The sequence below is a fragment of the Paenarthrobacter sp. NPDC057355 genome, assembly GCF_042667405.1.
Lineage (GTDB): Bacteria > Actinomycetota > Actinomycetes > Actinomycetales > Micrococcaceae > Arthrobacter.
This window is the reverse complement of the sequence record NZ_JBHVAL010000021.1, coordinates 1-55,804: the sequence shown is the minus strand read 5'-3', so window position 1 is coordinate 55,804 and position 55,804 is coordinate 1. Positions and strand designations below refer to the sequence as shown.

General features: G+C 64.1%; 52 protein-coding genes (1 of these 52 cut by a window edge). 27 read left to right on the top strand and 25 right to left on the bottom strand.

What is annotated here, in order from left to right; translation table 11 throughout:
- The 4 genes from ACFUOZ_RS18690 to ACFUOZ_RS18675 all read left to right on the top strand — a co-directional run.
- A protein-coding gene (locus tag ACFUOZ_RS18690; protein ID WP_377550845.1) for a hypothetical protein crosses the window boundary here: on the top strand, positions 1-801 show its 3' portion. It extends 213 nt beyond the left edge of the window; only the last 801 of its 1,014 coding nucleotides appear in the window; the start codon falls outside the window, past its left edge; its stop codon occupies positions 799-801.
- Positions 798-1,640, top strand: a complete 843-nt coding sequence (locus ACFUOZ_RS18685; protein WP_377550843.1) for a hypothetical protein — start codon at positions 798-800, stop codon at positions 1,638-1,640. Before ACFUOZ_RS18690 ends, ACFUOZ_RS18685 begins: the two co-directional genes overlap by 4 nt.
- Before the next feature lie 46 nt (positions 1,641-1,686).
- A complete protein-coding gene (locus ACFUOZ_RS18680) occupies positions 1,687-2,310 on the top strand; it encodes a hypothetical protein (protein ID WP_377550841.1) in 624 nt (207 codons plus the stop codon).
- An 86-nt stretch (positions 2,311-2,396) separates the two neighbouring features.
- Entirely contained in the window at positions 2,397-2,996 is a 600-nt protein-coding gene (locus tag ACFUOZ_RS18675; protein WP_377550839.1) for a hypothetical protein, read from the top strand.
- 101 nt (positions 2,997-3,097) lie between these two features.
- Here the strand turns inward: ACFUOZ_RS18675 and ACFUOZ_RS18670 are convergent, their stop codons facing one another.
- From ACFUOZ_RS18670 to ACFUOZ_RS18660, 3 genes are read right to left on the bottom strand one after another with little or no spacing between them, the layout of a single operon-like run.
- Positions 3,098-3,673 carry a DUF3618 domain-containing protein gene (locus ACFUOZ_RS18670; protein WP_377550837.1) on the bottom strand — a complete coding sequence of 192 codons (576 nt, stop codon included), beginning with the start codon at positions 3,671-3,673 and terminating at the stop codon, positions 3,098-3,100.
- A complete protein-coding gene (locus ACFUOZ_RS18665; protein ID WP_262276802.1) occupies positions 3,670-4,101 on the bottom strand; it encodes a phage holin family protein in 432 nt (143 codons plus the stop codon). The genes ACFUOZ_RS18670 and ACFUOZ_RS18665 overlap by 4 nt, the downstream gene beginning before the upstream one ends.
- Positions 4,098-5,078: a hypothetical protein gene (locus ACFUOZ_RS18660; RefSeq protein ID WP_377550835.1), complete on the bottom strand. Its 981-nt coding sequence runs from the start codon at positions 5,076-5,078 to the stop codon at positions 4,098-4,100. Before ACFUOZ_RS18660 ends, ACFUOZ_RS18665 begins: the two co-directional genes overlap by 4 nt.
- A gap of 185 nt (positions 5,079-5,263) precedes the next feature.
- Between ACFUOZ_RS18660 and ACFUOZ_RS18655 the strand changes: the two genes are divergently transcribed.
- Positions 5,264-6,346 (top strand): aromatic acid exporter family protein, encoded by a 1,083-nt coding sequence (locus ACFUOZ_RS18655; RefSeq protein ID WP_377550833.1) that lies wholly within the window; start codon positions 5,264-5,266, stop codon positions 6,344-6,346.
- Positions 6,347-6,349: 3 nt separating this feature from the next.
- On the opposite strand, the gene ACFUOZ_RS18650 is transcribed toward ACFUOZ_RS18655, so the two are convergent.
- Positions 6,350-7,384 carry an NAD-dependent epimerase/dehydratase family protein gene (locus ACFUOZ_RS18650; RefSeq protein ID WP_377550831.1) on the bottom strand — a complete coding sequence of 345 codons (1,035 nt, stop codon included), beginning with the start codon at positions 7,382-7,384 and terminating at the stop codon, positions 6,350-6,352.
- Positions 7,385-7,394: 10 nt separating this feature from the next.
- Positions 7,395-8,936, bottom strand: coding sequence for a D-glycero-beta-D-manno-heptose 1-phosphate adenylyltransferase (rfaE2, locus tag ACFUOZ_RS18645; RefSeq protein ID WP_377550829.1), 1,542 nt, complete (start codon positions 8,934-8,936; stop codon positions 7,395-7,397).
- A 91-nt stretch (positions 8,937-9,027) separates the two neighbouring features.
- On the opposite strand from rfaE2, the gene ACFUOZ_RS18640 reads away from it, so the two are divergent.
- Entirely contained in the window at positions 9,028-10,194 is a 1,167-nt protein-coding gene (locus tag ACFUOZ_RS18640; protein WP_377550827.1) for a glycosyltransferase family 9 protein, read from the top strand.
- Here ACFUOZ_RS18640 and ACFUOZ_RS18635 read toward each other — a convergent pair.
- Genes ACFUOZ_RS18635 through ACFUOZ_RS18605 form a run of 7 tightly spaced genes read right to left on the bottom strand, consistent with a single transcriptional unit; the run spans position 10,163 to position 16,963 of the window.
- The gene (locus ACFUOZ_RS18635; RefSeq protein ID WP_144660030.1) at positions 10,163-10,858 is read right to left on the bottom strand and encodes an SDR family oxidoreductase; all 696 of its coding nucleotides are present in this window, start codon (positions 10,856-10,858) and stop codon (positions 10,163-10,165) included. The two genes, ACFUOZ_RS18640 and ACFUOZ_RS18635, sit on opposite strands and share 32 nt — an antisense overlap.
- A 29-nt stretch (positions 10,859-10,887) precedes the next feature.
- Positions 10,888-12,321 (bottom strand): PfkB family carbohydrate kinase, encoded by a 1,434-nt coding sequence (locus ACFUOZ_RS18630; protein ID WP_377550825.1) that lies wholly within the window; start codon positions 12,319-12,321, stop codon positions 10,888-10,890.
- Positions 12,318-13,013, bottom strand: coding sequence for an SIS domain-containing protein (locus ACFUOZ_RS18625; protein ID WP_377550823.1), 696 nt, complete (start codon positions 13,011-13,013; stop codon positions 12,318-12,320). The genes ACFUOZ_RS18630 and ACFUOZ_RS18625 overlap by 4 nt, the downstream gene beginning before the upstream one ends.
- Positions 13,010-14,278 (bottom strand): glycosyltransferase, encoded by a 1,269-nt coding sequence (locus tag ACFUOZ_RS18620; protein WP_377550821.1) that lies wholly within the window; start codon positions 14,276-14,278, stop codon positions 13,010-13,012. The genes ACFUOZ_RS18625 and ACFUOZ_RS18620 overlap by 4 nt, the downstream gene beginning before the upstream one ends.
- Positions 14,275-15,309, bottom strand: a complete 1,035-nt coding sequence (locus tag ACFUOZ_RS18615) for a glycosyltransferase (protein ID WP_377550819.1) — start codon at positions 15,307-15,309, stop codon at positions 14,275-14,277. Before ACFUOZ_RS18615 ends, ACFUOZ_RS18620 begins: the two co-directional genes overlap by 4 nt.
- Positions 15,306-16,394: a glycosyltransferase family 9 protein gene (locus ACFUOZ_RS18610; protein ID WP_377550817.1), complete on the bottom strand. Its 1,089-nt coding sequence runs from the start codon at positions 16,392-16,394 to the stop codon at positions 15,306-15,308. The genes ACFUOZ_RS18615 and ACFUOZ_RS18610 overlap by 4 nt, the downstream gene beginning before the upstream one ends.
- The gene (locus ACFUOZ_RS18605; RefSeq protein ID WP_377550815.1) at positions 16,391-16,963 is read right to left on the bottom strand and encodes a D-glycero-alpha-D-manno-heptose-1,7-bisphosphate 7-phosphatase; all 573 of its coding nucleotides are present in this window, start codon (positions 16,961-16,963) and stop codon (positions 16,391-16,393) included. Before ACFUOZ_RS18605 ends, ACFUOZ_RS18610 begins: the two co-directional genes overlap by 4 nt.
- 86 nt (positions 16,964-17,049) lie before the next feature.
- On the opposite strand from ACFUOZ_RS18605, the gene ACFUOZ_RS18600 reads away from it, so the two are divergent.
- Positions 17,050-18,012: a glycosyltransferase family 9 protein gene (locus tag ACFUOZ_RS18600; RefSeq protein WP_377550813.1), complete on the top strand. Its 963-nt coding sequence runs from the start codon at positions 17,050-17,052 to the stop codon at positions 18,010-18,012.
- A 1-nt stretch (position 18,013) separates the two neighbouring features.
- Here the strand turns inward: ACFUOZ_RS18600 and ACFUOZ_RS18595 are convergent, their stop codons facing one another.
- Positions 18,014-18,787: a sigma-70 family RNA polymerase sigma factor gene (locus ACFUOZ_RS18595; RefSeq protein WP_377550811.1), complete on the bottom strand. Its 774-nt coding sequence runs from the start codon at positions 18,785-18,787 to the stop codon at positions 18,014-18,016.
- A 139-nt stretch (positions 18,788-18,926) separates the two neighbouring features.
- On the opposite strand from ACFUOZ_RS18595, the gene ACFUOZ_RS18590 reads away from it, so the two are divergent.
- A complete protein-coding gene (locus tag ACFUOZ_RS18590; RefSeq protein WP_377550809.1) occupies positions 18,927-19,667 on the top strand; it encodes a GAF and ANTAR domain-containing protein in 741 nt (246 codons plus the stop codon).
- 3 nt (positions 19,668-19,670) lie between these two features.
- On the opposite strand, the gene ACFUOZ_RS18585 is transcribed toward ACFUOZ_RS18590, so the two are convergent.
- Positions 19,671-20,066 (bottom strand): DUF1761 domain-containing protein, encoded by a 396-nt coding sequence (locus tag ACFUOZ_RS18585; RefSeq protein ID WP_144660040.1) that lies wholly within the window; start codon positions 20,064-20,066, stop codon positions 19,671-19,673.
- A gap of 71 nt (positions 20,067-20,137) precedes the next feature.
- Positions 20,138-20,977, bottom strand: a complete 840-nt coding sequence (locus ACFUOZ_RS18580; RefSeq protein WP_377550807.1) for a DUF6597 domain-containing transcriptional factor — start codon at positions 20,975-20,977, stop codon at positions 20,138-20,140.
- 306 nt (positions 20,978-21,283) lie between these two features.
- Between ACFUOZ_RS18580 and ACFUOZ_RS18575 the strand changes: the two genes are divergently transcribed.
- Together ACFUOZ_RS18575 and ACFUOZ_RS18570 are read left to right on the top strand one after the other, a co-directional pair.
- A complete protein-coding gene (locus tag ACFUOZ_RS18575; protein ID WP_377550805.1) occupies positions 21,284-22,486 on the top strand; it encodes a hypothetical protein in 1,203 nt (400 codons plus the stop codon).
- A 61-nt stretch (positions 22,487-22,547) separates the two neighbouring features.
- The gene (locus ACFUOZ_RS18570; protein ID WP_377550803.1) at positions 22,548-23,744 is read left to right on the top strand and encodes a hypothetical protein; all 1,197 of its coding nucleotides are present in this window, start codon (positions 22,548-22,550) and stop codon (positions 23,742-23,744) included.
- A 54-nt stretch (positions 23,745-23,798) separates the two neighbouring features.
- Here the strand turns inward: ACFUOZ_RS18570 and ACFUOZ_RS18565 are convergent, their stop codons facing one another.
- Together ACFUOZ_RS18565 and helR are read right to left on the bottom strand one after the other, a co-directional pair.
- Complete coding sequence (locus ACFUOZ_RS18565; RefSeq protein WP_377550801.1) at positions 23,799-24,644, bottom strand: HAD family hydrolase; 846 nt, start codon at positions 24,642-24,644, stop codon at positions 23,799-23,801.
- Positions 24,645-24,725: 81 nt separating this feature from the next.
- Entirely contained in the window at positions 24,726-26,909 is a 2,184-nt protein-coding gene (gene helR / locus ACFUOZ_RS18560; protein ID WP_377550799.1) for an RNA polymerase recycling motor ATPase HelR, read from the bottom strand.
- 176 nt (positions 26,910-27,085) lie between these two features.
- Between helR and ACFUOZ_RS18555 the strand changes: the two genes are divergently transcribed.
- Positions 27,086-27,832, top strand: a complete 747-nt coding sequence (locus ACFUOZ_RS18555) for a class I SAM-dependent methyltransferase (RefSeq protein WP_377550797.1) — start codon at positions 27,086-27,088, stop codon at positions 27,830-27,832.
- A gap of 66 nt (positions 27,833-27,898) precedes the next feature.
- Here ACFUOZ_RS18555 and serS read toward each other — a convergent pair whose 3' ends face one another.
- On the bottom strand, positions 27,899-29,179 hold the full coding sequence (serS, locus tag ACFUOZ_RS18550) for a serine--tRNA ligase (RefSeq protein ID WP_377550795.1): 1,281 nt from the start codon (positions 29,177-29,179) through the stop codon (positions 27,899-27,901).
- 32 nt (positions 29,180-29,211) lie between these two features.
- Between serS and ACFUOZ_RS18545 the strand changes: the two genes are divergently transcribed.
- On the top strand, positions 29,212-30,273 hold the full coding sequence (locus ACFUOZ_RS18545; RefSeq protein WP_377550793.1) for a diacylglycerol/lipid kinase family protein: 1,062 nt from the start codon (positions 29,212-29,214) through the stop codon (positions 30,271-30,273).
- Between the two features lie 10 nt (positions 30,274-30,283).
- Here the strand turns inward: ACFUOZ_RS18545 and ACFUOZ_RS18540 are convergent, their stop codons facing one another.
- From ACFUOZ_RS18540 to ACFUOZ_RS18530, 3 genes are all read right to left on the bottom strand, one after another.
- The gene (locus ACFUOZ_RS18540) at positions 30,284-30,514 is read right to left on the bottom strand and encodes a hypothetical protein (protein WP_377550791.1); all 231 of its coding nucleotides are present in this window, start codon (positions 30,512-30,514) and stop codon (positions 30,284-30,286) included.
- Positions 30,515-30,620: 106 nt separating this feature from the next.
- Entirely contained in the window at positions 30,621-31,550 is a 930-nt protein-coding gene (gene pheA, locus ACFUOZ_RS18535) for a prephenate dehydratase (protein ID WP_377550789.1), read from the bottom strand.
- A 32-nt stretch (positions 31,551-31,582) separates the two neighbouring features.
- Positions 31,583-31,909 (bottom strand): rhodanese-like domain-containing protein, encoded by a 327-nt coding sequence (locus ACFUOZ_RS18530; RefSeq protein ID WP_377550787.1) that lies wholly within the window; start codon positions 31,907-31,909, stop codon positions 31,583-31,585.
- Positions 31,910-32,061: 152 nt separating this feature from the next.
- Between ACFUOZ_RS18530 and ACFUOZ_RS18525 the strand changes: the two genes are divergently transcribed.
- Genes ACFUOZ_RS18525 through ACFUOZ_RS18515 form a run of 3 tightly spaced genes read left to right on the top strand, consistent with a single transcriptional unit; the run spans position 32,062 to position 35,787 of the window.
- Positions 32,062-32,805 (top strand): Type 1 glutamine amidotransferase-like domain-containing protein, encoded by a 744-nt coding sequence (locus ACFUOZ_RS18525; protein WP_377550785.1) that lies wholly within the window; start codon positions 32,062-32,064, stop codon positions 32,803-32,805.
- Positions 32,806-32,812: 7 nt separating this feature from the next.
- Positions 32,813-34,246: an amidase gene (locus tag ACFUOZ_RS18520; protein ID WP_377550875.1), complete on the top strand. Its 1,434-nt coding sequence runs from the start codon at positions 32,813-32,815 to the stop codon at positions 34,244-34,246.
- Between the two features lie 41 nt (positions 34,247-34,287).
- Positions 34,288-35,787 carry a peptide MFS transporter gene (locus ACFUOZ_RS18515; protein ID WP_377550783.1) on the top strand — a complete coding sequence of 500 codons (1,500 nt, stop codon included), beginning with the start codon at positions 34,288-34,290 and terminating at the stop codon, positions 35,785-35,787.
- Positions 35,788-35,864: 77 nt separating this feature from the next.
- Here the strand turns inward: ACFUOZ_RS18515 and ACFUOZ_RS18510 are convergent, their stop codons facing one another.
- Entirely contained in the window at positions 35,865-36,503 is a 639-nt protein-coding gene (locus ACFUOZ_RS18510) for a DUF4190 domain-containing protein (protein WP_377550781.1), read from the bottom strand.
- 242 nt (positions 36,504-36,745) lie between these two features.
- Here ACFUOZ_RS18510 and pgm point away from each other — a divergent pair, with 242 nt between their 5' ends.
- The gene (pgm, locus tag ACFUOZ_RS18505) at positions 36,746-38,407 is read left to right on the top strand and encodes a phosphoglucomutase (alpha-D-glucose-1,6-bisphosphate-dependent) (protein ID WP_377550779.1); all 1,662 of its coding nucleotides are present in this window, start codon (positions 36,746-36,748) and stop codon (positions 38,405-38,407) included.
- Positions 38,408-38,552: 145 nt separating this feature from the next.
- Here the strand turns inward: pgm and ACFUOZ_RS18500 are convergent, their stop codons facing one another.
- Positions 38,553-39,158: a malonic semialdehyde reductase gene (locus tag ACFUOZ_RS18500; RefSeq protein ID WP_377550777.1), complete on the bottom strand. Its 606-nt coding sequence runs from the start codon at positions 39,156-39,158 to the stop codon at positions 38,553-38,555.
- Between the two features lie 205 nt (positions 39,159-39,363).
- On the opposite strand from ACFUOZ_RS18500, the gene opgC reads away from it, so the two are divergent.
- Positions 39,364-41,841, top strand: a complete 2,478-nt coding sequence (gene opgC / locus ACFUOZ_RS18495; protein ID WP_377550775.1) for an OpgC domain-containing protein — start codon at positions 39,364-39,366, stop codon at positions 41,839-41,841.
- A gap of 82 nt (positions 41,842-41,923) precedes the next feature.
- On the top strand, positions 41,924-43,276 hold the full coding sequence (locus ACFUOZ_RS18490) for a uracil-xanthine permease family protein (RefSeq protein ID WP_377550773.1): 1,353 nt from the start codon (positions 41,924-41,926) through the stop codon (positions 43,274-43,276).
- 24 nt (positions 43,277-43,300) lie between these two features.
- Here ACFUOZ_RS18490 and ACFUOZ_RS18485 read toward each other — a convergent pair whose 3' ends face one another.
- Together ACFUOZ_RS18485 and ACFUOZ_RS18480 are read right to left on the bottom strand one after the other, a co-directional pair.
- Positions 43,301-44,206, bottom strand: a complete 906-nt coding sequence (locus ACFUOZ_RS18485) for an aldose 1-epimerase family protein (protein ID WP_377550771.1) — start codon at positions 44,204-44,206, stop codon at positions 43,301-43,303.
- Complete coding sequence (locus tag ACFUOZ_RS18480; RefSeq protein WP_377550769.1) at positions 44,203-45,054, bottom strand: class II fructose-bisphosphate aldolase; 852 nt, start codon at positions 45,052-45,054, stop codon at positions 44,203-44,205. The genes ACFUOZ_RS18485 and ACFUOZ_RS18480 overlap by 4 nt, the downstream gene beginning before the upstream one ends.
- A gap of 133 nt (positions 45,055-45,187) precedes the next feature.
- Between ACFUOZ_RS18480 and ACFUOZ_RS18475 the strand changes: the two genes are divergently transcribed.
- The 9 genes from ACFUOZ_RS18475 to ACFUOZ_RS18435 all read left to right on the top strand — a co-directional run bounded on the left by ACFUOZ_RS18475 (position 45,188) and on the right by ACFUOZ_RS18435 (position 55,648).
- Positions 45,188-46,564: an L-fuculokinase gene (locus ACFUOZ_RS18475; RefSeq protein ID WP_377550767.1), complete on the top strand. Its 1,377-nt coding sequence runs from the start codon at positions 45,188-45,190 to the stop codon at positions 46,562-46,564.
- Positions 46,561-47,367 (top strand): DeoR/GlpR family DNA-binding transcription regulator, encoded by an 807-nt coding sequence (locus ACFUOZ_RS18470; RefSeq protein ID WP_377550765.1) that lies wholly within the window; start codon positions 46,561-46,563, stop codon positions 47,365-47,367. The genes ACFUOZ_RS18475 and ACFUOZ_RS18470 overlap by 4 nt, the downstream gene beginning before the upstream one ends.
- The gene (locus ACFUOZ_RS18465; RefSeq protein ID WP_377550763.1) at positions 47,364-48,335 is read left to right on the top strand and encodes a 1-phosphofructokinase family hexose kinase; all 972 of its coding nucleotides are present in this window, start codon (positions 47,364-47,366) and stop codon (positions 48,333-48,335) included. The genes ACFUOZ_RS18470 and ACFUOZ_RS18465 overlap by 4 nt, the downstream gene beginning before the upstream one ends.
- Positions 48,336-48,420: 85 nt before the next feature.
- Positions 48,421-49,497 (top strand): sugar ABC transporter substrate-binding protein, encoded by a 1,077-nt coding sequence (locus ACFUOZ_RS18460; RefSeq protein WP_377550761.1) that lies wholly within the window; start codon positions 48,421-48,423, stop codon positions 49,495-49,497.
- 13 nt (positions 49,498-49,510) lie between these two features.
- Entirely contained in the window at positions 49,511-51,055 is a 1,545-nt protein-coding gene (locus tag ACFUOZ_RS18455; protein WP_377550759.1) for a sugar ABC transporter ATP-binding protein, read from the top strand.
- A gap of 32 nt (positions 51,056-51,087) precedes the next feature.
- On the top strand, positions 51,088-52,215 hold the full coding sequence (locus ACFUOZ_RS18450) for an ABC transporter permease (protein WP_377550757.1): 1,128 nt from the start codon (positions 51,088-51,090) through the stop codon (positions 52,213-52,215).
- The gene (locus ACFUOZ_RS18445; protein WP_377550755.1) at positions 52,202-52,780 is read left to right on the top strand and encodes a gluconate 2-dehydrogenase subunit 3 family protein; all 579 of its coding nucleotides are present in this window, start codon (positions 52,202-52,204) and stop codon (positions 52,778-52,780) included. The genes ACFUOZ_RS18450 and ACFUOZ_RS18445 overlap by 14 nt, the downstream gene beginning before the upstream one ends.
- Entirely contained in the window at positions 52,773-54,470 is a 1,698-nt protein-coding gene (locus ACFUOZ_RS18440) for a GMC family oxidoreductase (protein ID WP_377550753.1), read from the top strand. Before ACFUOZ_RS18445 ends, ACFUOZ_RS18440 begins: the two co-directional genes overlap by 8 nt.
- An 89-nt stretch (positions 54,471-54,559) precedes the next feature.
- On the top strand, positions 54,560-55,648 hold the full coding sequence (locus ACFUOZ_RS18435; RefSeq protein WP_262276763.1) for a nitrilase-related carbon-nitrogen hydrolase: 1,089 nt from the start codon (positions 54,560-54,562) through the stop codon (positions 55,646-55,648).
- Positions 55,649-55,804: the final 156 nt, after the last annotated feature.

The following is a 55,804-nucleotide window of genomic DNA, read 5'->3' as shown; positions in this document are numbered from 1 at the left end:
GAAAACGCCAGCCAGCTGAAGAAGCACGCAAACCAGCAGGAGTTTGCCAGCCACAACGACGGATCGGGCTCGTCGGTTGGTGTGCTCAAGGACGTTTACGACACCGCGATGGGTGCCAAGGGTGTGGGCGCACCCCTGTGGACGGCGTTCAAGTACCTCCTGCCGGTCAAGGCGGACGAAGCCGGAAACATCATCCCCCGGCATCTGCGGTACGGCCAGACCAAGGAGATCCTGACCAACTGGCGCGCCGGCGGCACGGTGCTCCGGGACGGCATTACGGCCCTGCGGAACGGCGAAAAGGTCACCGACGTCATCACCGACCTCAAAGCCAACATCCCCTACAGCACCGCGTTCCAGGAGGCGAGCAAGTTCTCCAAGGGGCTCCGCATCGCCGGGGCTGTGGCTGCTCCGCTGAACATCGTGAGCGGCATTGGCGACATGATCAGCCCCGAGCACGACGGCTGGCGGGGAACCGGCGACCGCGTGGCAGGCGGCCTTTCCGTGGTGGGCGGCGTGGGCAGCATCATGCTCATGACCGCCGGCGGTGCCGCCCTCCTGGGACCCATCGGTGCGCCGATCGTCATCGGCGCCGGCCTGGTGGCAGGCGCCTGGGCCTTGGGCAACCTGGTGGCAGACAACTGGGATTCCATCACCAACTTTGCGCGCAACCCCGGCAGCTACATTGCCGACGGCGCCAAGGAGGTGGGCAATTTCGCCAAGGACGTAGGCAGTAAGGTGGCAGACGGAGTCAGTAACGCCGCCAAGTCGGTCGGAAACTTTGTCGGAGGGATATTCGGATGACAACGAGCACCATGAAATGGACCCAACGGGATGTTGAGGCTGCAGCCAAGGTTCTGGCATCGGCCAGCGCCGTTGGAGCGCCCCTGCCCACGCTGACCGACGAAGAAGTTGTGGCTTTGGACGGCGTCCAGCACGAACAGCTGGTGGCACTGCCCTGGCTTTCAACCCAGGACACCAACAAAGAAATCCTGTGCGCTGTTGCCCTGCGTGGCCTTCTCGCCAAGGAACTGGTGTACCCGGTGATCTTTGAAGGCGAAACCGAACCTTCCCGCCTGCACGCCACCGACGAAATCACCGGCGCCCTGACCCTGCGCCGCAGCGGCAAGAATGTGGTCTCCGTGGAACGCACGGTCTCCACCGGCAGGCGCTGGCTTTACGGTTACGTGCACGATGAAGGCGTCCTGCTCGAAGAAGTGGACGACGGCGGACTTCACGGCTTTACCGTCATCACGCGGGACCAGTTGGTGCCGCGCTTGGCCGAATTCGTGGACCCCGAGCAGGCGGCCGCCCGCGACACGGACCCGACGGTGTACAGCGAAGCGGAGTTTGAAGCCCATGCAGCCACTGCCTTGGCCGATACCCAGGCGGCCAGCAATGTGGTGGCTTTCAATTCCGACACCAACGAGTTCCCCACGGTGACCGTCTACACCGGGCCCTCGGGGGTCCACGTCCTGACGCCGCGCGTGGAAGGTTCGTCCGATTCCGGCCTGCCGGAGCAGAGTGAAGCTGTTTCCTTCGAGTTGAAGGAAACTTCGGCTGCTTCCCTGGCCCGGATCCTGGGTGGCTTGGCCGGACAGGGCGGGTCGGCCGGGCTGGGCGGTTCGGCCGGACAGGCCTAAGCATCCGCACCCAAGCCGCAACCCGCCGTCGAACCGAAAGCCCCTCATGAGCACTTCGAAGCCCAAGACCTCAACCGGCATGGTGGATCCCCTCAACGGCCGCCCCGTACGCCGCCACCCTGATACCGGCGCGTACTTCGTCAAAGCTTCGGGAGCTGCCCATTTCTGGGGCCGCGTACTGGATGCGATCGTGTTCCTGGTGGGCTACTTCATCCTGGCGGCCATGGCGGCGGTGCTGCGTGAGTCCATGATGAACAGCGGCTCGGCACTGGGATACAACGACGGGTTCTGGTTGGCCCTCTACATCGTCCTGTGGTTTGTTGGCCTGTACGCCTACGGCATGATCTGGGGGACGGCAGGCAGTGTTGGCGACGCCGCCGCAGGCATGCGCTCCGTACGGATCAAAAACGGCACGACGGCGGGAGCCTGGCTGGGCGGCTGGCGCGCCGTTTGCTGGAGCTTCTTCCCGTTCTTCGTGGTCATGGTCATTGCCTCGGCCCTCAGTGGCGGCGGAGATGACACGTGGGATCCGAAGTTTGCGGCCATGGACCGCCGTTCGGGCATCGCCAAGGGCCTGCAGCCCATCCCGGACCCCAAGGCTGTTGCGGCGGAGCAGGCCGCTGCGGCCCAACAGGACCTCTACGGTCAACGCCCGGATGCGCGGCCCTGACCTGCTGGTTCGCCGGGCTGAGCATCAAGTAACAGGCGAAATTTCTCCTTGCAGAGCCGCTACCAGCCGGTAGCATGTGATCCACGATGTTCACTCTCACCATCAACCAACGCGACAGCCGGCGCGCCGGCGATCTTGTGCCGCAGCTGCTCAAGGACCTGCGGCACATTCCTGCGCGCTTGGATTTCGACCGGTCTGTCGAGGATGAGGTGCAGGGCGTCGTCGAATCCAGCCATCAGGCCGTGGAAAGCGCCTTGATCGCGCTTCGTTCCGGCCAGTGGTACGTCGGGATCGGCGTCGGACCCATTAACGAGCCGCTGCCCAACCTGGTGAAGGACGCCTCGGGCCACGGCCTGGTGTACGCCCGGCGGGCAGTGGACAGGCTGCGCAGCAGCAACGACCGGATACCTGTCGCGGTGGATGGTCCTTTGGCAGCGCTGGCTTCCGAAGCTGAAGCCGTGCTGCGCCTTCTCGGACATATTGTCCAGGCCCGGAGTGTGGCGGAGTGGCGGGTGATCGACCTGCTCACGCCGGGCGTGCGCGGCCAGCAGAAGGCCGTGGCCCAGGAATTGGGAATCAGCACGCAGGCGGTGAGCAAAGCGTTGGCCCGCGCCCAGTGGGCAGAGGAGCATGCAGCGCGCCCCGCCGCTGCCCGGCTGCTGCAAATGATCCTCGAAGTACGCTGACCCCGCCCCCAGGCACAGCAAACCCAACTGAGTCGCAGTAAATGCCGTAATGACCACTCAATACGACATCTTCTGCGACTCAGTTGGGTCAGAAGGGGGCGTTACTGGTTGCTGATGTTGTCCTTGGCCGTGCTGGCACGGTCCTGGACATCGGCAGCTGCAGCCTGGCCTTCGTCCTTGACGTTGGAGGCAGCTTCAGTAGCAGTCTCCTTGACGTTCTGCACCGCTTCCTGGGCCGGTTCGCGCAGGTGCTCGGCAACTTCCTGTGCTGCGTGGCTCAGTTCTTCGGTTAGCGGCTGGGCCGCTTCCTTCAGCGCCTGGGCTGCCTCGCGTTCCTTGTCCGACGGAGGAATCAGGGCCGAAACCAACAGGCCTGCGCCAAAGGCGATCAGGCCGGCAGCGATCGGGCTGCCCTGCGCCTTCCGCGTAATCGCCTGCGGCGCGTCGCCGATGTCGGATACGACGCCGGACACAGTATCGTGCGCCTGGTGGGCCGCGTTGCCGGCTCGGTCCTGAACGTCGTCGCGGGCGCCAAAGACAGCCGTCTTGATCTTGTCGACGCGGCGGTTGACGATGTGCGAAGGCGTGACCTTATCGGCCACCGCATCAACGTTGGTGCTAAGCCGCCGGCGGGTTTCTTCGATATCGGCGCGCAGGGCGTCGGGGTTCTGCGTCATCGTGTCTCCTCGGTGTTCGGTTTCAAAGCGGGGGGTATTTCCTTGACAGTCTCAGCGGTCCGCGGCAAGCCCTTGATGGCGTTCAGTTCCTTCCGGCCCATGACCGCGAGGACTGCCGCGATGATTCCCCAGATGACCGCAACGATCACGGCGGACCACCCGAGGCCAACCAGCTGGCCCAGTGCCCACCAGAGGGCAATGGACAGGAACAGCACGGTGATATGACCGGCCCACGCAGCGCCAGCCAACATGCCGGCGCCCTTTCCTGCTTTGGTGGCGGACTCCTTGAGTTCCACCTTGGCCAGCTCCACTTCCTGGCGCATCAACGTGGAAACATCACGCGTCAGGTCGCTCAGCAGCTCGCCAAGGGGAAGGGTTTCCGCCTTTACGTGGGCTTCTGTGGGAGGCAGGTCGGCGGGACTGCTCATCGGTGACCTCCGTACTGGGGGTCGTCCGGGTCCAGGGGTCCTGCCAGGGGATCGCCCTGTGCCTTGACTCCGCCTGCGTCGGCTTCGGGGTACGGCTGGGTGGAACCGTCGTAGCCGCCGGTGGTTCCGGCGTCGTATCCAGTTGTTTCGGTGCCGTATCCGGTGGCTGCGGAAGCTGTGGTCGCGCTGCCGTAGCCGGCCGTGGTGGTGGTCGGTCCCGGAAGGTCCACTGGCGGAGGCGTCACAGCGCCGCCGTGTGCGGGGTAGCCCTGCGTGGGGTAGTACGCGGCCCGGGGTGTCCCGGAAGCGGTCCGGTCGGTTCCGCCCGTGGATCCACCAGCAGGTGAGTTGTCGGCCATCCCCCGGCCAAGGCGGCCTGCAAGGACACCAGCGCCGGCGGCCAGCAACAGGAACGTTCCCGGCTTGCGGCGGGCGAAACCCTTTACCTCATCAAGGAGGGAACCCGGATCCCGGCCTTCCAGCCACTGGGCCACAGCGGAGGACCGCCGGGCTGCCTGCTGGACCAGGTCCGTGGCAACGCCGCCGTTTTCGCTGGAGTTGGCCATGGTGGACAGTTCGTCGGAGATGGACCGCAGGCCTTCAGCGACGCGCTGTTGCTGCACCTGGGCCTGATCGGTCAATTCGCCCTTGGTCTGGGTGAGCAGTTGGCGTGCGTTCACCTTCACTTCATGGGCTACATGGCCGGCCTCGGACTTGGCGGTGTCAACTACGCCACCGGCGGCGTCAGATACGGTTTCGGCAACACCCGCAGCGTCTTCCTTGGCGGTGTCTACCTTGCCGGAGCCTGCAGAGCCGGTTCCCGAGCCAGTGGTAGTTCCACCGATTCCAGTGGTTCCGGCAGCCTGGGTATCAACGTCCGAATCGAGGTAGTTTCCGGCGAAGGGTTCGGTGCCTGCATGGGCACCAGTGGTTGGTGCCGCGAAGCGTCCGTCCTGCGGCGATTGGCTCTCAGTCATTGTCGCTCTCTTTCCACAGTTGGCAGGCTGCGGACAGCAGCCGGGATAGTAAGTATCGTTACTATCAAATGGGTGAGTACCCGGTTGTCCTGGTTCTAATCACACCTTTTTTCGAAAAATGTGAGGCACCACAATCCGACGGCGGCGGCTCGACACAGCACCGGATACCTGCAAACGTAGATTCCATGAGCCAACTGCCCACAAGGCGACGGCTGATTCCCGCGCTTCGTAAAACCGTGACCCGCCACCGCCTGCTCTTCGCCGCCAAGACTGCGGTGGCGGCAGGACTGGCCTGGTATCTTGCACCATTCATGCCCGGCCCTGCCGCCGAGTACCCGTACTACGCACCGCTGGGCGCCCTGGTAAGCATGCACCCAACAGTGGCCGACTCCGCCAAGCACGGGCTCCAAAGCCTCGCTGGGCTGATCCTGGGGATCGGAATGGCGTTTGCCATCACCACCATTGCGGCACCCACAGTCCTTTCCGTGGCTGTAGTGGTGGGCCTGGGCGTGCTGATCGGCGGCCTTCCGCGACTGGGAAGTGCGTCCGAGTGGATCCCCATGGCGGCATTGTTCGTACTGGTACTCGGTGACTCAAATGCAGAAGGGTTCTCCTTCGCCTACGTTCTCCAGATGGCCCTGGGAGTGACAGTGGGTTTCGCGATCAACTGGCTGATCTTCCCGCCCCTGCACCTGGACGACATCGACCCTGCCATCGCGGGCCACCAAGGCGCCTTGTCCCGCCAGCTCAAGGACATGGCACAAGCAATGAATGAGTCATGGCCACCCGACCACGAAGCCTGGGCCAGCCGCAGCGACGAACTGTCCATGACAGCGGCGGCCGTGCGGACTGCGGTGCATCAAGCGGAGCTGAGCGCCAAAGCGAACCCCAGGTCCCGGCGTCGTGCCACCCGTCTGCCGTCCGACCTCGCAGGCTTGCGGACCCTTGAGCGGCTGACGTTCCACGTCCAGGACATTACCGATGTCCTGGCCAGTGCCATCTGGGAAGAAGGGGCAGGCACCGTCATTCCGGACACCGCGATCAAGCCGCTTTCCGACGCACTGGAGTCCGTGGCCGACGTGGTGGACCACTGGCGCGACGAAGGATCCGGGGAGCTCGCGAACAGCCTGGCACACGCCCAGGACAGCATCAACGCGCTCAGCGAGGCCGTGGCCGAAGCCGCCGCCCAACAGTCCCCGGTGAACGCACCGGCGTCAGTGGCCATGAGCCTGCGCCGGATTTTGACCGTGGTGATGACCGCGGAGTAGCCCTCAACGTGGCCTGAGTGGCGGCGAACCCCTCCGGCCCTTCCCCGCACCGATTCCCTCCAGCATTTCCGCCAGGGACTCCAGCGAAGAGTGCTTCGGTGACCAGCCCAACAGGCTGTGCGCCCGCGCGCAATCCATGATCGGCGCGTTCGCCGCCATATCCACCCAGCCGCCGTCGGTCACCTGGAGGCGCAAGCGCCAGGAGACCTCGACGACGGCGCGAAGCACCGGAAGCGGGAACGGCATCAACCGCTTCGCCCTGAAGATCCAGGCGAGCGCGTTGGGATCGATGACCGGCTCCGCTGCAATGTTGAACGCACCTTCGGCCCTGTGTTGCAGCACTTTCCAATAGGCATCCGCGACGTCGGCGGTGTGCACGGCCTGGAACACAAGCTCCTTGGGAAGGGCCAGCACCGGAAGCCACGGTTTGCGTGGTACCAGCCGGGGCAGGACCCGCCCCATGAAGTACCGCCCTACCTCGCTTCCACCGCCCGAGCTGAACATCAGGGCGGGACGGAGCCGGGCTACCACAATGTCCGGGTTCTCCTTAGCGAACTTGTCCAGGAGCCGCTCCTGCTCAGCCTTGTCCGCGCTGTAGTGGGAGCTTTTGACACCCCCGGTGGGCCACCCCTCCTTGGTCCGCTGGTCCTTGGGTGCCGGCGAGTAGGCGCCAACAGAGGAAGCACACACGATGTGCCGCACTCCGGCTTTGCGTGCTGCGGCCAGGACGTTGCCTGTTCCCTCAACGTTGGTACGGTGCAGCAGTTCCCGGTTGTGGTTGGGTTGGATGAGCCATGCCAGATGCACAACAGCATCGGCTCCGGCAAGGGCTGCTTCGAGTGCGGGCTGGTCTGCTGCGGCTCCGATGTCCAGGGTGTGCCACTCAACACCGTGATAAGGCGCAGCGTCGGGGTCCGGTCCGCGGCGCACGACGCCCACGAGTTCCAGGTCCGCGCCCTCTTCCGATCGCGCCCGCTGGAGGCGCTTCAGCAGTTCAGTGCCGCCGTGCCCGGTGGCTCCAATGATCGCAACGCGCATGGGTGGCTCCTCAGTCCTGCGGGGTTTCGCCGCTTGAACGGATGCGTTCCAGCACAGCGGTGGTGGAATGCTCGGGAACGTAGTCCAGGATGGTCACGGTGCCGCCATACCGCTCGACGGCTTCGGTTTCCTGGAGCATCTCCGGCGTGTAGTCCCCGCCCTTGGTGTAGACATCGGGCTGCAGGAGCTCGATGAGCGGGATGGGCGTGGGGGTGTCGAAGATGGTCACGTGGTCGACGCAGCTCAGGGCCGCAATGACGGCGGCACGGTCGGCCTCGTGGTTTACCGGACGGTCCGGGCCTTTGAGTTGCCGGACCGACGAGTCGCTGTTGAGGGCAACCACCAGGACGTCACCCAGTTGCTTGGCCTGGTTCAGGTAGCGGGTATGGCCACGGTGCAGCACATCGAAGCACCCGTTGGTCAGCACGATCCTGCGCCCTTCACTGCGATGCTCCTGGATGTGCCTGGCCAGCTCCTTGTCCGTCAGTGCCGTATCCGCGAAGCCGCGGAGGTGAGTGGCCAGTTCCTCGGTGGTGCACACGGAGGTGCCCGGCCTGTGGACTACGACGTCGGCAGCGGCCTGCGCCAGATCCACGCTGGTGGTCAGCGGCAAGCCCGCGGCACGGGCAAGGGTCAGCGCGGCAACGAAAGTGTCTCCGGCCCCCGAAGCCTGCTTCTCGGCCTGCGGCCGGGCCCAGGTCCTGTGGGTCGCGGGTTGCGGTGAGGTGCCCTGCGGACGGATGGTCAGTGTCCCCTCCCGGTCCAACGTCACGACGACGGCGGCCGCACCCGAAGCGCGAAGGAGCTGGTCCGCGTGTGCCTCCACGAAGGGGCATCGGGCAGCACCGCCCGGGAAGTCCGTGCCGAGCAGTCTCGCTGCCTCCTGGGCGTTGGGCGTTGCCAGGTCCGGTTGGAGTGCGGCCCAGCGACCGGGGTGGTGGGCGTCCACCACCACCAGAGTGCCCTGGCGGGACGCAGGCATTGCGCCGTCGTCCCCGGGACCCAAGTGGTCCAGAATCGCGCTGCGGACCGGGCCTTCCAATGCTCCTGCGCCGTAGTCACACAGCACCACGGCAGCTGAACCGCGCAAGGCTTCGGAGAGTGTCGCGGCCATGTCCGAAAGGCCTTCCGGGGGCACCTTCAGCGCTGCATCGTCCAAGCGCAGCATTACTTGGCCTCCGCTGCTGACCCGGAATTTGGTGGTGGTTGTCATGTCCGGGTGGGAGACCATGTGGGTGACGTCCACACCTGCCGCTTCCAGTGCTTCGCTGAGGGTTTTTGCGGCCTGGTCCCTCCCTGTCAACGAGACGAAGCGGACGTCAGCGCCCAACGCCGCAAGGTTCATCGCCGTGTTGGCGGCCCCTCCGGGAGCAAAGTCCCGGCGCTGGACCTGGACTACGGGCGCCGGGGCTTCGCGGCAGAAACGGTCAATGGTTCCATCCCACCAGCCGTCCAGGATCGAATCGCCGACTACCGTCACAACAGGACGTTCCTCGGCCACGCGGCCAGGCAGCCAGTCGGCCAGGCCTTCTTGATTGGATAGGCGTGCCATGGGGTACCTTCCGGTTGGGCAACAATTCCTGTTCCCCTCAGGTACCCCGCGGATCGTGCTTCACACGCGTGCACCGGAAGGAAAAGTATCCATGGAAAAGCCGCTGGTTGACCTGACGTCCGGCATAGGGCCCGTGCTCCAAAAATTCAGTGACGTACAGCGGATCGCGGTGCTCAGGGGCGGTGGCCTGGGCGATTTGATCTACACCTACCCGGCCCTGAACGCGCTGAAGAGGGCCTACCCAGGTGCCAGCCTGACGCTGCTGGGCACACCGGTTCACGCGGCACTGGTGGCGGCAACGGAAGGTCCGGTGGACGACGTCGAACTTCTCCCCGTGGCGCGTGGCGTGCACGAGGGTCCCCGCAACGGCGAGCGCTTCGAAGATGACGCGGAAGACGTGGCGGCACAGGAAGCTTTCTTTGAAGCCATGCGGGCACGGAAGTTCGACATCGCAGTCCAGATGCATGGCGGCGGCCGGTACTCCAACCCTTTCCTGCTCCGCCTTGGGGCGCGGCACACGGCAGGAACCCGCACCAAGGACGCCGAACCGTTGGAGCGGAACCTGGACTACGTCTACTACCAGAACGAGCCCGACCGCTGGCTGGAAGTGGCTGGCTTGGCTGGAGCCCCCACCATCATTGCTCCTCCCCTGCTCCCCAAGCCCGAACACCAACAGGGCATTGCGGGGTTGAAGGACCCTGACCGCTCGTCGCTGGTGGTTGTCCACCCGGGCGCCACCGACCCGCGAAGGCGGTGGCCGGCGTCGAACTTTGCCGAAGCTGCGGCAGGCATAGCGGCCGAAGGTGCGCAGGTGCTGATCGTCGGGGACAGGTCCGAGAAGGCCTTGGCCCAGGAGGTCGCGGAGCTTGCCGGCCTCCCGGAGGGACAGCGTCAGGCCGTGCGGTCAGTAGCAGGAGAGCTGGAAATCGGTGAGCTGGCCGCGCTCCTGGCCGAGGCCACCGTGATGCTGGCCAGCGACAGCGGCCCACGGCATCTGGCCCAGGCCATGGGAACCCCCACCGTGGGCATCTTCTGGGTGGGAAACGTGTTCAACGCAGGCCCGCGCGGCCGCGGCCTGCACCGCATCCACATGTCCTGGCTGACCCAATGCCCGCGTTGCGGTGCGGACGTCACCCAGGTTGGCTGGACCGCTCCGCACTGCGGCCACGACGACACCCTCATCAAGGGCATCGCCGTGGCCGACGTTGTTCAGGACGTGCTGGACCTTACGGCCACGAGCCTTCTTCTGCGGGGGTGATGAGGAGTTCGCGGACCTCGCTGCCGAATGGCTGTGAGAGCGCGAACACGACGGCCTGCGCCACGTTGGCGGGATCGTTGAGCTTGGAATCGTCCTGCGGCTTGTACTGTTCATCGCGGTCGTCGAAGAAGTGGGTTTTCATGCCACCCGGGATGATGGTGGTAACCCCAATGACACCGCCCGTTTCCGCGGCCAGGGCACGGCTGAAGCCGATGACCCCAAACTTGGAGGCGCAGTAGGCCGTGGCATCCGGAAGTGCCCGGAGCCCCAGCGTGGACGCAATGGTGATCGCCCGGCCACGGGATCCCTTGAGGTACGGCAGTGCCGCACGAATCGTGGAAACGGTGCCCAGGAGGTTTACTCCGATGACCTTTTCCCATTCTTCGGCCGCGACGTCGCCCAGCTTGCCGCAGCGGTCGATACCCGCGGCCGTCACTACCCCGTCAAGGCCGCCAAGGCTTTCCGCGGCTTCCTTCACCGCCGCTTCCACGGCCTCACGGTTGGAGACATCCACTTCCAGGGCTTTGGCGCCCGAGACGTTGCTGACGTCCCGGTCGAAAACGAAGGGCGTGCCACCGGCGTCGCGGATGGCCTCCACGATCGCAGCGCCCAAGCCGGACCCGCCTCCGGTGACGATGACGCGTCCAGGTGTTTGCGTGTTCATGCGGTTCCTTTCGTTGATTCCAACAAGGTTCAGCTGACCTTGGCCAGTGCTGCTGCCAGGCCGCTGGTGGAGCGTGCCGGGTGGAACGGCACCGTGACGCAGTGCCCTCCCCAATCCGCCAGGAGGCGGGCTTCCGGCAATTCTTCGGGGGTGTAGTCGCCGCCTTTGACCCAGATGCCGGGCCTTATTTGGGCGAGGCAGGCTTCGGGGGTGTCCTCGCCGAAGACCACGACGGCGTCGACGCATTCGAGGGCGAGCAACAATTCCGCGCGGTCTTCCACGTTGACAATCGGCCGATGCGCGCCCTTGAGCCGGCGGACGGATTCGTCCGAGTTCAGGCACACAATCAGGCAGTCGCCCATGCTTCGCGCTGCTGCCAGTGTGCGTGCGTGGCCTGCGTGCAGGAGGTCGAAACACCCCCCGGTCGCCACCACCGTCCCGCCCGAATCCCGGATGGAACGGGCAAGGCGGACGCCGTCGGGGTAAAGATCGGCGGTATCCACGAGTTCCAAGCCTTTAAGTTCGACGGCGGGACCCACCTCGGGCGGATCCGCCGCGTCCGCCCCGTCCGCCGCGTCAGCTCCGTCCGCCGCGGCCAGTGCTGCCGCTCCCCCGGCGGCGAGGAACGCAGACGCGTCCTCCACAGCCCGGGCAGCGGCCTGCGCCAGGTCCAAGCCTGAGCCAAGGTGCACGGCGAGGCTGCCTGCCAGGCGGTCACCTGCCCCGCAGGGGTCGCTCACGTTGGTGATTGGCGCAGGGATGCTCTCGGCTGAGCCGTCCGAGCACAACAGCAGCGCACCGTCTTCGCCCCTGGTGACCAGCACGGACGAACTTCCCCACTTGTCCAGAAGGTAACGGCCGGCTTCTTCAGCGCCGGTGCCGGAACCGCCTGCCTTCGCGGACGCGGTGGCCTCGGCAAGGTTGGGCGTCACTACGGACACTCCTGCCACGGGGTCCGAACCGGAAGGGTGCGGATCCCACACCACGGGGATGCGCCGGGCGGCGTCCGTCAGGGCGTCCCGGATGTCGGTGTTGGCGGTGATCCCACGACCATAATCCGCCACCACAATGGCATCCGCCGATGTGATGGCGGCAAGCATCTCCCCTGTACTGGACGGGACCGGGGCCGCTGCACACCCTTGATCGAAGCGGACCATCGGATGAGTCCCGATCCGCACGCGGGTCTTGGTGGGCGTGGGAGCCAGCGGGGCTCCGGCGAGTACCGACACGCCGGCCAGTGCGCGCCTAAGGTGGCTTGCGCCGTCGTCGTCCGATACCGCGGTGACCAGCGAGACATCATGGCCGTCGCGCGCCAGTACGGTGGCCACCAGCCCGGCGCCGCCTGCCCGACGCCGGACATCACCGACGTCGACCACAGGCACGGGCGCGTCGGGGCTGAGTCGGGTGGCGGTCCCGTTGATGTCGACGTCCAGAAGGAGGTCACCTACTACCGTGATCCTCATGGTTGACCGCCACCAAACGACCCCGGACCCCGGTCTGTTCGCCGGGCCACCTCGGCATCAAAGGCGCGGCACACGGCATGGATGGCGATCAAATGGCCTTCCTGGGCGTTGGCAGCGATGGCTTCGACGGTGATGGCTTGATCGCAGGCTTCGGAGAGGGGGTTGGGTCCTGCGCCGGTCAGTGCCCAGGTGAGGACGCCGCGTTCCTTCGCTGCCCGGACAGCGTTGAGCAGATTGGGGCTGCGCCCGCTGGTGGACAGAAGGATGAGCACGTCTCCTGCCCGGCCGTGCGCCCTGACCTGGCGGGAGAAAACTTCGTCGTAGCCATAATCGTTGGACAACGCCGTGACTGCGGAAGACTCGGAGTGCAACGAGATCGCCGAAAACGGTGCACGTTCTTCGTCAAAGCGGCCCACGAGTTCGGCCGTCAGGTGCTGTGCCTCGGCAGCTGAGCCGCCGTTGCCCGCCGCGAGCAGGCGCTGCCCGGACAGGAGCCTTGTAGCCAGTTCGGTTCCCCATGCCGACAACAGGTGTGATTGCGAGCGCAAGGAGTCGAGCGCGGGCAGGACGTTGTCCAGATGGGTGGTGACGGCGTCGTTGTGGGTGGGGCCTGATCCCCAACGCGCCGGAAGGGTATCGGGAATGAAGCCCGGAAGGGCGGATTCGGTGGTCACGCGGCCTTGAATTGTCACAGCGCCGTTCCTTCCAATGGTTCCAAACCTTCGTCGGCCTGCCGGGACAATCCGGCGGCAAGAACGGATCTGTACGCCTTCTCGGTGTCAGCTGCGATGCGCTCCCAGGAGTACCGTGAGCGTGCCCGGCGGGAACCGGCCCGGCCCATATCCGCGCGAAGTTCGGGGTCTGCCAGCAGTTTCTCCAGTGCTTCGGCAAGGGCTTCCGGGTCCCGGGGTGGAACGTGGAGCCCCGTCTTCTGGTCCACTACCGTTTCCCGCAATCCACCTACAGCGGCGGCTACCACCGGCACTCCGCAGGCCATTGCCTCAAGCGGAACAATGCCGAAGGGCTCATACCAGGGCGTGCAGACCACGGCGTCGGCACTGCGGAAGATAGCGGGCATGGAATCACGAGGAACCTGTCCACGCATGGTCACCCTGTCCTCAACGCCGAGCTCCTTGGCCAGGGACCTGAGCCGCTGGGCTTCGGGATCCTCTTCAAGGTTGAGGGCGTCGCCGGAGCCGCCGACAATCAACAGCTCCACATCGTCGAAGCCGGCCTGCGCCAGGAGCGGAAGGGCCCGGATGATCAGGTCCACCCCCTTGCGTTGCACCAGGCGCCCCACGCTGAGGATCCGGTGCGTGCGGGACTTGGGTTCGGCGTCGGACGTTCCGGGAAAGAGGGTGAGGTCCACGCCGCAGGGGGCTATGGAAATTTTGGACCTGCTGATGCCCAGGGCTTTGAGTTCGAAGACCTCATCCGGGCAGGTGGCGATCACCCAGTCCGCGGTGCGGCCAACCCATGGTTCCAGCCATTCGCGGGCGGGCGGACTGGTGTCCGCGGCGCCCTGGTGCCTGCGCTTGACCGATCCCAGCGCGTGAAAGGTCTGGACCACTGGCACGGGGTTGGCGGTGCCGGCCCTGCGCGAGGCCTGGATAGCTGCGAGGCCGGACATCCAGAAGTGTGCGTGGATCACGTCCGGTGTTTGACCCGCCCAATCCTCGCAGATTCCGTCCGCCAGCTCACCCATGTACGGCAGAAGCTCGTCCTTGGGGACCCTCGTGGGTGGCCCCGCATCCACGTTGACCACGGTGAGCCCCGGGCCAACCTTGACCCGGGCCGGCAGCCCGGGGTCGTCGCGCCGCGTGTAGACCGTGACCTGGTGGCCGCGGTCGGCCAGGGAGGAGGACAGTGCCGCCACGTGGACGTTCTGCCCGCCGGCGTCTACCCCTCCCAGGGCAGCCAGCGGACTGGCGTGTTCGGAAACCATGGAGATTTTCATGGGTGTGTCCTCTCGGTGTCATGGTTTGCAGCGACGTAGCTTGCGGGGACACGGCTGGCGGGAAGATCGGCCAGCACCTCGTCCCAGGCACGGAGAAACTTGTCCAGCCCGTACCGTTCCAGGGCGGCCTCACGCGCGACCATGCCCATGGCGAACGCGTCGTCGGGGTCATCCAGCAACCGCTTGGCGAACCTTTGGAGCTCGTCGACGTCGTTGGAGACCAGGCCTGCGCCATGCGGTATGGCGCAGGCAGCCTCGGTGGTGGCCAGGGCCAAAACGGGCATGCCGAGGTGCATGGCTTCGAGCAAGGCCAGCCCCAGCGAGGTCCACCGCAAGGGGTGCAGATAGAGGCGGCAACGGGCCAGTTGCTGGTGCAGTTGCGGGGCGGGCACGTCACCGGCGATGCGGAGCCTTTCATCGCTGAGGCCAAGGCCCTTCAGGTTAAGGGCCTGCGGCAGGGCTTCGGTCCCCATGCCGAACACGCGCAAGGGTCCCACTCCCGCGAATCCGGGCAACAGATCCGTTCCCGTGACACGGCCCCGCCTTACGGGTTCGTTGACCACCACCCCCATTTCTTCGTGTTCACCGGTGTATAGCCGACCGGGGTCCGGGATGCCGTGTTCAATGACCGTTGTGCCCGCCGAGCCGGTGTCCCAGAAGAGCCGGTTGAAATGGGTCACGTGGACCACGGGAATGGCGCTTTGGTCCGCCAGCGGGTGCAGGGTGAAGGGAACGTCGCCTTTGGGGGTGTTGTGTTCGAGGTAGACGGCAGGCAGGTCAACACCCGGCCGGCGTCCGAGGGTCCGGGCAACGGCCGCGATTTCCTCGGGCCTTTGCAGCACCACTGCGTCGATGCTGTCGGGGTCGAGGGTGTCCAGATCCACTTCCTGCGCCGCGGCAGGCCAGTCGCGTCCGCCGCGTCCCAAACCCCAGGCGCCGCCGTCGGATGTCTTTGGAAGCAGGTACTCGTGCCGGCCGCGGACGAAGGCCTCCATCCACCCGCCGTGCACGTGCCACACCAGGATCCTCATGGTTTCCACACCTTTCGTCGGGTAGCCAGGGAGGAAACGCCGCCCAGGAGCCGTTCGACCGCTTCAACCACCTGTTCCGGGGTTACCGAACTCAAGCAGGGATGTCCCGGGACGGGACACACGCGTGCCCGGGAGTTTTTACAGGGCGCTTCCTGGTCGCCCAGCAGTTCCAGGGGGACCCCGTACGGGGCCCATCGGATGGCCGGGACGACGGGGGCGAACAGACACACCACGGGAGTGCCCACCGCTGCCGCGAGATGCGCGGGTCCGGTATTGCCGGTAACCACGACGGCGGCCCCGGCCAGTACCGCTGCGAGCGTCCGGAGGTTGGTGCCACCGCCGAGGTTCCTTGCCGAGGGCCCGGCGACCGTTGCCGTGAGGGATGCTTCGCTGGGTCCGCCCGTGACCACCACCCGGTGCCCGTAGGCTTCCAGCAGTTCCACAGTTGCCGCGTGATGCAACGCCGGCCACGCCCTGGCCGGAGCTGCGGCGCCGGGGTGGACCACGATGTACTGGCCCCCTTCAGCCAGCTCGTCGGCCAGCCCCTCAGGGTCCTCTCCCGCGGTGATGCGGAGTTTCCCGTCGTCGCCGTTGGGCAGGACGTACCCGCCGGCTTCGGCGATGGTGAGGGCACGCACGGCTTCCGGTTGGTCTTCGGGAAAGTCCTCGCCCGGCTTGAGCCGGATGTCCAGGAGCGAGCCTGCATAGTCCGTCGATGCCCCGGTGATCTTCCGGACGCCGGCGAGGCGCAGGAGCAGTGCCAGCGGGAGCGGGGATTGGTGGAAGGACGTGAAGATCACGGCCTCCTCGATGCGGGAACTCCGGACGAAGTTGATGAGCCCCGTGGTCATTTCCTCCGTGACCGGCGGGGCAGGGTTCACTATCCACGGAGAGGCCCAGGTGTGCACCTGGGTCACCCCGGGCAGCATCTCCGCAGCGGCTGCTCCTTCGGGGCCGCACAGGAGAACGACGTCGTTGGGGCGGCTTCCGTCCGGACGGCTTCCGTTGGCTACGGCACGCAGGGCGGGCCCTGACAGCAGGACGTCGCCCATGCTGTCCAAGCGGGCTACCAGGACGCGACTCATGCAGGGGCATCCTGTCTGTTGGTGGTCTTTTCCGGCGCGATGTGGCCGCGGAGCAGGAGTTCCACGGCGTGGCTGAGGTTCGGTGCCACTACTTCGGCGGCGTCGATTTCCTCTTGCCTGGTCACGGGTGTTGGCACCAGCACGGCGCGGGACCCGGCCGCCGTCGCCGCCTCAATGTCGGCGCCTATATCGCCGACGAAAGCACTTTCCTCGGGAGCGACCCCCAACCTCCGGCACGCGGACAGGATCATTCCGGGAGCGGGCTTGCGGCATTCGCAGCCGTCAGCCGGTCCATGCGGGCAGATCTCCCACACATCGAACGGCCCCAGCACCTGCTCCACCCGGCTGTTCACTGACGCCACCTGCTCCAAGGTCAACAGTCCACGCGCCACGCCCGACTGGTTGCTCACCACCCCAGTGGCCAAGCCGGCCTCCCGGACTTTCCGCAGCGCCGACAGGGCACCGTCCATGGGCCGCACCAGCTGCGGATCGCCGTTGTATGGCACGTCAACAACGAGTGTTCCATCGCGGTCAAACAGGACCGCCTTCAACGTTCCGGTTCCTCCCATACCCGCAACGTTCCCCAGTTCTCCGGACGCTAAACAACGCCGCCTTGAGAAGTTTCATGCCGCTAGACTCTCAGCGGGAGGCCACTATGGACACAGCATTGAACAGGCAGGACCACCAGGACCAACCCCTGTTGCTCGCCCTGCGCGCCCTGAAACTCGGCGATCTCCTGGTCGCTGTTCCGGCACTGCGCGGCTTGCGGAGGGCGTTCCCGGAGCACCGGATTGTGTACGCCGGTCCGGCATGGATCGCTGAGGCACTTGAGTTGGTTGGCGGCATCGGCCACCTGCCCACGCCGGGGCTCGATGCCCCCCTGACCGTTCCCCACGGCGCAGTGGACGTCGCGGTCAACCTGCATGGGAACGGGCCCGAGAGCCGGCTCCGGATCAAGGAATTGGGCGCAAACCGGGTGATCGCGCATGCATCCGACGGCCTCGACGGTCCTGAGTGGATCACGGGCATCCCCGAACGTGAACGGTGGACCCGGCTGCTCAATTGGCACGGGATCGACGCCGATCCCCTCGACTACCGCCTCAACCGCCCGGAGGTTCCTTCGCCGCGTCCCGGAGCCACCGTGATCCATGTGGGTGCCGCCTACGGCAGCAGGCTGTGGCCCGTGGAACGGTTCGCGGACGTTGCCGTCCAGCTCGCGGCCGCCGGCCATCAGGTGGTGCTGACCGGGGGCACGTCGGAGCGCGCCCGCGCAGAAGAGACCGCCGCCCTCGCGAAACTCAAGGGAGCAAACCTCGACGACGGCCTGCTGGCCGGGCGTCAAAGCCTCGCCGAATTCGCGGCAACCATCGCAGATGCCCGCTTGGTCATTTCAGCTGACACGGGCGCGGCACATCTGGCCTCCGCTTATGAGCGCCCGTCCGTCGTCCTGTTCGGACCTGCGCCCGCGGAAGAATGGGGACCGCCGCCGGGACCGCACGTGGTGCTTACCGCCGTCGAACTCCGCCGCGGTGATGTGTTCTCAGCCGAGCCTGATCCGGCGCTGATGGCCGTTACCGTCCACGATGTCCTTGAGGCCGTAGAGCAGCTCGGCTGCTAACTCAGTGGACCGCCCTGTCCTGCTGAAGGGCTTCGTCGTCCAGCAATTGTGTCTGGAGGGAGACCAGGATCTTGGAGAGCTTGCGCGATACCTGCATCTGGGAAACGCCCAGCGCTTCGGCGATGGTGGACTGCGTCTCTTCCCGGTAGTAGCGCCGGTACAGCAGGTGCCGGTCCTCGGGGCTCAGCCCACGGATGGCGTTCCGCAGGGCCAGCACATCTTCAAGCCGGTCCGTCGGGCAGCCGAAGGCGGACAAGGAGCCTTGCAGACCGTCACGGCCTTCCCCCGCCGGGGCGTCCAGGGAATCGGGGCGCTTGCTGGTGCCTGCCATGAGTGCTTCGCGGACTTGCCCTGGTTCCAGGCTCAAATCCTCCGCTACCTCTTCCGCCGAGGGCGTCCGTTGCAGCGTTTGGGTCAGTTCCTCCGTCCGGGCCAGTACCTGGCGTCGAACGTCCTGGATGGTCCTGGGCGGCCGGACCACCCAGCAATGATCACGAAGATAGCGCTTGACTTCCCCGGCGATGGTTGGCGCGGCATAGGCCGGGAAGCTGACACCCCGAGACTCGTCATAGCCGCGGGAGGCTTTGATGAGGCCCATGTACGCGACTTGCCTGACGTCGTCGAGGTCGTGGGTGTGGGCGGAATATCTGGCCGCAATCGACTTGGCCAGGTTGAGGTGGTCCAGGACAAGGCTGTCCTGGAAACTTTGTCTGATGCTGCCCTCCGGCGCGCACGGGGGCGCGGAGTGGATGGCGAGGGACCGGGTTTGACGCATGGGCTTCAATCCTTAACCGGCTGGTGAGGGTGAGCCCACGGCAAGACTCCTTAAAAAGAGAAGCACACTTACTATTAGCTTTCAACGGTCTTCGGAGTTAGTCTCGAAGAGAAGCCATAACCATGGATCGGAGTTCCTCATGGAAGACCCGCATACTGCCGGGCCGACAACAGTGGTGGCCGACATCCAGGATTTGTTGCTCGACACCCCCGACGTTGAGGTGTTCCTGGAGGAACTGGCCAGGCACTCCGCCGCCATGTTCAGCACGCCCGGCAACGAGGTTTTTTGCGGCATCACCCTCATGCGTCGCCGCTCCGCCGGCACTGTGGCCAGCAGTGGCGAGCGCGCCCGGATGCTGGATGAACTCCAGTACAACTTCGACGACGGCCCTTGCCTTCGTGCGTGCCGCGAAATAACGCAGGTCCACATTCCGGATTTCGCCAAAGACAACACTTGGCCGGAGTACAACGAACTGGTCACCAAGCACGGAATACGGTCCGTGCTGGCCGTCCCTTTCCCCCTGAGAGACTCCGCGGCAACCGCCGGACTCAACCTCTACTCAGAACACCCGAACGCGTTCGACCAAGCAGCAGTCCAACGCGCCAACGATTATGTGGAGCAGTCCTCCAAGGGTCTTCGCCTTGCCGTGCGCATCGCGGAACATATGCAGACGGCTGCCAACCTCCGGGCCGCCATGGAGTCGCGCACAGTCATAGACGTGGCAACCGGAATCATCATTGCCCAGAACCGGTGCACGCAGGAAGAAGCCATCGAGCTGATCAAGAAGGCCTCCAGCAACCGGAACGTCAAGCTCCGGGCGGTGGCGCAGGCAATCGTTGAGTCGGCCGGCGGCGGGCACATTCAGACGTACTTTAAGTAGGGCTTAGCCTTGCATGGCGCCGATGATGGCGCCCATTGCCGTGAACGTGACCACGTTGTAGCCCGCGTTGATCGCGAACAGAGCCAGGCTGCGGCGTTCGAACAGGTAGTTCACCCCGAGCGCGGTGGCCACCCATCCCACGCCCGCGGCAAGGCCTGCGAAGGTCCCGAATGCGGGTCCGCCTGAGCCGATAAACGCTGCCAGGAAGACTGCCATCACCACGGCCAGAATGAACGAGCCTGCGAACACCCGTGCCGTGCCGGACTTCAGCTGCTCATCGCTCACTCCGGCGGCTCTCTGCCAGGGCTTGGCAAAGAGCAGCGAGTACCACAGCCCACCCACCACGAACGTTGCCAATGCAGCGAAAAGCACTGCGAGCCAACTAATCTGAATGTCCATTCTGTCCTCTCCAAGTTCCTGAGTGGACAGTACCCCGGGGCAGGACGGCGGTCTTGTAAAAAAGCCGCAGGCTAAATGGTTACTTCCTCCAATGGGACGAAAGTGGCATATTCCGCCCCATAATTTTGCAGTACACGGAGATACTCAGTGGGAGTGAAGCCGCTGAACCGGCGAAAAGCGCGGATCAGGTGTGGTTGGTCGTAGTAGTCGGCCAGCTCCAGGAGCGCCCGGCCCGGCACCGAACCTTTGGGCAGCGCGGCTGCCTGGATCACGATCCTGTTGAAGCGGCACACGTCCGAGTATGTCTTGGCAGTGGTCCCGCAGTCCCGCATCATGACCCGTTCGAGCGTCGACGTACTGATACCCAGTTCGTCCGCAAGCACCTTGATTTCAACGTCTTCCCGGGCAAGCGCCGCAACTGCCCTTGTGGTCCGGGAGTCCGCCTGGTAACCAGGCCTGAGCCTCTGCTGCAGGAAATCCGTCAAAGCCTCGAAAGCCTGACCCGGTCCGGCATCCGTGAGCCGCGAGCGCAGTTCCGTAAAACCCGGAAGGATACTTTCGGCGTCCACCACACGGTTCTGAAAGTCCGACGGCGGCTGGCTGGTGAACGCTGCAAGGCCGTAGGGAGTCAGGCGGGCACCAACGTTGAAGAGTTGTTCCGGGTTCTCGCTGATGAGGTAACTGCGCTGCAGGCCAGCGTAGAAACCCGTGGAAACTTCGGTTGCCCGCGGTTCCTGTGCGTGCCCGGCCGGACTGATGAGCCGGTACGGGTCCGAAAGGTTCAGAATCAGGTGTGCTTCAGGGCCCGGAAGGATTTTCTCGTACCGGGCCTGCGGCTCCGCGCGCACGAACCAGAGTTGGGTGACGAATGGCTGCAGACCCGGCGGCGCGGGGCACTCTTGGTAGAACACAGCCCCAGTCTAGGCAGCGGTGGGGAAACTCGGTTCAAGGAAACGAATTACGGCGGAACCCCGAAAAGGGTTCCGCCGTAATTGACGCTTCTCACACAGACGCCGCTAAGCCTAAAGGTCAGCTGATCGTCTACGTTCGGGCCGACACCATAGGCACGGGCAGGCTCGGACCAGATGACATAATCAGCCAAGAACTCAAAGACCTCCTACGCGATGGACTTATTAGGTTCGAAGACCTCCCCCGCACTTTGAAGTAACTGCCGGGCCCTCCAATGCAGCGTCCCAAACGAAGGAAGAGAAGAATCAATGTCCTACGATCTCACGGTCTACTGTCCGGGATCCCCTACGGTCGATCAGGTGCGGTTGCTGGTGGGCAACACCCGCGGTTTGCACGCCGATCCTAGCGTTTCGAAGGACGACGGCGTGGTCGTCCTGCGCGGTATGAAGCGGGGCTACAGCTTCACCGTCGACGGGCCGTTCTCCGTCGAGTCCGAGGACCTCCCGGAGGAGATCACCGCGGTCCTACCCGATGCGGCCACGGTGTTCCAGGTCCTGGTTGAGGGAACCCAGGAAGCCGAGATTCCGCATGGTGTCCGCTTTGCGCGGAAGCTGGCCAAAGCCTGCCACGGCGCAGTCATCGACGAACAAACCACCGAGATCTGGCCCCAACCCGAAGTGGCAAAGGTCCAGGCGGTGGAGGCGAAAAAAACAATAGGAGTAAACGACGTCTGGTTGAATTGGTATCTTCTTGAAGATGACCTTCCCACTGACTTCCTCGAGCGTTACCTCCGGATAGCCGAAGAGCTCCTTCCGGAAGCCGTTCCAGTGATGTTCGGCAATTATGAGCCTTACCAGGCATTTGACCCTGCTCGCCCAGAAGGGTTTATCAACGAGTACTACGACAGCGAAGCCAACAAATGGGAGATCCGTTACAAAAACCCCTCCCCTGTGACGTACGTATCAGTCACGGGCCCCGAGCTTGCTTGGGGCAACCCCTTCACCCGAATCTCCCTGTGTGCGGACAGCAGGGCACTAAGCAATGATGAGCTGAGGGCTTCCCTTCGACGCTTCTTCGTTACCGTTGCAAGTGAACTTGGAGCCGTCTATGCCTCCGGTGAAGTGGTGATGGGCCGGGAGATACCCCGCGTCCCCTACTTAAATATGCCACCACCACAATGGGTTGGTTTTCCGCCTTACCCACTGTGGTGGGTCTGGACCGGCCCTCGACTCCTTCCCGAAATCGGGCCGTTCCTTGGCCGTGAAGCGACAGAATACGCCGGGGGTCGGTTTCGGACTTACAGCGACGAGCCCCTCGGGCGACATCAACTGTCGGAGAAGCTCGGACCCGAAAACCTTCCCTGGATCCCCGTCGAATATTCCGGAATCTATTCAGACAGCTACATCGAAGTAGGCCCGCTCGCAGTCGCGACCGTCATCCCTGAGATACTCCGCAACCGCGAACCAGTAGACCTTCCCCCGGGCATATACAACCCCCCGAGGATTCATTGAGTTCGGCGAGCTTGACCGCAGACCTGGGGACCGCTCCGGCTTTCCAAAGAGTGAGTCGCCTATGTCCTACGATCTGACGGTCTACTGCGCGGGCTCTCCTGCCATTGATCAGGTGCAGTTGCTGGTGGGCAACACCCGCGGGTTGCACGCCGATCCCAGCGTTTCGAAGGACGACGGCGTGGTGGCGCTTCGCGGTGTGAAGCGGGGGTACAGCTTCACCGTTGACGGGCCGTTCTCTGTCGAGGCTGAGGACGTCCCGGAGGAGGTCACCGCGGTCCTACCTGAGGCCACGACAATGTTCCAGGTCCTGGTCGAAGGCACCCAGGAGTCTGAGATCCCGCACGGTGTCCGTTTCGCCCGGAAACTGGCCAAAGCCTGCCACGGCGTAGTCCTCGACGAGCAAACCTCGGAAGTGTGGCCCCAACCTCGGACAGTAAAAGCACCAGCAAGAACGGAGCCGAAGCCGGAGCGACGAGACGTTTGGATCAGTTGGCTGATCCTCGACGAGGACCTCCCGACAGACTTCCTGCAGGGCTATCTGCGGATCGCCAGGGAGGTACTTCCCGAGGCAGTCCCGGTGCGTTTCGGCAAGTACGAACCCCTTCAGTTCCGGTTCGATTCCAGCGGCGAAGAAGGTTTCATCGATGAGTTTTACAACGACGATTCCAATGGCTGGGACATCTATTACAAGAACCCGCCACCGGTCACCTACGGAAAGATCGCGGCCCCGCAGCTCTCCGCGGGTAACCCGTTCACCCGAATCACCCTGGTCGTGGACGGTCATGCTCTCGCCGATAGTACGCTCAGGAGCGCACTTCGCCGGTTCTTCCTTGCCGTGGCAACCGAACTTGGCGCGGTTTATGCTTCGGCCGAAGTTGAACGCTACCAAGACACGCGCCGCGTGCCCATCTTCAACATGCGCCCCCCACAGTGGGTGGGTTTCCAGCCCTACCCGCTCTGGTGGGTATGGGCCGGGCCCCGGCTCGCACCCGACATTGGTCACTTCCTTGGTCCAGGCGCCGAAGAGCACAACGGGGGGCTGTTCCGTGCCTTCAGCGACGAGCCACTGGACCGCGATGCCCTCACGGACGTTCTCGGTCCCGAAAACCTACCGTGGATCCCGGCCGAATACTCCGCAACCTACACTGACGGCCAAATGGCACCCCTCGCCGTCGCGTCCGTGATCCCTGAAATACTCCGCAACCGCGAACCTCTAGACCTTCCCCCAGGCATCTACAACCCACCGAGAAAAACTTAGCAATGTCAGCGACGCCCAGGCCGCCGTCCCGGACTACCTCCAGCCGACCCGCACCTACAGCAGGCCGCGCAACACCAAGGCGGCGCCGTCGTCGAGCACTGACGCGGTGACTTCGTCCGCAATGGCGAGCACCTCATCGGGTGCCTGGCCCATGGCGATGCCGCGGCCGGCCCACGTGAGCATCTCGATGTCATTGCGCCCGTCGCCCACGGCCACCGTGTTGGCCCGGTCCGTGCCGAGCTTCCGACGGAGGGCCTCCAAGGCGCTGGCCTTGGTGACGCCCTCCGCAGCGATATCCAGCCACGCCGTCCAGCCCACTGAGTAGGTCACCCCGGAGAGCCCGATGTGGCTGATGGCCTCGTTGAACTCATCCGACGTGTTCTCGCTGCTGAAGACCACCACGCGGACCGCCACGGAATCCAGCATGGTCTGGAAATCGACGCCGATGGATTCCACGCCGAAGCTCGCATCCTGGAAGCGCTCCGTGGAAAGGAAGTTGCCGTCCTCATCCTCCAGGGCGTACTTGGCGTTGGGCAGCCGTTCCCGGAGCGCCTTCAACGCGGGAGCGGGATCGAACGTGGCCTTATGGATGATCTCGTACCCTTTCTCCAGGGCGGGGTCCAGGCGGAGGGTGACGCCGCCGTTGCAGCACACGGCGTACCCCCGTTCCATGCCGATTTTTTCGATGATGGGCAAGGTTGCGTTAAGGGAACGTCCGGTGGCGATCATGACGTCGTGTCCCTTGGCCACCACTGCCTGGGCGGCTGAGCGGACCTCGGGGGTCATGTGGCCATCGTGGTCAACCAACGTGCCATCGACGTCCAAGGCAATCATGAGCTTGTTGTTCTTATTGGGCTGGTCCTCGATGCCAGCAACTGGAGTATCAGTCAAAATAGTCATGTTTCCAGTAGACCAGACACCCCCGACGCTGAACTAGGACCGGCGCCACAGCGGAGGATTAACGGCGCATGAATAGTGCCCTCAGGCCCCGCTCGTGAGAATGGCGAGCTGCTGCGTTGCGCGCGTCATCGCGACATAGCGGTCCACGGCGCCCTCGATCCCTGCGCCGAAATCGTCAGGGTCAACAAGGACCACAAGATCGAATTCAAGGCCCTTTGCCAGCTCCGGGGTGAGCCAACTGACCCGGTCCCACTCCGATCCCACTTCCAGGGCCGGCTGGCTGATGACGCACGCCGTCCCCTCGCTGTGCCCATCCACCCACTTCTCCAGGATCGCTTCCAGCTCCCGCTCCGCACCGTGGAGCACCGGAATCCCGCTGCTCCGGACCGACGTGGGCACATTGGCGTCCGGGAGGGCGGCCCTGATCACCGGCTCAGCCTCCAGCATCACCTCTTCCGGCGTGCGGTAGTTGATGCTGAGGCCCGCCACCGACACGTTGTCCATGCCCACGCGCCGGAGGCGTTCTTCCCACGATTCCGTGAAACCGTGCCGGGCCTGCGCCCGGTCCCCCACCACCGTGAAACTCCGTGACGGGCACCGGAGCAGGAGCATCCGCCACTGCGCGTCCGTCAGTTCCTGGGCCTCGTCCACCACAACGTGCGCGAAGGGTCCGGCCAGAACGTCCGGATCCGGTAATTCGACGGCGTCCTGGCCGGTCAGCTTCTCCCTCATGTCGTCGCCGCGCAGCATGTACATTTCCAGGTTCTCGGAGTCATCAGCTGCGATGAGGTCATCCACCACCCGGTCCATGAGTTCACGCTCCGCCGAAAGGACTGCCGCCTGCCTGCGCCTGCGCTTGGATGCCTCCGGATCGCCGAGCCGGAGCCGTGCAGCATCCAGCAAGGGAAGGTCGTCCGTGGTCCACGCCTCCGGATTTTCGCGACGAAGCAGGTGCCTTTCCGTCGGCTTCAGGTGTGGAGCGCACAGCCGCAGGTAGGCCGGCACACGCCACAAGTCGGCTACCAGCGCCGCATAGTCGAGCAGCGGCCACGCCTTGTTGAAGGCCGACTGCAGCTCCGCACTCTGGCTCAACGCCCTGCGCCGCATGGTCTCCGGAACATAGTGCTCGCCCAGCTTGTCGGCCAGGATTTCAAGCAACGCATCCCAGACATCGTCCCGGGCTTCATTGTGCGGCGTTCCCGGCTCGGCGGCGTCGAAGGCCTCCGCCCAATCGTCGCTGCCCAGCCAGATGTCGGCGTAGGGCGTCTCCACCTCCATGCCCTCCGTTGGCGGCTCTTCGTAGAACCTCACGGCGCGTTCCACCGCTTTGACCATCTCGACCGAGGATTTGAGACGGGTCACCTCAGCATCACGTTCGACGGCGGCCGCGGCACCTTCCGGGACGAGGTCCCGCAGAGTACACGTCTGAACACCTTCCTCGCCAAGGCTTGGAAGGACATCGGCCACATACGCCAAATAGGGCTGGTGCGGGCCAACGAACAGCACGTCGCTTCGCCTGTGGTTGTTGCGGTGGCTGAGCCGGGGATCCGAATACAGAAGATAAGCCGTGCGGTGCAAGGCGACCACAGTCTTACCTGTACCGGGACCGCCGTCGACCACCAATGCCCCACGCGAGCCGGCGCGAATGATCCTGTCCTGATCGGCCTGGATGGTTCCCAGGACATCCCGCATACGTGGAGAGCGGCTGCTGCCCAGGCTGGCGATAAACGCGGACTGGTCATCCAGCGTGGCATTTCCCTCCATACCTTCGGCGGTAAAGACTTCGTCCCAGTAGTCCGTCACGCGTCCGCGGGTCCAGCGATACCTGCGCCGGCTCACCAATCCCATGGGATTGGCATGTGTTGCCCCGAAGAAGGGCTCGGCCGCCGGTGACCGCCAATCGATCAGGAGCCTCTTCCCCTGACTATCCGTGAGGCCCAACCTGCCCACGTACACCGGCCCAGGGTTCTCCTCAGCAACCATGCGGCCCAGGCACATATCCACCCCGAAACGGCGCAGTGCCCTCAACCGCGATGTCAGCCTGTGGATCTCCTGATCACGGTCCAAGGCGGCCTGTCCCCTGCCGCCGGGCAATTTGCGGGTGGCCTCCAGCCGGGTGGACAGCTCAGCGATGGCTGCCTCGAGACTGGCTGCGACGGCATCGAACTGTCGCTCATCGGCGTCGATCAGCTGCGAATCGGCTTTGCGTTCCAGGTGCTCCGGCAAATCAAAAACACTGGTTCCCAAGCGGTTGTTTTCAGGCATCCCACGACTCCCTTTTGCGTTGGTTATGGGGTTCGAGGATCAATTGTTCGGCACCAGGGGGGCCTTGCCGCAAGCCCCCGGGTGGGTTATACATTGAATATGGAAGGGATAATTCCCTTCCATTTTTATGCCCAATTTATCGTTCGTGCTCGCTTGGACAACGGTAGGGTGGGCGGATGCGTCCAGGACTGAGCCCCGCCCAACTCGCCGCACTTTACGACCTGGAAAATCAATGGGCAGAGGACGATGATTTCTTCCTCGCCTTCGTGAACGAACTAGCAAACCGGCGTGTTCTGGACCTCGGTTGTGGGACGGGCAGGATCAGCCTGGCGGTAGCCGCCCGCGGACACACCGTGGTGGGCATCGACCCCAATCCTGGCTCGTTGGGGGCCGCCCGCGGGAAAACCGGCGCGGAAGGTGTCACATGGGTCGAGGGCACATCGTCACGGATCCCTGAAAATACAGTTTTCGACGTCGCCATCATGACGGCGCACGTCGCCCAAGCGATTTACGACGACGGCGAATGGTCCCGCACGCTTGCCGACGTACACCGGGCGCTGGCACCCGGCGGCCGTTTGGCCTTCGATTCCCGCGACCCCGCAGCCCGGGCTTGGCAGCGCTGGACCCCGACGGAGACGCAGAGCCGGCACATCCTTCCCGACGGCACCGCGGTGGAAACCTGGATGGAGAGCTCCCCTGAGCCTGACGCGGATGGTCTGATTGCTTTGACTGAGCACAGATCCCTCCAAGGAGGCCCAGTGGAGACGGAGACCTCCGTGCTGGCCTTCCGAACCGAGGACCAACTGCGCCATGACCTCATCGCGGCGGGCTTCACGGTTGAAGGCATTTTTGGAGGCTGGTCCGGGGAGGCCGTGGGCCATGGGCAGGGCGAACTGATTGTCGTGGCCCGCAAACCCGCCTGAACAACGAAAAATCCCGCCCTTGCCCGTGAACCACGAACAAGAGCGGGATCCGCCCATAGAGGGAAACTAGAGAACCGGCAGGACCTCAAGGCCGCCAAGGTACTTCTGCAGCGCCTTGGGAACGTTGACGGAACCATCCGGGTTCTGGTGGTGCTCAAGGATGGCAACGATCCAACGGGTGGTGGCCAGGGTGCCGTTCAGTGTGGCCACTGCCCGGGTCCCCTTGGCTACACCTTCGTCGTTGATCACGCGTTCGCGGATGTTCAGGCGGCGGGCCTGGAAGGTGGTGCAGTTGGACGTTGAGGTGAGCTCGCGGTAGGCGTTCTGCGTGGGAACCCAGGCTTCGCAGTCGAACTTACGGGCCGCGGACATGCCAAGATCGCCGGCAGCAGTGTCAATGACGCGGTACGGAAGCTCGCACTTGGCCAGCATCTCCTCTTCCCAGGCAAGCAGGCGCTCGTGCTCGGCAGCAGCCTCTTCAACCGTGGTGTAGATGAACATCTCCACCTTGTTGAACTGGTGCACGCGGATAATGCCGCGGGTGTCCTTGCCGTGCGAACCGGCCTCGCGGCGGTAGCAGGAACTCTGGCCGGCGTACCGGATGGGGCCTGCGGAAAGATCCAGGATCTCGTCGGCGTGGTACCCGGCCAGGGCCACCTCCGAGGTTCCCACAAGGTAAAGGTCGTCTTCAGCGAGACGGTAGATCTCGGCGTCGTGCTTTACATCGAAACCGGTTCCCTGCATGGTCTCGGGGCGCACCAAAGTGGGGGTGATCATGGGCACGAACCCGGCTTCGATCGCCTGGTCCATGGCCATCTGCAGCAACGCCATTTCCAAGCGGGCACCGACGCCGCGGAGGAAGTAGAACCGTGAGCCGGAGACCTTCGCGCCGCGCTCCATGTCGATGGCACCGATCAGCTCGCCGATTTCCAGATGGTCCTTGGGCTCAAAATCCGTGAACTCGCGCGGAGTTCCAACGGTCTTGACCACCACGTAGTCGTCCTCGCCACCCTCGGGGACGCCGTCCACAACAAGGTTGGGAATGACACGCAGCAGCTCATCCTGCTTTGCCTGGGCAGCGGCGGCTTCCGCGGACGCAGCCTTCACCGCGTTTGCGAGCTCCTTGACCTCAGCCAGCAGGGCCTGCTTTTCCTCACCCTTGGCCTGGGCCACCTTTTTGCCGAACGCGTTCTGCTCGGCGCGGAGGGTCTCGTGGCGGACCAGCGCAGCACGGCGATCGGCGTCAGCGGAGATGATCGCGTCCACAACGGACTCGTCGGCACCGCGGGCGCGCTGGCTGGCACGGAACTTGTCCGGATTTTCGCTGAGGTCTTTTACGTCGATCACCACACAAGAGTATCGAATAGTGTTGAAGCACAATGAACGACTGGATCCTGTACGTGATTCTCGCTGGGGGCGTGGCTTTTGCCGTCTCGAGCTGGTGGGGCGTGCGCCGGTTGAAAGCCAGGCACATCAGGAGCGCAGTACGGGAGGATGCCCACAAGCCCGGGCCGGGAGACCAGAAGGTCGCGGTGATCCTCAATCCCGTCAAGAACAACGCGGCTGTGGCGCGCCAAGCCATCATCGATGCCTGCGATCTGGCGGGCTGGGACGCCCCTAAATTCTACGAAACCACGGTGGAAGATCCCGGTTACGGCCAGTCGCGCCAAGCGCTGGCGTACGGGGCCGACGTCGTTCTTGCCTGCGGCGGCGACGGTACAGTGCGCGTGGTGGCTGAGTCGCTGGCGCACAAGAACGTGGCCATGGGATTGGTCCCGTTGGGAACAGGGAACCTCCTGGCCCGCAACGTGGACCTGGACGTTACGAACCTCGCCGAATGCATCCAGACGGCGTTGTTCGGCCATCAGCGCTACATCGACACCGCCACCATGGGGATCGAAAACGACATCACGGGAGTCTCCGGAGAACACACGTTCCTGGTCATCGCGGGCATGGGCCTGGACGCCGAGGTGGTTGGCGACACCAAGGAAGACCTCAAAAAGAGCGTCGGCTGGCTGGCTTACACGGAGGCCGGTGTCCGGCACCTGCCCGGGAGGCGGAAACGCGTCACCATCACCTTGGATGACGAGCCGGAGCAGGCCCGTAAGATCCGCAGCGTCCTGTTCGCCAACTGTGGCCTGATTCCCGGGGGCATCGACTTCATCCCGCAGGCCATGATCGACGACGGGATGCTGGACATTGTGGTCATGAGCCCCCGCAGTGCCTTCGGCTGGCTCGCGATGTACGCGAAGATCCTGTTCAAACACAACAGGAACCTGCCCATGATGAGCTTCTACCGCTCAGGGAAGGTGGTCATCCGCAGCCAGGAACCCATGGCCACACAGCTCGACGGCGATCCGTCAGGTGAAGCGACGACGGTCACCGTCCAGGTGGAGCCAGGGTCCCTGCTGGTGCGGGTACCCAAGGCGCAGATCGCCTAGGACCAACCGCCTAGATCGAGCCGGCGTCCGGCTCTGCCGCGTTCTCTTCGGCTTCCTCGGTGGCTGCCTTCGCGGCCGCGCGGGCCTCGGCCTGCTCCTTGATCATGGCTTGTTCTTCTTCAAAGCGGAGCCGGTCCGCACGATCGGCCTCATCGCCATTCCAGTCGTCCTGGTTCTCGCCTGAGGGCTTCGGATTGACGATCATGCCCTGGCCGTCTTTGTCATCCCGGTGGACAGACATGACCGCTCCTTTCGTTGATGCATTCATCCATCGTTTATGGATCAGGCAAGCATACGCACAGAACCATCACGGGGAAAGTAGGCCAGCCGCACCCTGCGGAGGAGGGCTAGGAACCCCTCAGGATCGCGTCCACCCAGGCATGCGCGGAGGCGAACGCCGCGTCCGAGGTGTGCGGAGCCACCACAGCCTCCTGCTTGTCCGCACGGGCATAGGAGCCCAGGAAGCGCGTCGCGGGGCTGATCCGGTGCAGGCCGGCCAAGGCGTCAGCCACGCGGGAATCCGAGGCGTGGCCGTCGGCGTCGATGCTGAAGAAGTAGTGGCCCAGGTACTGCCCGGTGGGCCTCGATTCAATGCGGCTGAGGTTCACGCCGCGGGAAGCGAACTGGTCCAGGATCTCCATGAGCGCACCAGGGTGGTCTTCCGGGAGGGGAACAACAACGGTGGTCTTGTCCGCTCCGGTTCTTTCCGGCAGCGCACCCGGGCGGCTCACCAGGATGAACCGTGTCACAGCGTCCGGGTTATCCCCGATGTCCGTAGCCAGCACGTTAAGTCCGGGCTGGTCGGCGGCGATCAACGGGCCACAGATGGCAGCCTCGTAGTGGGCGTCATCCTCCAGGAGCCCCATGGCTGCCGCCGCCGTCGACGAACCCGGCACGTAGTCCACGCCGGGCAGGTTCGCGTCCACCCACAAGCGGCACTGGGCCCAGGCGTGGCCGTGCGTCGAGACGCGCTTGATGTCGGAAAGCCCGACGCCGGGCCTCGCCACCAGCACGAAGGTGATGGGAACCAGGGCCTCCCGGATGATCCGGAGTTCCTGTCCCGTGGCGATCGCATCCAGGGTGGCAGTGACGCCGCCCTCCACGGAGTTTTCGATGGGAACCATAGCTGCATCTGCCACGCCGAGGCGGACGCGTTCCAGCGCCGTATTGACGTTGGTGCAGGGAATACGCGTTGCTTCAGCTGCGCCAGGGACCTGCAGGAGTGCGGCCTCAGTGAAGGTGCCCTCAGGTCCGAGGAAGGTGTAAGTCGCTGGCATCGAGTATTCCTTGCTGGTTATATACGTGAAGACTAGAGGACTACCGGCTTGAGGCCGTTGTCCGAAACCATCGACTTGCCCGCTTCAAACCACATGTCCATGCCCCCGGCCACGTTCACGGCCGAGTAGCCCTGGCCCACCAGCCACTGGACAGCACGGAATGACCGGCCACCCGTCCGGCAGATCACGAAGAAGTCCTCGTCCGGATCCAGTTCGTCCAGGCGGGCGGGCAGTTGGTCCATGGGAATGTGGCGCGCACCTTCCGCGTGGCCTGCCACCCACTCGTAGTCTTCACGGACGTCCAGGATGCTGGCATCGGCCGGAATGTCGCCCACAGGCACGGTATCGAAGTCACTCATAGTGGATCCTTCCCATCGATTGAAGTCAGCATCCAGCCTAGTCGCATGGACCTGCCGCAGGCACGGGGCTGCTGTCTTCGCTTGCGCACAGTGGCCTTGGCGTTAAGACTGGGTTTCAAGCACACCCCCGAGACCGGCTACTAGGAGCACCCATGGCTGCTGGGCAACCCACGATTCTGGCTACATCCGGCGGTTACAAGCCGGGCGCCAGGACAAGGATCGAGTTCAACCACCTGATGCACTACGCGGTGGAACTCTCAGGCGTGACCGGCCGCGCGCCCAAGGTGACGCACATTGGCACGGCCTCCGGCGATCAGCGGTGGTGGGCCGCGGAAATGGACCAGGCCGCGCGCATTGCCGGGTTCGACTTCAGCCACCTCAACCTCTTCACCATGCCGAACATCGAGGATCCCGAAGCCCATCTCCTGGAGCAGGACGTGGTCTGGGTCAATGGCGGATCCGTGGTTAACCTGTTGGCTGTGTGGCGTGCCCACGGGCTGGACCGGATCCTGCGCAAGGCGTGGGAGGGTGGCGTCGTGCTGGCCGGAGTTTCCGCCGGCTCGATCTGTTGGTACCAGGGCGGCGTGACCGATTCCTATGGCCCCGAGCTGCGCCCCGTCACGGATTCCCTGGGTTTCCTCCCCTACGGCAACGGGGTCCACTACGATTCCGAACTCCGCCGCGCACCCGCCATCCACAAACTGGTGGCCAACGGCACTCTCGGCGAGACACACTGCACGGACGACGGCGTGGGGCTGGTTTACCGGGGCACGGAACTTGTGGAAGTGGTCTCCGAGGTCAAGAACAAGGCCGCTTTCCGCGTGACTGCAGGAGCCGGCGAGAGCGTGGACGCCGTTGCTGTGGAGGAACGGTTGGAGTCCCGTTTCCTTGGCTGATCCATCGATGCAGGACCTTCCCAAGCAAACCGCCGTCCAGCTCCGTGATGCCTTGGCCGGCGGTGCACTCTCTGCGAGGGAAGCCGCAACGCATTTCGTCTCAGCAATAGAGGCGCGAAACCCGCAGCTCGGCGCCTTCATCACCGTTACCGCGGAGCAGGCCCTCATGGACGCCCGAACCGCCGACGCTCTCCATGCCCGGCTGGCCCGGGAGGGACGACTGGAGGAGCTGCCGCTGCTGCACGGCCTGCCCACAGCGTTCAAGGACCTCACCGATGTCGCCGGCGTCCCGACCACCCACGGCAGCGCCGCGCTGGAGCACAAGCCGGCGCCCGACGACGGGCCCTTGGCATCTACCTTGAAGGCGCAGGGCGTGATCTCGCTGGGTAAGACCCAGGTGCCGGAATTCGGGCTGACGGCCTACAGCGAAAACCGCATTGCACCGCCGTCGCGCAATCCGCACGCCTTGGGCCGAAGCTCCGGCGGCTCGTCGGGAGGCAGCGCGGCAGCCGTGGCTGCGGGACTGGTTCCCTTCGCGCCCGGGACCGACGGCGGCGGGTCCATCCGGATCCCGGCGGGAGCCTGCGGGCTCGTGGGGCTGAAGCCGGGGCGGGGTTTGGTACCTGCCGGGGTGAGCGCCGGAGATTCAGCCAAGTTGGTGGTTGCCGGACCCTTGGCCCGGAATGCGTCGGACGCGGCGCTGCTCATGGACGCGCTGGTCCCCCGGGATAAAGCGCCCGACGGCGGATACCTCGCCAACGTTGGGCGGGCGCCTGAATCCCTGAGGATCGGCGTGAGCCTGGACAGCCCCTGGGCCGGCGTGTACCCCTTCGAGGTCGGGCCGGACGCGATGGACGCCCTGAATCTGGGGGTAAAGCTGCTGGAAGAGGTCGGCCATATCGTGGGCGAAGCGGAAATCCGCTATGACAACCGCTATCCCGAAGCGTTCACCGCGGCCTGGACTGCCGGCGTCGGAAGTGCCCGGATAGCACCCCAGCGCGAGCCTCTGCTGACACCGCTGACCAGGACGTTCAGGCGCCGGGCACAACAGCGCAGCGCCCTGAAGGTGGATGAAGCTTTGGGGTTCCTGCGGCATTTCGAGCACGACACCATCGCCCAGTACGCGCAGTGGGACTTGATCCTGATGCCTACCCTGGCGCAGACTCCCCGGCCCATCGGGTGGTTCACGGGCGGATGTCACAGCGGCGATCCGTGGCCGAGCGCGTGGGCAGGCGACGCGGATGAGGACTACAAGCGGCAATGCCAATACGCGCCGTGGAGTTCCATGGTGAACGTGTGCGGGTTGCCGGCCATCAGCATTCCGGTCCACACCACCGCAGCGGGCCTGCCTATGGGAATCCAGCTCATCGGGCCAGTTGGTTCTGAGCTGCGACTTCTCCAAATTGCCCGCGCCCTGGAGGCCGCCATGACGCGCGTCTAACATATGGATGGTGGTTGCCTGGGGCATTCATCGATGTGACAATGCCCGCAGTCAGTGCCAGCATTAAGAAAATGAGCACACCCCAAACCACGGCTGAGTCCGCAAAGCCAGCGGGCGATACGTCATTCTTCGGCCACCCAAAGATGTTGGCCAGCCTCTTCTCCGTGGAAATGTGGGAGCGATTCTCCTTCTACGGCATGCAGGGAATCCTGCTCTACTACATGTACTTCACCGCCGAGCAAGGCGGTCTCTCCATCGACCAGGGCCTCGCCGCTGGTTTGGTGGGCGCGTACGGTGGCGGCGTTTACCTGTCCACGATCCTTGGCGCCTGGCTCGCCGACCGCCTCTTCGGTTCCGAGAAGGTGCTTTTCGGCTCGGCCATCATGATCATGGCCGGCCACATCGCACTGGCCCTGCTCCCGGGCATTCCGGGCCTGATTGCGGGTCTGGTGCTGGTGGGTGTCGGTTCCGGCGGCCTGAAAGCCAACGCCACAGCCTTGGTCGGCAGCCTGTACGGCGAAAAAGATGAGCGTCGCGACGCCGGCTTCTCCATCTTCTACATGGGCATCAACATTGGCGGGCTCATCGGCCCTCTGGTCACCGGTTTCCTGCAGACCAGCTTCGGCTTCCACGTTGGCTTCGGCGCTGCGGCCGTGGGCATGGCAATCGGCCTGGTCATCTACTCGCTGGGCCGCAAACGGCTTCCCGAGGAAGCGCACCGCGTTCCCAACCCGCTGCCGAGCAAGGACCGGACACGTTACGGGCTCATTTTCCTGGGCATCCTGATCGTCATCGGCGTGCTGCTTGGCACCGGCATCGTCAACGCCAACAACCTCGCGCGCAGCATGGCGTACGCGGCTATCGGCGCCTCGGTGATCTACCTGTTCCTGATCTTCCGCAGCCCCTTGGTGACCGGCGTGGAGCGCAAGCGCGTCATCGCGTTCATCCCGCTGTACATTGCGTCGGCGGCGTTCTGGGCACTGTTCCAGCAGCAGTTCACGTTCATTGCCGTGTACTCGCAGGAAAAGCTGGACCGCAACCTGTTCGGCTGGGAAATGCCTGCCGCGTGGGTACAGTCCATCAACCCGGTGTTCATCATCATTTTCGCCGGTGTCATGGCGGCCCTGTGGACCAAGCTGGGCTCCAGGCAGCCGAGCTCGCCCCTCAAGTTCGCCATGGGCCTGTTCATCATGGGTCTGGCGTTCCTGGCGTTCATCCCGCTCGCTGGTGAAGGCAAGACCCCGCTGCTTGCACTCGTGGGGATCCTGTTCCTGTTCACCCTCGCGGAACTATGCCTCTCCCCCATCGGATTGTCGGTGAGCACCAAGCTGGCGCCGCAGGCCTTCCACACGCAGATGGTGGCACTGTTCTTCCTGTCGGTTTCACTCGGCACCACCCTGGCCGGCATCCTGGCCGGACTCTACAACCCAGCCGACGAGCTCCCGTACTTCCTGGGCATCGGCGGCGTTGCAGTGGTCCTGGCCGTTGCCTTGGCTGCAGCTACTCCGGCGATCAAGAAACTGATGGGCGGCGTCCGCTAGGGACCGCGTTAATCGACAACGGCGACCCTCGCGTTCGGTGGGATTCCCACCTGACGCAAGGGTCGCCGTCGTGCGTTTTAGTAGCCGTACCTGCTGCTGCTTGCTGCGCCGATGCCGATGATGATGAAAATGCCGAAAAGCACCGTCAGTGCGATGCCGAGGTAGCCCATCACCAAACCAGCGATCGCCATGCCCTTGCCCGCAGGTTCGCGCTTCAACGCGAGGTGGCCCAAAATCACGGCCGCGATCTGCGGGAGGAGGACAAACCCGAAGCCCACGTAAATGGAAATGCCACACACCATGCTGGCAATGCTCAGGCCCTTGGGCTGGGTGGGCATGGCGTAGTAGGCGGGCTGGCCGTAGGGGGATTGCGGCTGGCCGTACGGCTGCTGGCCGAAAGCCTGCTGCTGGTACGGGCTGGGCGGCTGGCCGTAGGGCGAGGCGGGCTGCTGGCTGTAGTCGCCCGGGGTGTACGCGTCCTGGGCGGGCGGCTGTCCGTAGGAGCTCTGCTGGCCGTAGGCGTTCTGCTCGTACGGCGGGATTGGCTGCGTGGCATTTGCCTGATCGAACGACGGCGTGGGCGGCTCGAAGGAAGGCGGAACCGGAGCACCCGGCTGGCTCTGCTCGGGCGCGCTGAACTGGGCCGGCGGAACGTACTGCGGCGGCTCGTAGCCGGCCGGCTTGTCCTCGTTGCCCTTGGCTGGCTGATCTGTCATAGGAATCCCCCTGAAAATGGTCTTTGATCCCAACACTACCGCCGTACGGGGCTGCATATAAGGTAGTGCGCACTGTGGCGGCAAGCCGTTGCAAACGCAATCCATCACTAAGGCCACTGATGGTAAACGTGGAGTGAACGTTTAGGCGATATCCCGCATGGATGTCCGCCATTCGGCGTCACAGGGGCCGGATCACGGACATTTCGTGTCAGCCGGGCCTTGGGTCTGGCATGCTGGACCCCATGGCTAGCCGAGCGGGCACAGTTGCCCTTCCCCAGGACCTTGTTGACATCACAGCCCTGCTGGACGCGTATTTCGACGTAGCTCCGGACTTGGGCGATCCCGCGCAGCGCGTGGCGTTCGGAACGTCGGGACACCGCGGATCCAGTTTGAAGGCCTCCTTCAACGAGGCCCATATCCTCGCGATTACCCAGGCAATTGTTGAATACCGTGGACGCCAGGGGATCACCGGTCCCCTGTTCATCGGCCGCGACACGCACGCCCTCAGCGAGCCGGCACAGAATTCCGCGCTGGAAGTGCTGGCCGCCAACGGCGTCACCGTGCTTGTTGATGCCCGCCACGGCTACACGCCCACACCTGCGCTGAGCCACGCAATCCTCAAGTACAACCGCGAAGCGGCTCCCGGCACGCCGCAAGCCGATGGCATCGTGGTCACTCCGAGCCACAACCCGCCCGCTGACGGTGGCTTCAAATACAACCCTCCGCACGGCGGCCCTGCAGACACGGACGCCACGGGTTGGATCGCGGATCGTGCCAACCAACTGCTGGAGAACGGGCTGCGCGGCGTCAAGCGCATGCCCCTGAACGATGCCCTGGCCGCTGACACCACCGGCAAGTTCGACTTCCTCAGCAGCTACGTGGACGACCTCCCGTCCGTGCTGAACCTCAACGCCATCCGCGACGCCGGCGTCCGCATCGGTGCCGACCCCATGGGCGGCGCCTCCGTGGACTACTGGGGCGAGATCGGCGAGCGCCACCAGCTCAACCTCACCGTGGTGAACCCGACGGTCGACCCGCAGTGGGCCTTCATGACCCTCGACTGGGACGAGAAGATCCGCATGGACTGCTCCTCGCCGTCGGCCATGGCATCGTTGATCAAGCGCATGTCCGCAGGCGGTTCCGGCGGCGCTGCGTATGACGTCGCCACCGGTAACGACGCCGACGCCGACCGCCACGGCATCGTGACCCCCGACGGCGGGCTCATGAACCCGAACCATTACCTCGCCGTCGCCATCGATTACCTGTACCGGAACCGCAGCGGCTGGAACCCTTCCTCGGTGGTGGGCAAGACGCTGGTTTCGTCCTCGATCATCGACCGCGTGGCCGCAGGCCTCGGCCGCAAGCTCGTTGAGGTGCCCGTGGGCTTCAAGTGGTTCGTGCCCGGCCTGCTCTCCGGCGAAGGCGCATTCGGCGGCGAGGAATCAGCCGGCGCTTCCTTCAACAAGCTCGACGGCAGCGTCTGGACCACGGACAAGGACGGCATCCTCCTGGCCCTGCTTGCTTCGGAAATCACGGCTGTTACGGGATCTTCCCCCTCGCAGCTGTACAAGGGACTGACGGACCAGTTCGGGGCACCGGTGTACGCCCGCATCGACGCCGCCGCCACGCGCGAGCAGAAGTCCAAGCTGGGCAAGCTCTCTGCCGCGGACGTCACCGCCACTTCCCTTGCCGGCGAGGAAATCACCGCCAAGCTCACCGAGGCTCCCGGCAATGGCGCGTCCATTGGTGGCCTCAAGGTCGTCACCGAGAACGCCTGGTTCGCGGCACGCCCCTCAGGCACCGAGGACGTGTACAAGATCTACGCCGAGTCCTTCAAGGGCGCGGATCACCTGGCACAGGTCCAGCAGGAGGCCAAGGCCCTGGTGGACGGCGTCATCGCCTAACCCCGCAGGATGTGATCCAGCGTTCCGTTCCAAGCCCCGGGATGTGAGCGAGCGTGCAACACCCCCGACCCTCTCTCACATCCCAACCGTTTAAACCACAACGCTCCTGCACCCAAGTGCAGGAGCGTTGCTGGAACCGCGAGGGTCAGACCGTGCGGACAACGTCCTCGTAGGCGAACTTCGGCTTGGCTTCGCCCCAGGCGTCCGGGCCGGGCTGGCCGATGTTGACGATGAGGAAGCTCTTCTGGTCGCCGTTCGGGAAGAACTCGGCGTCGATGGCCGCGAAGTCGGCACCGGTCATCGGGCCGGCAGCGAATCCGAGGGAGCGCACGGCCAGGATGAAGTAGCCGGCCTGCAGGTGGGCGTTGTTGTTGCCCGTGGCAGCGGCGAGTTCGGCGTTCTCGTCATACATGGCCTTGGGGGCGCCGTAAGCGGGGAGGAACTTGTCCCACTGACCCTGCCAGTCGGTGTCGTAAGAGAGGACGGCGACCAGCGGAGCGGACGCCGTCTTGGCCTGGTTGCCGCGGGACAGGTGGTCAACCAGCTTGGCGCGGGCCTCGTCCGAGCGGACGTAGGTCACGCGGAGGGGCTGGGAGTTGAAGGCCGTGGGGCCGAACTTGGTGAGTTCGTAGATGGCTCGCGCCTGCTCCTCGGTGACCTCACCGGAGAAGCTGTTTGCGGTACGTGCTTCGGCAAAAATGGCGTCGACTGCTGCGGCGTCAATGACTGCTTCTTCGTGGGCAATAGTCATTAGTGAACCTTTCGCTGGGCCCTGACACTGAGCCGGCCGGGCACTTCTGCTTTCCATGGTTGCAACTTCAACTTCGCATGTCCTCTTCCCATGACGGTGCGTGACATTGGGCACAGCGGGAAAGTCGGTACCATCGTGCCTGTGAGCTGCCGCATAACTGTGCGGACGCCGCAGCCGTGGGAATGACGACACCAGAAGGGGCCTGATGCCTACCTTTCCCTTAGCGGCCCCTCGCCGGGCGCTGGTAGTTCTCCTGCTGCTGCTCTTCGCGTTTCTCCTTCCGTCCACCCAAGCCTGGGGTTCTGTGGGCCAGGAGGGTCCCAGCGACGGTCCGGACAAGCGGTATTTCGGGGCATTGCTGGATTGGAACAAGGACTCAGCCGCGGATTACGCACAGCGCCTGGGAGCCCCTGCAGCCCTCTATGGGCAGAACGTGTCCCTCCCAGAGGACGACGGCGGCCGGGAATACCTCAAGAGCTACTTTGCAGAGGTGGCCGATCAAGGCTCGCATGCCCTCTTGACTGTCCGCCCGGGCATCCCCCTGCAGGACATCACCGAAGACGTTGCCGCCACTTTTGCGCGTCAAATCACGACGGCGGCAGCCGGGTTCAGGGGGAAGGTGTTCGTCCGCTTCGGACCGGACATGAACACGCCGTGGGTGGGCTGGGGCCAGGAACCGGACGCCTACCGGGCCGCGTTCGGCCGGGTTGCTGTTGCCCTCCGGGGCAGCCTGGCCGATCCCGTGATGGTGTGGTCTCCGACGGCTGAGAAGGACTATCCATTCCGGACGGCTACTTCCACCCCGCCCAAGGGAGTTCCGCTGAGTTCGTTGGACACCAACGGCAACGGGATCTGGGACATGGACGACTCGGCATTCGACCCTTACTACCCCGGCGATGACGTTGTGGACTGGATCGGCCTGTCGATCTACCACGACACCACAGGAGCCGGCGCTGCGAACAACACCCTCCCCGACGCCGGCGAGTTCAACAACGCCCTGCATGCGTCCAGTGGAGGCACAGGCACGGACAACTTTTATGGAACCTACGTCCAAGCCAGGAACAAGCCGCTCCTGATTGAAACCGGCGCGTTCTACTCTCCGGGCGCTGGGGGCGCCGCCGAGATCGACGTCAAGCAAACGTGGTGGCACCAGGTCTTCGCTTCCGTGGCTCAGCCCGAAAACGGTGCCGTCCGGGCAGTGGTCTGGAACGAAACCACCGATGCCCGCGACCAGAGCAAGGTTTCCATTGACTGGCGCGCCACCGCGCAACCATCTCTGGCTGCTCCCTTCCGGTCGTCCTTGGACACATCCGGCCTTGCAGTGGGTCCTGTGACCGAGAAGGGCTTGAAGGACGTTCCCGGCCTTGAGGCACCGCAGGCTAAGTCCGGAACAACCCTCCGGGGCTGGGCAGCATGGGCGACCGCGGGATCTGTCCTGGTAGCCGTTGGCGCATTGTGGTTTCTGTCATCTAGAACGGCACCCAACAGGTGGTCCTACACCGGTTCGGATAAGCGCGATGCCCGCATCGACATGCTCAGGGGCCTGGCCATCGTGTTTGTGGTGGTGAATCACGTTGGCATCAACTCTGTCTTCCAATTGCTGAGCCAGGAGAGCATCGGCGTCGTTTCCGGGGCCGAGCTCTTCGTCATGCTTTCAGGAGCAGTGTTGGGCATGGTCTACGGGCCACGCATCGCCACGGAACTGGGAGACGTGGTGGACGGGACCACCAAGCGCGCATCGAAACTGTACTTCACCGCGCTGGCGGTGGTCCTGATCGTGTACGTGTTGAGCCTGCTCCCCTTCATCAACGCAGCCGCGGTCACCACCTTCACGGACCAAGGAACGGGTGCGGCGGGGCATTCAGCCGCAGGAACGACCTATGACCTCTACGCGGGGATGGAAGGCCTGCTGCAGTTCCCGGTTCCGCAGGGTTTGATTCCCGCCTTGCTGCTGTTGCAGGTTGGGCCGTGGCAGTTCAACATCATGGGCCTGTATGTGGTTTTGTTGTTGATCAGTCCTTTGATCCTGGTAGCGCTCTCCCGCGGACTGACGTGGTTGGTGCTCACCGTCAGCGGAGCCCTGTACATCGCCGGCTCTGTCTTCCGTTTCCGGCTGCTGCCCTCTCAGTTTGAGGATTCCTTTCCGCTGCTCGTGTGGCAGGTCCTGTTCGTCCTCGGCATGACCGCGGGCTTCCACCGCCAACGGATCATTGACTGGTTCGCGCACCCCCGCCAGCGGATTCTCTTGGGGGCATGCATCTTCCTGGCCGCGGCCTGCGCGCTCTTCTCGTGGAGCGGGCCATATCTAACCAACCAATTGGACGTGCGGCTCGCGCTCATCCCCGACGCGACGTTCAGGTACCTCTACGACACGTTCTTCAGCCGCACCTACCTTGGCCCTGGTCGCGTGCTGAACGTCATCCTCATCACCATCGCCCTCTACGCGCTACTGAGTGCATTCTGGAAGCCACTCTCGCGCGCTGTGGGCTGGTTCTTCGTGCCACTCGGGCAAGCCACGCTGTATGTGTTCATCATGCATGTGTTCTTCATCGTGGCCATTGCCAACATCCCTGTCCTTCGCGATGGCAACCTCTGGCTGAACACAGCGGTGTATGTCGCGTTACTCGGCGTGCTGTGGGTGATGGTGAAAAAGAAGTTCCTCTTCGGGCTGGTTCCGAGGTAGCGCAGCTTCAGCGCGGCGGTGGTGTCCGGTTTGGCGGTAATGTTGCACCGAATCCCAATACTCTTCTGAGGAAGGCCCCGCCATGAGCATGCTCGGCACCAAATGGAAGCTCCACGGCAACGGCAAGTCCATCCGCCCCGGCCACGTTGTTGCCCCCGATGAGCGGCTTGCCTGGCCCCTCACTATCGGCATTGGCATGCAGCATGTTGTTGCCATGTTCGGCGCGACGTTCCTGGTGCCCATCATCACGGGCATGCCGCCGGCTACCACGCTGTTCTTCTCCGGCATTGGCACACTGCTGTTCCTGGTCATCACCAAGGGTCGCGTGCCCAGCTACCTGGGGTCGAGTTTCGCGTTCATCGCCCCGATCATGGCGTCCCAGCAGCAGTACGGCGTTGCCGGCGCCCTGGGCGGCGTGGTGCTTGCCGGCGTCGTACTGGCGCTGATAGGTGCGATCGTCCAGAAGTTCGGCGCCGAATGGATCAACCGGCTGATGCCGCCGATCGTCACGGGCGCGATCGTCGCGCTGATCGGCCTGAATCTGGCGCCCGCCGCGAAAAACAACTTCGACGCCGCACCGGTCACCGCGCTCATCACGCTGGTGACGATCATCCTGGTGTCGGTCCTGTTCCGCGGAATCCTGGGGCGGCTGAGCATTCTGGTGGGCGTCGTTGTGGGTTACCTCGTGGCGATGATTCGGGGCGAGGTTTCGTACGAAAAGATGGACGCGGCCGCCTGGGTCGGTCTGCCGCAGTTCCAAACGCCCGAATTCCACCTCGGTGTGGTGGGCCTGTTTGTACCGGTGGTGCTGGTGCTGGTGGCCGAGAACGTCGGGCACGTGAAGTCAGTTGCCGCGATGACAGGCCAAAACCTCGACGGCGTCTCCGGCCGCGCGCTGATGGCCGACGGCGCCGCGACGGTACTTGCCGGGCTCGGCGGCGGTTCCGGTACCACCACCTACGCGGAAAACATCGGCGTCATGGCCGCCACCAAGGTCTATTCGACGGCGGCCTACTGGGTGGCCGGTGTCTTCGCCATCCTGCTGAGCTTCTCGCCGAAATTCGGCGAACTGATCGCCACCGTCCCGCCCGGCGTCCTGGGTGGCGCAGCCACGATGCTGTACGGCATGATCGGCGTGCTCGGCGTGAAGATCTGGGTCCAGAACAAGGTCAACTTCTCCAACCCGATCAACCTCACCACCGCGGCTGTTGCCTTGATCATCGGCATCGCGGATTACACGTGGACCATTGGCGAGCTGAAGTTCACGGGTATTGCCCTGGGCTCGGCTGCCGCCCTGGTGATCTACCACGGCATGAAGGGACTGGCCCGCTGGCGCGGAACAGTTGCCGAGCCGGAGACCGAGACGGCGGGGCTGCCGCCTGCGGTGAAGTCGGCGATGAATGCTGCGGCGAAGCGGGGCGGGAAGAAGAAGTAGGGGTGCGCGGCGGGACCCGTCGCCTCATAGCGCATGAATGCTCCATTCCGCGGTATGGGCCTTCCCCGGCAGCAGCACCACCAAATCGTCGCCTGAGTTGAACGCGTTGGGAGGGCAAGTCATCGGTTCCACTGCCAGCCCAACCCGGTGCCGTTCCGGAAGGACATGGTCCGCGGTGTGAACCTGGACCCATGGGCAAGACTTTCCCCACGTCATCGCGACTCCGGTGCCGGCCGGATCCCAAACCCTTATCCGACGGCCTCCGTCGGCAGTGGCAATGAGATCGGTAAAGGCGTGGTCTATTGCCGTCCTTCCTAAGGGCCGGGGTTGGCGGTAATCGAATGGCGTGCCGTCAACTGACATGCGCTGGAGCGGGATGAGCCGGTCCGGTGTGACGTCGAGAAACGTTGCCGCACCCAACTCCAAGTGCCAGTCGTCCAGGGGTGAGCTTCCGGCAACCAGGTACGGGTGCGGGCAAGTCCCGTAGGGTGCCGGGTTTTCGCCGGTGTTGATGGCAGTAACGACCGTATGTAATCCGGCCTCGTCCGCTGTATAGGCAACATCGAGTACCAACTCGAAGGGATATCCCTCGCTCTCAGCCAAGATGCACCGCAGCCGGATGCTCCTCTCGTCATGGTGGTAGACGGACCATGGAACGTGTGACACCAGACCATGCAGTGCTGCCGCCCTGGAGGGTTCGTTGATTGGCACTGTCCGTTCAACGCCATCGAAGCTGTAACGTCCATCCGGAATGCGGTTGGGCCAAGGGGCAACAATGGCACCCCGGTAATCAGGCATCGGCTCTCCGGAAGCGAAGGGAACGATCAGGTCACGGCCCTCGTGGGTGAGCCTGCGAACGGCAGCCCCCTCCGGCACGATGACGGCACTGTACCCCGCTGATGAAATTCCGTAATCGAGATGCGAGCTCATAGGACAGCGGCCCGACGCGTGGAGACGACGCCGAGCAAGCGATTAACGGCCCGGGTGGTTTCCAGCCGCGCTGGAGCAAGGTATCGGCGGGGATCCACTACATCCGTCCCGGCCAGGGCGGAACGGACTGCCCCCGTAAAGGCGATGTTCAGAATGGTGCCCAGGTTGATCTTCACCATCCCTGACTCCACCGCCACGGCCAGCTCATCCTCCGGCACCCCCGAGGAGCCGTGCAGCACCAGCGGCACCGCCACTTCTGCCTTGATCCGAGCTATAAGTTCGTGGTCCAGCCGCGCTGTCCGCGCCGTCATGGCATGGGAACTGCCGACGGCGACGGCGAGCGAATCAACGCCAGTCGCTGCGGCGAAGCTGGCTGCCTCGGCGGGATCAGTGCGTACTCCCGGCGCGTGGGCGCCCTCTTTTCCGCCGATCTCTCCGAGTTCTGCTTCGACATGCCATCCACGGGCCTGGGCCCAACGGGCGGCCTTGCGTGTGGCTGCAACGTTGTCCTCGTACCCCAGCCGGGAGGCGTCCACCATGACGGACGTGATAGGACCCGAGGCCGCCTGCACGAGGATCTCTTGGTCCTCAATGTGATCCAGGTGCAGGGAAACCCGTCCGGTGGAGGACTCTGCCAGTGCCGCAAGTCCACTTAGCAGTGGCGTGAGCCGGCCGCCATGGAACTTGATGCAGTTCTCGCTGATCTGCATCACCGCCGGTAACCCGGTATCTTCGACGGCTTCGATGATGGCTTCCCCGTGCTCAAGGCTGATGACGTTGAAGGCCGCGAGACCGACGCCCTTTTTGACCGCATCGCTCATGAGCTCACCCGTGTGTGCCAGTGCCAATTGACCTCCCGTTGCTTTTGGTTGGATCTATCCACGCTTTGAATCAAGGATTTAAATGTGAGCTTGACAACATCCCCAATGAAAAACAACAATATCCAATAACTTCCAATCAACCAATAGTCAGGACGCAAAGGTGCTTCTCGTAGGACTCGACATCGGAACGACGGCGGTCAAGGCCGTCGTCTACGACGAGGACGGCGCTGCCCTCGCCGAGGGGCGGTCCGCGACTCCTTGGTCCGTCGCGGACGAAGGGACTCAACTGGAAGCTCCCGAGCTTCTCGAGGCCGCGGCCTTGGCGCTGACCAGCGCACTCTCCGGAGCGCCGAGCGGTGCAGTCGCATCCATAGGCATCACCAGCATGGGCGAATCCGGCGTGCTGATCGGCCGGGACGGCAAGGCTTTGGGACCGGTTATCGCCTGGCATGACCGGCGGGATCTTGCCGAACTGGAAAGCCTGCGCACGGCAATCGGGGAGGACCTCTTTGCCACCCGTACCGGCCTGCCCCTGCGCGAGCAATGGTCCCTGACCAAGCACCGCTGGCTCCTGGCCCACGTACCGGAGACCCGGAAGGCGATGCTGCGCCTCAACATCGCGGAGTGGATGGCCTTCGCGCTGGGAGGAGCTCCCGTCTCCGAGCTCTCCCTGGCGTCCCGTACAGGCTGGATGGATCTCACTACCCGCAACTGGTGGAGCGAAACCCTGGAATGGACAGGGGCCGCTCAGGCGCTGATGCCCGAACTTGCGGTGGCAGGGACCAACCTCGGTACAGTGAGCGCCGGAGCAGGCATAAGCCGCCTCACCGGAGCAGCAATCACAGTGGCGGGTCATGACCACCAGGCAGCTGTCGTTGGAGCGGGGGCCTACCTTCCCGGTGACGTCCTTGACTCCTGCGGAACCGCCGAAGCCCTGGTGCGGATCATTGACCCGGCCGTTTCCGAATCAGCGCTGCTGGAGCTGACATCCGCCGGAATTACTGCGGGCTGGTCCGTCCTCGATCAGAAGTGGACACTCCTGGGCGGAACCCAGGCCGGGCTGGTCCTCCGGAACGCATTGAAGATGCTTGGCCTCGACACCACGGACATCGCCCGTCTTGACGCTGAGGCCTCCGATAGCGCCAGTGACCTGTACGCCACGATCCACGCCGGGCAGGAACTCGTGCTCCACGGCTCCACGAATTCAAGCAGCCAGGCAGACATTTGGCGCGCAGCCCTGGGCGCCGTGGCCCAACAAGCCCTGGATGTCCACTCCCGGATGACCCAGGCCGCGGGTACCCCCTCCCGGGTGGTGGTCACGGGCGGCTGGTCCCTCAGTAAGGGACTCCTGGAGAACAAGGAAAAGGTGTTCGGCCCGCTGACGGTCTCACCGGCCAAAGAAGCCGGAGCGCGGGGGGCGGCCCTTTTCGGAGGCCTCGCTGCCGGCATCTACCGATCGGTTGAAGAATTTCCATCGCACACAAGTCAGCACGCCCCTTCCCATACCGCCCGCCAAAGAGAAGGGGCCCTGCAATGAACCCCGCCCCGGACCGCAATCAGGCCCGCTCTGATTCCCGCGTCCCTTTCCCGGAGCAGCGACGCGGGCTCATCCTTGAGCGCCTCCGCACAGAAGGCCGCGCCGACGCGGCCGCCATCTCAGAGGAACTCGGCGTCACCGGCGAAACCTTGCGCAAGGACCTCATGGCCCTGGAGCAACTGGGCCTCCTGCGCCGGGTTCATGGCGGAGCCGTCCCGGTGGGACGACTGACCTACGAGCCGGCGGTATCGACGCGGACCGGCTTCCGTGACGAAAAGACCCGCATCGCCAAGGCAGCACTGCGCCACCTGCCCAGCGGAGGTTCGCTGCTGCTCGACGCCGGATCAACAACAGCCAGGCTGGCCGCCATGTTCCCGTATGACAAGGAGTTGACCGTGTATACGAACACGCTGAGTATTGCCACCAGCCTTCTGGACAGACCGTTGCTCACGGTTCACACTCTCGGTGGCCGCGTCCGGCCGCTCACGGAGGCCGAGGTGGATGACTGGGCATCGCGGTCGCTTGCCGAAATCAATGTCGATATTGCCTTCCTCGGCGCGAACGCCATCTCGGTAGACAGGGGCCTCACTACCCCCGATCCCGCCGAAGCCGCGGTGAAAAGGCTGATGTTGCAGAGCGCCAGACGACGCGTCCCTTTGGCCGATCACAGCAAATTCGGGTGCGTGAGCAACTGCAAACACGCCGACCTTGCCGACATTGACCTCATCATCACCGACTCGGACCTTGACGGCCGGGAGCTCAAAGCCATTCAGGCGGCCGGAGTGGAGGTGGAATTGGCATGATCGTCACCGTTTCGCCAAATCCGAGCCTTGACCGCACCATGTCCATTGACCGGCTGGGCCACGGAGATGTTGTCCGCAGTCCCCGGAGTTATAACGAGCCCAGCGGCAAGGGGGTCAACGTCGCCGTCGCCCTGCACGCCAACGCAATCGACGTCGTCACTGTCCTGCCCGCTGGCGGCTTTACCGGGGTGCAGGTCACCGGCATGCTCTCGGAGCTGGGTGTCCCCCACATCGCGGTGCCGATCGCGGAAGAGATCCGAAGCAATGTCAGCCTGGTGGAACCTGACGCGACCGTCACCAAGATTAACGAGGTAGGCCCCACCTTGGACGCCGCGGAGGCCACGTCCCTTGTCCGAAAAGCCCTGGAGCAGATCAAGGCTCATGACTGGCTCGTCCTTTGCGGGACGCTGCCGGAGGGCGCGGTGGAACGGCTGTACATCGACCTCGTGAAGGGGGGCCACGGACTGACCGCCCGGGTGGCCGTCGACACTTCGGGAGAACCCCTGCGGAACGTCCTTCCGTATGGGCCTGACCTGGTCAAACCCAATGCCGGCGAGCTCGCGGAACTCACTGGACGTGCGTTGGAGACCTTGGGTGACGTTGTTGACGCCGCCCAGGAAATTCGACAACTGGGAGCCCGGGCCGTTCTGGCCAGCCTCGGATCAGACGGAGCGATCCTCCTCGACGATTCCGGATGCCTTTTCGGCCAGGCACGGGTTGACCGCGTCGTCAGCACCGTCGGTGCTGGGGATGCACTGCTTGCCGGCTTCCTTGCCGGCGGCGCAAACGGACGCCAAGCCCTTCACGAGGGATTGGCCTGGGCGGCGGCGGCCGTCCAAAACGAGGGCACTCTGTACCGCGGCTGCAGGCCGCAGATAAGAGTGGACATCAGCGACGATCTCGACCGGAACCGAGCCCTCCAGGAACCCTGCACCGCAGCAGGCCTTCCGGCGGGGAGCATGGCCTAAGCCTCTCCTCACCCCGTCACACACCTTAGCCTCGCGCTCCGAGGCCCTTGCCTGGCTACACCCAACCCATTTTCAAAGGAGAACCATGATTACCAAGCGAACAGCGCGGCTCGCACTTGTCTCATCTCTCTCTGCTGCAACTCTCATCGGCCTCACGGCCTGCGGAGGCGCAGCACCGGCCAGCACGTCCTCAGATGATGAGAAAGGCTTGATCGGCATTTCCATGCGGTTTATCGCCGGAAACTCCTGGCTGAGCACTATGTCGGACGGCGCCGTGAAGTCAGGAACCGCCAAGGGCTGGACTATGGAAGCCGTCGACGCCCAAGGCAGCGCCCAGACCCAGATCCAGCAAATGAGGACCTTCATCAACAAGGGTGCCAAGGCGATCATCATCGAACCGGTAGGCGACCGCAACGTTGCCAGCGGCATTGAAGCGGCGAAGGCCGCCGGCGTCCCCGTCATCGTAGTCAACGACCGTGTCTCGGAGGAACTGGCCAAAAAAGTGGCCTGCAACGTACACGACGACGGCGAAGCGACCGCCGAGTTGGTAGGAGAGAAGGCCGCGGCGGCCGCCGTCGCCAAGAAGGGTGAAAACTCCACCATCAACCTCTACATCCAGGCCCTGTTCCCGCAGGAGCTCGTCACAGAAAGCCGCGAAAACGGCTTCATGGCCGGTTGGAACAAGTACATGGAGCAGCACCCGACCGTGAAAACCAAGCGAATCCCCAACAACTACGGGGAAGCACTGCCGGACAAAACACTGACTGCGATGCGAAACGTGCTTTCAGGAAACCCCGACATCGATGTTGTGTTCAACCAGACCGATGTCGTAATGCCGGCCGTGATCGAGGCTCTCAAGGGCTCAGGCCGCATGGATCAGAACGGTAAAACCGACGTTATCCTCGCCGGGTTCGACGGTGGAATGGACGTTATCAAGTCGATGGCCAAGGATTCCGCCTCCCCCGTGGTTGCAGACGGCCTGAACCAGCCCGCGCTCCAGGCCGCCTACGCCGTGGACGAAGCGATCGCCGCTGTGACGGGCTCCCCTACCGGCAAGTGTGAAGGCTCCCCCGCTACCCGGATTCTGCCCGCCTTGGCCGTCACCCCTGAGAACGCCGGGCAGTACATCAGCGACGACCTCGCCTTCGCCGGCGCCGAATAGGCAGGACCCAATCATGACTGCACCCGCTGGGCCCAAGTTGCGCCCACTGATCGCCGTATCGGGAGTGTCCAAGGCATACCCGGGAACCCAGGCCCTTGCCGGCGTGGACCTCGAAGTCATGCCCGGAGAAATCCACGGAATCGCCGGACAGAACGGCGCCGGGAAATCCACCCTCGTGCGGATCCTCTCCGGGGTAGAGAAGCCTGATTCCGGCCGTGTCCTGATTGACGGTGAGTCCGTCACGCTGGATAACCCGCAGGCGGCCCAGCGGGCGCGGATCATGACCGTCCACCAGGAACTTAGCCTGGTCCCCCACCTCTCCGTCGCCGAAAACATCTACGTCGGAGAACTGCCCCGCACCACAGTAGGTACCGTCCACTGGTCCAAAGTCCGCAACCAGGCCCGGGAACAACTGTCGCGTCTCGGGTTCAACATCGACGTCCGGGCCACTGTGGCATCCCTGCCGATCGCCCATCGGCAGGCCGTGGAAATCGCCAAGGCGCTTACTCGGGATGCCCGGGTCCTCATCCTCGACGAACCCACAGCGACATTGCCCCGGCATGATGTCAACCAATTGTTCGACCTGCTGAACCAACTCAAGAAGCTGGGCCTTGCCATCATCTACATCTCGCACCACTTCGACGAGATGTACGCGATCTGCGACCGGATCTCCGTCTTTCGGGACGGCCGGCGCGTGGCGCTTCATGACAGCGACGAAGAACAGCATGATGCCATCCTGCAATCCATGCTCGGGGGAATCAGCCCCGAGCGGTCAGCCAAACTTCAGGTGGGACCAGGCGACCTGCCAAGGCTCGGCACCGGCCGGACCGCTGGCGAGGTAGCGCTGTCAGTCCGCGGCCTCCGAGATGGCCACGACCTGCACGGTGTAGATCTGGACCTTCACAAAGGAGAGGTGCTCGGCATAGCAGGACTCTCCGGTAACGGCCAAAGCCAGCTTGCCGCCGCCCTGTTCGGTGCCGAGAAGTCCCAGCACGAGCACTTCCTGGTCAACGGGCGCGAGCGGCGCAGACAGGATCCGGCACATTCGATCGCCCTGGGCATCGGCCTCCTCCCCGAAGAACGCAAGACGCAGGGACTGATCCTGGGCATGTCCATCACCCGCAACATCACCATGGCCTCCCTGCCGCGATTCTCACCCGGTTACTTCCTCAGCAAGAGCAAAGAACATAAAGCGGCTGTAGCCATGCGTGACGCCCTGGCGATCAAGACCGCACACGTCGGCGAAGCAGTGGGGAACCTCAGCGGCGGCAACCAGCAAAAGGTCGCGCTTGCGAAATGGCTGGTCAGCGGCGTCAGCACACTGATCATCGTCGAACCCACCCGGGGCGTGGACGTCGGGGCAAAACTCGAAATCTACGAACTCATCCGCACGTTTTCCGACCAGGGCGGCAGCATCATCCTGATCACGTCCGAAATCGACGAGGCACTGATGTGTGACCGGGTGCTCATCCTCAGTCGGGGCCGGACCGTCGGCACCGTAAGCCGCAGCGACATCGAGCAGCGCGGGGAGGCCGCGATCCTCGACCGCTTCAACTGACCTTCCGCAAACCAAACAATGGAGTTAAACCCGTGGCTACCAATACCACTCCCCCGCCGACAGCACGGAAGCCGTTCCAGAGTCTGCCGGGCGCCGTTACCTCGCTCCGCACGTTCGCATCTTCGCTCGGCTCCAAGGGATACCTGCTGGCCGTGGGCGCCATCGTCCTTCTGGTCGGTAGCGCCCTCTCCCAGCACTTCATGACCTCACGGAACCTCATATCGGTCCTGATCACCGCTTCTGTGGTGTCCATCCTTGCCGTCGGACAGTACCTCGTCATTGTCACCGGGGGCATCGACCTCTCGGTAGGCGCCGTTGCCGCAGTGTCATCGGTGATAGTCGGGCTGGCCCTTCAACAGGGCACACCTTGGCCGGTCGCCCTCCTCCTGGCGCTCCTCACTGCCGGGCTGATCGGAATATTCAATGGCCTCATGATCGTCTACGGCGGCATCACGCCATTCATTGTCACTCTTGCAATGATGAGCATCGCCCGGGGCGTGGCCTACATGCTCCAGACGGGCAGGCAGGTAGCCATCGAAGACCAAGGTTTTCTCGCGGCCTTCACCGCCAACCTCGGCCCGATGCCCGCACCGGTCATGATCGCCCTGCTGGTGACCATCGTCTTCGCAGTGGTCATGGCCCAGACACGCTTCGGTCGAAGGCTGTTCGCCTTGGGTGGGAACGCAGAAGCGGCCCGGCTGTCCGGGCTTCCCATCAAGCGGGACATCATCGGCGCCTACTGCCTGTCCTCCCTTCTGGCCGGTCTGGGCGGCGTGATGATCGCAGCACAGCTCACCGAGGGAAGCGCCATCATCGGGGAGGGCTACGAGCTCAACGCAATTGCCGCCGTCGTGGTTGGCGGGGCCTCGCTCTTTGGCGGGACCGGCGACCCCATCAGCGCCGTCCTGGGAGGCCTGATTATCGCGGTGATCCTGAACATCATGGACCTGCTGGGCATCCAGGCCCAGCCCCAACTGATTGTCAAGGGCGCTGTGATCCTCCTGGCGGTCCTGTTCACCAGTGGGGTGGGAAACAAACTGCCCGGAGCCCTGCGAAAAGTTCTCTTCCAGCAGCGCTACACGGGCCTGCCCGCACAAGAAGCAACACCGGCCGACGCTGAAACTGCAAACAAGAAGGAGGACATGAATGCCCGCCACTAACGAAGCCACGAAAGTGCGCTGGGTTTTCCTCACGGAAACTGAAGCCGAAACCGTTGACGCGGTCTGCGCACGCATCTTTCCCAGCGGAGACGGAAAGCCCGGCGCCAGGGAAACCAAGGTCATCACCTACATAGACAGGACCGTAGCTGACGAGGACGAGGCCCTTCGCCGTTGCTACCGCGACGGAGTGGAAGCCCTGAATATCCTCACTTTGGACCTCTATGGGCAACGGTTCGCGGAGCTATCGGACCAACGCAAGGACGACGTGCTGGAACGCATCGAGGCCAACACAGAGAATGAATCCACGCCGGCCCCGCAGGATTCCCCGGACGAGGGCCTCTTGGCCACTTTCTTCGCGCTCGTCTGGGAGCACACCATCCAGGGCATGTTCTGCGATCCGCAATACGGCGGCAACCACGAGGCCCTGGGATGGCAATTGGTCGGTTTCCCGGGAGCCCAGTGGGGCTACAACGCCGAGCAAATGCGGCCCGGTTTCGACTCCAAGACCATCCCCATCAAGACCCTTGAAGATCTACGCAGAGAGTTGAGGCGCGCAGATGACTGAGACTGCAGAGGCCATCGTCGTCGGGCTGGGAGCATCCGGCGGGATTATCGCCGAACAGCTGACCAAGGCCGGGATCCGGGTGCTGGCCCTGGACAAGGGTCCCGTGCACACAAGCGAGGAATTCACCTTCAAGCAGGATGAAGTCAAGTACTACTCGCGCGGTTCCCTGGTCCCGCAACTGGCAACCGACCCCGTCACTTGGCGGCCGGACGAGAAGTCCACGGCCCGCCTGCTCCCCTGGGCTGCAGGGGTACGCGGTAACAGCGAACCACTCCACTTGCCGCCTTCCATAGGTCCGGGCGGCGGAACCCTGCACTGGGGCGGCGCGTCCTGGCGCCACCGGGATGCGGACTTCCGGATGAAATCCCTGATCGAGGAACGGTTTGGGCCAGGTGCCCTTGATGAGGACTCCACCATGGTGGACTGGCCGATCGGCTACGAGGACCTCGAACCCTACTACGACCGCGTGGAGTGGGAACTTGGAGTCTCGGGCCGGGCAGGCAACGTCAAGGGCGCGCCGGACCCGGAAGGCAACCCCTACGAATCCCCCCGTGAGCGGGGTTTCCCAATGCCCCCGTTGCGTACAGCGCCAGCCGACGACCGGTTCAAGGCGGCCTGCCAGCGCCTGGGGTACCGTCCCTTCCAGCAGCCGGCGGCCGTAGCATCCACTGACTACAAGTCGCTCAAGGGCTGCGAGTACTGCGGTTTCTGCCACGGCTTCCTGTGCCACGTCAACGCCAAGCAGTCGAGCCGCATCACGTCCGTCGAGGCCGCGCTGCAGACAGGCAACCTGGAAATCCGTTCCAACTCGCGGGCCTTCAGGCTGGATCGTGACCCTTCCGGCCGCAGGATCACCGGAGTTTCCTACTTCGATGCCGACGGCAACGTCCACCAAGTGCGATCCAACCTGGTGGTAGTGGCGTGCTACGCCCTGGAAAACAGCCGCCTGCTGCTCGCCTCAGGCATAAACGCCAACGGACAGGTGGGCCGGAACTTCATGACGCACAGTTTCGGCTGGTGCAGTGTGGTCCTGCCGGAGTTCAGCAACCCGTTCATGGCACCCTTGGTTGCCGCCAGTGTTGTGGATGACCTGAACTGCGACGGAGTGCCGGACAACGACGAAGGTGTGCTGTGGGGATCGGTCCTCACCAGCATTCCCGGGGATCTCCAACCCATTGAGGCCGCCCACAACCTTCCGCCCGGCATGCGCCGCTGGGGCCAGGGATTCAAGGATTGGTTCTCCGAGAACTACCGCCGCCTCATGGGCATCCACAACCAAGTGCCCAGCTTCCCGTCCAAGAAGTACTACTGCGACCTCGATCCCGTGGTTAAGGACAAGTTCGGCCAGCCGGCCCTGCGCATTACGCATGACTGGTCCGAGCATGACCTGGCCTCCCTGAGGTACTTCGAGAAGGTCAAGCGTGCCATAGCCGAGGAAATGGGCGCCACACAGTTCTGGTCGGAACCAACACCCCCGGCGTACCACCTGTCCACCCACGAAGTGGGAACACACCGGATGGGCGAGAATCCGGCGGATTCCGTCGTCGACATTTTCGGTGAGTCCCACGAATGCAAGGGTCTGTACGTCGTGGGAGGCGGCCAGTTCCCCACCCTGTCCGGATACAACCCGACCCAGACCCTCCAGGCGCTGGCCTACCTCAGCGCCGATCACATCCTCGAGAAGGTCTGACCGGCCGTACCGACATCCCTGACCACCCCGAAAGAACACCCGCTGCCTGATCCCCAGGTGGCGCCGCGAAAAAGAAAGAGAAACAACAAATGGTTGACCCGTATGCCGTAGTGGCATTGTCCAACACCGTCCACACCATCAAGAAGCGCGAAGACGCCATCGAAAACACCAAGCGGATCTGTGACTTCATGGACCCGGCCGTTATGGTGGCGGCAACCGATGGTGCGCCCGTGAAGCTCGTTGTCCTGCCGGAGATGGCCATCCAGGGCATGCTTCCGGACTTCAAAGCAGGCAACCGCGAGGCCCACGAGGCTTTCGCCATGACCATCCCGGGCCCGGAAACAGAGATCCTCGGGCAGAAGGCCCGCCAGCTCAACACCTACATCGCCGCGGAACTCTACTTGGTCCGCGACGACGACTTCCCCGGCCACCTCTTCAACGTAGCCTTCATCATCGACCCCAACGGCGACGTCATCTACAAGCGTTACAAGTCCACGTCCGACGCTTACGAAGGCGGCGCCTTGGGCACCACCAACCCGCACGACATCTGGGATGAATTCATTCAGAAGCGCGGCAACGGCAGCCTTCTGGATGCGTTCTTCCCGGTCGCCAAGACCGAAATCGGCAACATCGGCTACATCATCTGCCATGAGGGCGCCTACCCGGAGACCTCACGTGGCCTTGCGATGAACGGAGCCGAACTCATCATCCGCGGCACGCTCATCGAACCGCAGGTCGGAATGGGTATGTGGGAGCTGCAGAACCGCGCCCACGCCATGTTCAACCAGGCCGTGGTGATCGCCCCGAACCTTGGACCACAGCGCAACGACGATGGCAGCCTCTTCGACCTCTTCGGCGGGCAGTCGATGATTGTTGACCACAAGGGCCGGGTGCTGGTGAAGAACGAAGGCGTCAGCGGCGGTGACTCCTTTGTGAGCACCGTAGTCGACCTGGAGGCGCTGCGACGCTCCCGGGCCGCCAACGGCGTCACCAACTGGTTCAAGGATCTGCGCACCGAGATGTACGCCGGGATTTACGAACAGCCGATTTACCAGAAGAACCAATACCTCAACGAGCTTCCGGCCGAAGGCTGGCTTGCCCGCGAGGCCAAGCGCCGTGGCATGAACATTCAGAACCTCATGGACCGCGGACTCCTCACCGCGCCGTCGAGCAACTAGCCACAACTCCCTGCAGAGGGAGAACCCTGCGGGGGGGCGGCCCCCGCCCGGCGCCCCCGACCCCAAAAAAAAAAAAAAAAGAGAAAAGTAGTAACAAATTAGCCGCCCCCCCCCCGGCCCCCCCCCCCCCCCAAAAACAAACACAGGAGTAAAAAC

Bases quoted from the DNA above. Each gene is read 5' to 3' on its own strand.
- ACFUOZ_RS18685 (WP_377550843.1), top strand. From the start codon at position 798: ATGACAACGAGCACCATGAAATGGACCCAACGGGATGTTGAGGCTGCA.
- ACFUOZ_RS18680 (WP_377550841.1), top strand. From the start codon at position 1,687: ATGAGCACTTCGAAGCCCAAGACCTCAACCGGCATGGTGGATCCCCTC.
- ACFUOZ_RS18675 (WP_377550839.1), top strand. From the start codon at position 2,397: ATGTTCACTCTCACCATCAACCAACGCGACAGCCGGCGCGCCGGCGAT.
- ACFUOZ_RS18670 (WP_377550837.1), bottom strand. From the start codon at position 3,673: ATGACGCAGAACCCCGACGCCCTGCGCGCCGATATCGAAGAAACCCGC.
- ACFUOZ_RS18665 (WP_262276802.1), bottom strand. From the start codon at position 4,101: ATGAGCAGTCCCGCCGACCTGCCTCCCACAGAAGCCCACGTAAAGGCG.
- ACFUOZ_RS18660 (WP_377550835.1), bottom strand. From the start codon at position 5,078: ATGACTGAGAGCCAATCGCCGCAGGACGGACGCTTCGCGGCACCAACC.
- ACFUOZ_RS18655 (WP_377550833.1), top strand. From the start codon at position 5,264: ATGAGCCAACTGCCCACAAGGCGACGGCTGATTCCCGCGCTTCGTAAA.
- ACFUOZ_RS18650 (WP_377550831.1), bottom strand. From the start codon at position 7,384: ATGCGCGTTGCGATCATTGGAGCCACCGGGCACGGCGGCACTGAACTG.
- rfaE2 (WP_377550829.1), bottom strand. From the start codon at position 8,936: ATGGCACGCCTATCCAATCAAGAAGGCCTGGCCGACTGGCTGCCTGGC.
- ACFUOZ_RS18640 (WP_377550827.1), top strand. From the start codon at position 9,028: ATGGAAAAGCCGCTGGTTGACCTGACGTCCGGCATAGGGCCCGTGCTC.
- ACFUOZ_RS18635 (WP_144660030.1), bottom strand. From the start codon at position 10,858: ATGAACACGCAAACACCTGGACGCGTCATCGTCACCGGAGGCGGGTCC.
- ACFUOZ_RS18630 (WP_377550825.1), bottom strand. From the start codon at position 12,321: ATGAGGATCACGGTAGTAGGTGACCTCCTTCTGGACGTCGACATCAAC.
- ACFUOZ_RS18620 (WP_377550821.1), bottom strand. From the start codon at position 14,278: ATGAAAATCTCCATGGTTTCCGAACACGCCAGTCCGCTGGCTGCCCTG.
- ACFUOZ_RS18615 (WP_377550819.1), bottom strand. From the start codon at position 15,309: ATGAGGATCCTGGTGTGGCACGTGCACGGCGGGTGGATGGAGGCCTTC.
- ACFUOZ_RS18610 (WP_377550817.1), bottom strand. From the start codon at position 16,394: ATGAGTCGCGTCCTGGTAGCCCGCTTGGACAGCATGGGCGACGTCCTG.
- ACFUOZ_RS18605 (WP_377550815.1), bottom strand. From the start codon at position 16,963: ATGGGAGGAACCGGAACGTTGAAGGCGGTCCTGTTTGACCGCGATGGA.
- ACFUOZ_RS18600 (WP_377550813.1), top strand. From the start codon at position 17,050: ATGGACACAGCATTGAACAGGCAGGACCACCAGGACCAACCCCTGTTG.
- ACFUOZ_RS18595 (WP_377550811.1), bottom strand. From the start codon at position 18,787: ATGCGTCAAACCCGGTCCCTCGCCATCCACTCCGCGCCCCCGTGCGCG.
- ACFUOZ_RS18590 (WP_377550809.1), top strand. From the start codon at position 18,927: ATGGAAGACCCGCATACTGCCGGGCCGACAACAGTGGTGGCCGACATC.
- ACFUOZ_RS18585 (WP_144660040.1), bottom strand. From the start codon at position 20,066: ATGGACATTCAGATTAGTTGGCTCGCAGTGCTTTTCGCTGCATTGGCA.
- ACFUOZ_RS18575 (WP_377550805.1), top strand. From the start codon at position 21,284: ATGTCCTACGATCTCACGGTCTACTGTCCGGGATCCCCTACGGTCGAT.
- ACFUOZ_RS18570 (WP_377550803.1), top strand. From the start codon at position 22,548: ATGTCCTACGATCTGACGGTCTACTGCGCGGGCTCTCCTGCCATTGAT.
- ACFUOZ_RS18565 (WP_377550801.1), bottom strand. From the start codon at position 24,644: ATGACTATTTTGACTGATACTCCAGTTGCTGGCATCGAGGACCAGCCC.
- helR (WP_377550799.1), bottom strand. From the start codon at position 26,909: ATGCCTGAAAACAACCGCTTGGGAACCAGTGTTTTTGATTTGCCGGAG.
- ACFUOZ_RS18555 (WP_377550797.1), top strand. From the start codon at position 27,086: ATGCGTCCAGGACTGAGCCCCGCCCAACTCGCCGCACTTTACGACCTG.
- ACFUOZ_RS18545 (WP_377550793.1), top strand. From the start codon at position 29,212: ATGAACGACTGGATCCTGTACGTGATTCTCGCTGGGGGCGTGGCTTTT.
- ACFUOZ_RS18540 (WP_377550791.1), bottom strand. From the start codon at position 30,514: ATGTCTGTCCACCGGGATGACAAAGACGGCCAGGGCATGATCGTCAAT.
- pheA (WP_377550789.1), bottom strand. From the start codon at position 31,550: ATGCCAGCGACTTACACCTTCCTCGGACCTGAGGGCACCTTCACTGAG.
- ACFUOZ_RS18530 (WP_377550787.1), bottom strand. From the start codon at position 31,909: ATGAGTGACTTCGATACCGTGCCTGTGGGCGACATTCCGGCCGATGCC.
- ACFUOZ_RS18525 (WP_377550785.1), top strand. From the start codon at position 32,062: ATGGCTGCTGGGCAACCCACGATTCTGGCTACATCCGGCGGTTACAAG.
- ACFUOZ_RS18520 (WP_377550875.1), top strand. From the start codon at position 32,813: ATGCAGGACCTTCCCAAGCAAACCGCCGTCCAGCTCCGTGATGCCTTG.
- ACFUOZ_RS18515 (WP_377550783.1), top strand. From the start codon at position 34,288: ATGCCCGCAGTCAGTGCCAGCATTAAGAAAATGAGCACACCCCAAACC.
- ACFUOZ_RS18510 (WP_377550781.1), bottom strand. From the start codon at position 36,503: ATGACAGATCAGCCAGCCAAGGGCAACGAGGACAAGCCGGCCGGCTAC.
- pgm (WP_377550779.1), top strand. From the start codon at position 36,746: ATGGCTAGCCGAGCGGGCACAGTTGCCCTTCCCCAGGACCTTGTTGAC.
- ACFUOZ_RS18500 (WP_377550777.1), bottom strand. From the start codon at position 39,158: ATGACTATTGCCCACGAAGAAGCAGTCATTGACGCCGCAGCAGTCGAC.
- opgC (WP_377550775.1), top strand. From the start codon at position 39,364: ATGCCTACCTTTCCCTTAGCGGCCCCTCGCCGGGCGCTGGTAGTTCTC.
- ACFUOZ_RS18490 (WP_377550773.1), top strand. From the start codon at position 41,924: ATGAGCATGCTCGGCACCAAATGGAAGCTCCACGGCAACGGCAAGTCC.
- ACFUOZ_RS18485 (WP_377550771.1), bottom strand. From the start codon at position 44,206: ATGAGCTCGCATCTCGATTACGGAATTTCATCAGCGGGGTACAGTGCC.
- ACFUOZ_RS18470 (WP_377550765.1), top strand. From the start codon at position 46,561: ATGAACCCCGCCCCGGACCGCAATCAGGCCCGCTCTGATTCCCGCGTC.
- ACFUOZ_RS18465 (WP_377550763.1), top strand. From the start codon at position 47,364: ATGATCGTCACCGTTTCGCCAAATCCGAGCCTTGACCGCACCATGTCC.
- ACFUOZ_RS18460 (WP_377550761.1), top strand. From the start codon at position 48,421: ATGATTACCAAGCGAACAGCGCGGCTCGCACTTGTCTCATCTCTCTCT.
- ACFUOZ_RS18455 (WP_377550759.1), top strand. From the start codon at position 49,511: ATGACTGCACCCGCTGGGCCCAAGTTGCGCCCACTGATCGCCGTATCG.
- ACFUOZ_RS18445 (WP_377550755.1), top strand. From the start codon at position 52,202: ATGCCCGCCACTAACGAAGCCACGAAAGTGCGCTGGGTTTTCCTCACG.
- ACFUOZ_RS18440 (WP_377550753.1), top strand. From the start codon at position 52,773: ATGACTGAGACTGCAGAGGCCATCGTCGTCGGGCTGGGAGCATCCGGC.
- ACFUOZ_RS18435 (WP_262276763.1), top strand. From the start codon at position 54,560: ATGGTTGACCCGTATGCCGTAGTGGCATTGTCCAACACCGTCCACACC.